This is a genomic window from Bacillus sp. RAR_M1_44, assembly GCF_020165935.1.
Classification (GTDB): Bacteria; Bacillota; Bacilli; order Bacillales; family Bacillaceae; genus Bacillus; species Bacillus altitudinis.
Genome location: NZ_JAIUKX010000004.1, coordinates 1 through 57,671, shown reverse-complemented (window position 1 = coordinate 57,671; position 57,671 = coordinate 1). Strand labels below are relative to the sequence as shown.

General features: G+C 41.9%; 58 protein-coding genes, 2 riboswitches and 1 other annotated feature (1 of these 61 running past the window's edge). Of the genes, 17 read left to right on the top strand and 41 right to left on the bottom strand.

Going from position 1 to position 57,671, the window contains the following annotated elements; all coding sequences use genetic code 11:
- The 3 genes in view from gatB to gatC are tightly spaced (at most 14 nt apart) and all read right to left on the bottom strand, a layout consistent with a single transcriptional unit that may run on beyond the window.
- Positions 1 to 591, bottom strand: the 5' end (the start) of a protein-coding gene (gatB, locus tag LCD34_RS18825; protein ID WP_007496855.1) for an Asp-tRNA(Asn)/Glu-tRNA(Gln) amidotransferase subunit GatB. 840 nt of this gene lie to the left of the window's left edge; 591 of the gene's 1,431 nt are visible here — the first part of the coding sequence; the start codon lies at positions 589 to 591; the stop codon falls past the left edge of the window.
- A gap of 13 nt (positions 592 to 604) precedes the next feature.
- Complete coding sequence (gene gatA, locus LCD34_RS18820; protein WP_007496857.1) at positions 605 to 2,062, bottom strand: Asp-tRNA(Asn)/Glu-tRNA(Gln) amidotransferase subunit GatA; 1,458 nt, start codon at positions 2,060 to 2,062, stop codon at positions 605 to 607.
- A 14-nt stretch (positions 2,063 to 2,076) separates the two neighbouring features.
- Positions 2,077 to 2,367 (bottom strand): Asp-tRNA(Asn)/Glu-tRNA(Gln) amidotransferase subunit GatC, encoded by a 291-nt coding sequence (gene gatC / locus LCD34_RS18815; RefSeq protein ID WP_003213898.1) that lies wholly within the window; start codon positions 2,365 to 2,367, stop codon positions 2,077 to 2,079.
- A 388-nt stretch (positions 2,368 to 2,755) separates the two neighbouring features.
- On the opposite strand from gatC, the gene putP reads away from it, so the two are divergent.
- Both putP and LCD34_RS18805 read left to right on the top strand, forming a co-directional pair.
- The gene (gene putP, locus LCD34_RS18810; RefSeq protein ID WP_019743299.1) at positions 2,756 to 4,237 is read left to right on the top strand and encodes a sodium/proline symporter PutP; all 1,482 of its coding nucleotides are present in this window, start codon (positions 2,756 to 2,758) and stop codon (positions 4,235 to 4,237) included.
- Positions 4,238 to 4,405: 168 nt separating this feature from the next.
- A complete protein-coding gene (locus tag LCD34_RS18805) occupies positions 4,406 to 5,098 on the top strand; it encodes an MgtC/SapB family protein (RefSeq protein WP_008344247.1) in 693 nt (230 codons plus the stop codon).
- A gap of 44 nt (positions 5,099 to 5,142) precedes the next feature.
- Here the strand turns inward: LCD34_RS18805 and LCD34_RS18800 are convergent, their stop codons facing one another.
- From LCD34_RS18800 to LCD34_RS18780, 5 genes are all read right to left on the bottom strand, one after another.
- A complete protein-coding gene (locus tag LCD34_RS18800; protein ID WP_224559851.1) occupies positions 5,143 to 6,150 on the bottom strand; it encodes a phosphotransferase enzyme family protein in 1,008 nt (335 codons plus the stop codon).
- 360 nt (positions 6,151 to 6,510) lie between these two features.
- Complete coding sequence (locus tag LCD34_RS18795; RefSeq protein ID WP_008344253.1) at positions 6,511 to 7,698, bottom strand: CamS family sex pheromone protein; 1,188 nt, start codon at positions 7,696 to 7,698, stop codon at positions 6,511 to 6,513.
- Between the two features lie 15 nt (positions 7,699 to 7,713).
- Positions 7,714 to 9,720 carry an NAD-dependent DNA ligase LigA gene (ligA, locus tag LCD34_RS18790; RefSeq protein ID WP_146271553.1) on the bottom strand — a complete coding sequence of 669 codons (2,007 nt, stop codon included), beginning with the start codon at positions 9,718 to 9,720 and terminating at the stop codon, positions 7,714 to 7,716.
- 44 nt (positions 9,721 to 9,764) lie between these two features.
- A complete protein-coding gene (gene pcrA, locus LCD34_RS18785) occupies positions 9,765 to 11,987 on the bottom strand; it encodes a DNA helicase PcrA (RefSeq protein ID WP_224559850.1) in 2,223 nt (740 codons plus the stop codon).
- 57 nt (positions 11,988 to 12,044) lie between these two features.
- Positions 12,045 to 12,737 carry a heptaprenylglyceryl phosphate synthase gene (locus tag LCD34_RS18780; RefSeq protein WP_224559849.1) on the bottom strand — a complete coding sequence of 231 codons (693 nt, stop codon included), beginning with the start codon at positions 12,735 to 12,737 and terminating at the stop codon, positions 12,045 to 12,047.
- A 282-nt stretch (positions 12,738 to 13,019) separates the two neighbouring features.
- Between LCD34_RS18780 and LCD34_RS18775 the strand changes: the two genes are divergently transcribed.
- On the top strand, positions 13,020 to 13,394 hold the full coding sequence (locus tag LCD34_RS18775) for a DUF2283 domain-containing protein (RefSeq protein ID WP_224559848.1): 375 nt from the start codon (positions 13,020 to 13,022) through the stop codon (positions 13,392 to 13,394).
- Positions 13,395 to 13,414: 20 nt separating this feature from the next.
- Here LCD34_RS18775 and LCD34_RS18770 read toward each other — a convergent pair whose 3' ends face one another.
- Positions 13,415 to 13,645, bottom strand: a complete 231-nt coding sequence (locus LCD34_RS18770; RefSeq protein ID WP_019743748.1) for a hypothetical protein — start codon at positions 13,643 to 13,645, stop codon at positions 13,415 to 13,417.
- Positions 13,646 to 13,792: 147 nt separating this feature from the next.
- On the opposite strand from LCD34_RS18770, the gene LCD34_RS18765 reads away from it, so the two are divergent.
- Together LCD34_RS18765 and LCD34_RS18760 are read left to right on the top strand one after the other, a co-directional pair.
- The gene (locus LCD34_RS18765) at positions 13,793 to 15,373 is read left to right on the top strand and encodes an FMN-binding glutamate synthase family protein (protein ID WP_081114584.1); all 1,581 of its coding nucleotides are present in this window, start codon (positions 13,793 to 13,795) and stop codon (positions 15,371 to 15,373) included.
- An 18-nt stretch (positions 15,374 to 15,391) separates the two neighbouring features.
- A complete protein-coding gene (locus tag LCD34_RS18760; RefSeq protein WP_224559847.1) occupies positions 15,392 to 15,790 on the top strand; it encodes a DUF3916 domain-containing protein in 399 nt (132 codons plus the stop codon).
- 172 nt (positions 15,791 to 15,962) lie between these two features.
- Here LCD34_RS18760 and LCD34_RS18755 read toward each other — a convergent pair whose 3' ends face one another.
- Positions 15,963 to 16,277 carry a YerC/YecD family TrpR-related protein gene (locus tag LCD34_RS18755; RefSeq protein ID WP_007496879.1) on the bottom strand — a complete coding sequence of 105 codons (315 nt, stop codon included), beginning with the start codon at positions 16,275 to 16,277 and terminating at the stop codon, positions 15,963 to 15,965.
- Between the two features lie 531 nt (positions 16,278 to 16,808).
- Complete coding sequence (locus LCD34_RS18750; protein ID WP_041093185.1) at positions 16,809 to 18,551, bottom strand: adenine deaminase C-terminal domain-containing protein; 1,743 nt, start codon at positions 18,549 to 18,551, stop codon at positions 16,809 to 16,811.
- A 125-nt stretch (positions 18,552 to 18,676) separates the two neighbouring features.
- On the opposite strand from LCD34_RS18750, the gene LCD34_RS18745 reads away from it, so the two are divergent.
- A complete protein-coding gene (locus LCD34_RS18745) occupies positions 18,677 to 18,898 on the top strand; it encodes a DUF2892 domain-containing protein (RefSeq protein ID WP_008344274.1) in 222 nt (73 codons plus the stop codon).
- Between the two features lie 195 nt (positions 18,899 to 19,093).
- On the opposite strand, the gene LCD34_RS18740 is transcribed toward LCD34_RS18745, so the two are convergent.
- Genes LCD34_RS18740 through LCD34_RS18725 form a run of 4 tightly spaced genes read right to left on the bottom strand, consistent with a single transcriptional unit; the run spans position 19,094 to position 23,078 of the window.
- Positions 19,094 to 20,359 carry a peptidase gene (locus LCD34_RS18740; RefSeq protein ID WP_224559846.1) on the bottom strand — a complete coding sequence of 422 codons (1,266 nt, stop codon included), beginning with the start codon at positions 20,357 to 20,359 and terminating at the stop codon, positions 19,094 to 19,096.
- A 14-nt stretch (positions 20,360 to 20,373) separates the two neighbouring features.
- Positions 20,374 to 21,039, bottom strand: coding sequence for a 3-oxoacid CoA-transferase subunit B (locus tag LCD34_RS18735; protein WP_035391442.1), 666 nt, complete (start codon positions 21,037 to 21,039; stop codon positions 20,374 to 20,376).
- Positions 21,015 to 21,701, bottom strand: coding sequence for a CoA transferase subunit A (locus tag LCD34_RS18730; RefSeq protein WP_008344277.1), 687 nt, complete (start codon positions 21,699 to 21,701; stop codon positions 21,015 to 21,017). The genes LCD34_RS18735 and LCD34_RS18730 overlap by 25 nt, the downstream gene beginning before the upstream one ends.
- Positions 21,702 to 21,713: 12 nt before the next feature.
- Positions 21,714 to 23,078: an aspartate aminotransferase family protein gene (locus LCD34_RS18725; RefSeq protein WP_048002162.1), complete on the bottom strand. Its 1,365-nt coding sequence runs from the start codon at positions 23,076 to 23,078 to the stop codon at positions 21,714 to 21,716.
- A 191-nt stretch (positions 23,079 to 23,269) separates the two neighbouring features.
- Between LCD34_RS18725 and LCD34_RS18720 the strand changes: the two genes are divergently transcribed.
- On the top strand, positions 23,270 to 24,928 hold the full coding sequence (locus LCD34_RS18720) for a PucR family transcriptional regulator (RefSeq protein ID WP_224559845.1): 1,659 nt from the start codon (positions 23,270 to 23,272) through the stop codon (positions 24,926 to 24,928).
- On the opposite strand, the gene ablB is transcribed toward LCD34_RS18720, so the two are convergent.
- The 21 genes from ablB to LCD34_RS18615 all read right to left on the bottom strand — a co-directional run bounded on the left by ablB (position 24,923) and on the right by LCD34_RS18615 (position 44,541).
- Positions 24,923 to 25,768: a putative beta-lysine N-acetyltransferase gene (gene ablB, locus LCD34_RS18715; RefSeq protein WP_224559844.1), complete on the bottom strand. Its 846-nt coding sequence runs from the start codon at positions 25,766 to 25,768 to the stop codon at positions 24,923 to 24,925. The two genes, LCD34_RS18720 and ablB, sit on opposite strands and share 6 nt — an antisense overlap.
- 15 nt (positions 25,769 to 25,783) lie before the next feature.
- Positions 25,784 to 25,978 (bottom strand): hypothetical protein, encoded by a 195-nt coding sequence (locus LCD34_RS18710; protein ID WP_008344285.1) that lies wholly within the window; start codon positions 25,976 to 25,978, stop codon positions 25,784 to 25,786.
- A 120-nt stretch (positions 25,979 to 26,098) separates the two neighbouring features.
- Positions 26,099 to 27,373, bottom strand: a complete 1,275-nt coding sequence (gene purD, locus LCD34_RS18705; protein ID WP_224559843.1) for a phosphoribosylamine--glycine ligase — start codon at positions 27,371 to 27,373, stop codon at positions 26,099 to 26,101.
- A 12-nt stretch (positions 27,374 to 27,385) separates the two neighbouring features.
- Positions 27,386 to 28,924: a bifunctional phosphoribosylaminoimidazolecarboxamide formyltransferase/IMP cyclohydrolase gene (gene purH / locus LCD34_RS18700; protein WP_224559842.1), complete on the bottom strand. Its 1,539-nt coding sequence runs from the start codon at positions 28,922 to 28,924 to the stop codon at positions 27,386 to 27,388.
- Positions 28,925 to 28,939: 15 nt separating this feature from the next.
- A complete protein-coding gene (gene purN, locus LCD34_RS18695; RefSeq protein ID WP_008344288.1) occupies positions 28,940 to 29,509 on the bottom strand; it encodes a phosphoribosylglycinamide formyltransferase in 570 nt (189 codons plus the stop codon).
- Positions 29,506 to 30,546 carry a phosphoribosylformylglycinamidine cyclo-ligase gene (purM, locus tag LCD34_RS18690; RefSeq protein WP_035703535.1) on the bottom strand — a complete coding sequence of 347 codons (1,041 nt, stop codon included), beginning with the start codon at positions 30,544 to 30,546 and terminating at the stop codon, positions 29,506 to 29,508. The genes purN and purM overlap by 4 nt, the downstream gene beginning before the upstream one ends.
- 96 nt (positions 30,547 to 30,642) lie before the next feature.
- The gene (gene purF / locus LCD34_RS18685; RefSeq protein WP_017359819.1) at positions 30,643 to 32,073 is read right to left on the bottom strand and encodes an amidophosphoribosyltransferase; all 1,431 of its coding nucleotides are present in this window, start codon (positions 32,071 to 32,073) and stop codon (positions 30,643 to 30,645) included.
- Complete coding sequence (gene purL / locus LCD34_RS18680) at positions 32,049 to 34,280, bottom strand: phosphoribosylformylglycinamidine synthase subunit PurL (RefSeq protein WP_008344291.1); 2,232 nt, start codon at positions 34,278 to 34,280, stop codon at positions 32,049 to 32,051. Before purL ends, purF begins: the two co-directional genes overlap by 25 nt.
- On the bottom strand, positions 34,264 to 34,947 hold the full coding sequence (gene purQ, locus LCD34_RS18675) for a phosphoribosylformylglycinamidine synthase subunit PurQ (RefSeq protein ID WP_008344292.1): 684 nt from the start codon (positions 34,945 to 34,947) through the stop codon (positions 34,264 to 34,266). The genes purL and purQ overlap by 17 nt, the downstream gene beginning before the upstream one ends.
- Positions 34,944 to 35,198 carry a phosphoribosylformylglycinamidine synthase subunit PurS gene (gene purS, locus LCD34_RS18670; RefSeq protein ID WP_003214349.1) on the bottom strand — a complete coding sequence of 85 codons (255 nt, stop codon included), beginning with the start codon at positions 35,196 to 35,198 and terminating at the stop codon, positions 34,944 to 34,946. Before purS ends, purQ begins: the two co-directional genes overlap by 4 nt.
- On the bottom strand, positions 35,191 to 35,913 hold the full coding sequence (gene purC, locus LCD34_RS18665) for a phosphoribosylaminoimidazolesuccinocarboxamide synthase (protein WP_007496901.1): 723 nt from the start codon (positions 35,911 to 35,913) through the stop codon (positions 35,191 to 35,193). The genes purS and purC overlap by 8 nt, the downstream gene beginning before the upstream one ends.
- 72 nt (positions 35,914 to 35,985) lie before the next feature.
- Positions 35,986 to 37,281 (bottom strand): adenylosuccinate lyase, encoded by a 1,296-nt coding sequence (gene purB / locus LCD34_RS18660; RefSeq protein WP_148780533.1) that lies wholly within the window; start codon positions 37,279 to 37,281, stop codon positions 35,986 to 35,988.
- A complete protein-coding gene (gene purK / locus LCD34_RS18655) occupies positions 37,278 to 38,420 on the bottom strand; it encodes a 5-(carboxyamino)imidazole ribonucleotide synthase (protein WP_224559841.1) in 1,143 nt (380 codons plus the stop codon). The genes purB and purK overlap by 4 nt, the downstream gene beginning before the upstream one ends.
- Entirely contained in the window at positions 38,413 to 38,901 is a 489-nt protein-coding gene (gene purE, locus LCD34_RS18650; protein WP_008344298.1) for a 5-(carboxyamino)imidazole ribonucleotide mutase, read from the bottom strand. The genes purK and purE overlap by 8 nt, the downstream gene beginning before the upstream one ends.
- Before the next feature lie 169 nt (positions 38,902 to 39,070).
- Positions 39,071 to 39,172: riboswitch (purine riboswitch) on the bottom strand.
- 79 nt (positions 39,173 to 39,251) lie between these two features.
- Entirely contained in the window at positions 39,252 to 39,452 is a 201-nt protein-coding gene (locus LCD34_RS18645; RefSeq protein WP_008344299.1) for an NETI motif-containing protein, read from the bottom strand.
- Positions 39,449 to 40,003, bottom strand: a complete 555-nt coding sequence (locus LCD34_RS18640) for a DUF2179 domain-containing protein (protein WP_008344300.1) — start codon at positions 40,001 to 40,003, stop codon at positions 39,449 to 39,451. The genes LCD34_RS18645 and LCD34_RS18640 overlap by 4 nt, the downstream gene beginning before the upstream one ends.
- 376 nt (positions 40,004 to 40,379) lie before the next feature.
- Complete coding sequence (locus tag LCD34_RS18635; protein ID WP_065459938.1) at positions 40,380 to 41,177, bottom strand: hypothetical protein; 798 nt, start codon at positions 41,175 to 41,177, stop codon at positions 40,380 to 40,382.
- Positions 41,178 to 41,394: 217 nt separating this feature from the next.
- Positions 41,395 to 41,577, bottom strand: a complete 183-nt coding sequence (locus tag LCD34_RS18630; protein ID WP_008344304.1) for a YezD family protein — start codon at positions 41,575 to 41,577, stop codon at positions 41,395 to 41,397.
- An 18-nt stretch (positions 41,578 to 41,595) separates the two neighbouring features.
- Entirely contained in the window at positions 41,596 to 41,757 is a 162-nt protein-coding gene (locus LCD34_RS18625; RefSeq protein WP_008344307.1) for a hypothetical protein, read from the bottom strand.
- 206 nt (positions 41,758 to 41,963) lie between these two features.
- On the bottom strand, positions 41,964 to 43,289 hold the full coding sequence (locus tag LCD34_RS18620; protein WP_024719393.1) for an NCS2 family permease: 1,326 nt from the start codon (positions 43,287 to 43,289) through the stop codon (positions 41,964 to 41,966).
- Between the two features lie 145 nt (positions 43,290 to 43,434).
- Positions 43,435 to 43,536: riboswitch (purine riboswitch) on the bottom strand.
- 126 nt (positions 43,537 to 43,662) lie between these two features.
- Entirely contained in the window at positions 43,663 to 44,541 is an 879-nt protein-coding gene (locus LCD34_RS18615; protein WP_017366744.1) for a LysR family transcriptional regulator, read from the bottom strand.
- Positions 44,542 to 44,641: 100 nt separating this feature from the next.
- On the opposite strand from LCD34_RS18615, the gene LCD34_RS18610 reads away from it, so the two are divergent.
- Positions 44,642 to 45,823, top strand: a complete 1,182-nt coding sequence (locus tag LCD34_RS18610; RefSeq protein ID WP_224559840.1) for an MFS transporter — start codon at positions 44,642 to 44,644, stop codon at positions 45,821 to 45,823.
- A gap of 18 nt (positions 45,824 to 45,841) precedes the next feature.
- On the opposite strand, the gene LCD34_RS18605 is transcribed toward LCD34_RS18610, so the two are convergent.
- Together LCD34_RS18605 and LCD34_RS18600 are read right to left on the bottom strand one after the other, a co-directional pair.
- Entirely contained in the window at positions 45,842 to 47,290 is a 1,449-nt protein-coding gene (locus LCD34_RS18605; RefSeq protein WP_017366742.1) for a DUF4179 domain-containing protein, read from the bottom strand.
- Entirely contained in the window at positions 47,259 to 47,804 is a 546-nt protein-coding gene (locus tag LCD34_RS18600) for a sigma-70 family RNA polymerase sigma factor (RefSeq protein WP_008344317.1), read from the bottom strand. The genes LCD34_RS18605 and LCD34_RS18600 overlap by 32 nt, the downstream gene beginning before the upstream one ends.
- A gap of 179 nt (positions 47,805 to 47,983) precedes the next feature.
- On the opposite strand from LCD34_RS18600, the gene LCD34_RS18595 reads away from it, so the two are divergent.
- Complete coding sequence (locus LCD34_RS18595) at positions 47,984 to 48,157, top strand: hypothetical protein (RefSeq protein ID WP_017366741.1); 174 nt, start codon at positions 47,984 to 47,986, stop codon at positions 48,155 to 48,157.
- Positions 48,158 to 48,201: 44 nt separating this feature from the next.
- Here LCD34_RS18595 and LCD34_RS18590 read toward each other — a convergent pair whose 3' ends face one another.
- The gene (locus LCD34_RS18590) at positions 48,202 to 48,771 is read right to left on the bottom strand and encodes a hypothetical protein (RefSeq protein WP_017366740.1); all 570 of its coding nucleotides are present in this window, start codon (positions 48,769 to 48,771) and stop codon (positions 48,202 to 48,204) included.
- Positions 48,772 to 48,904: 133 nt separating this feature from the next.
- Here LCD34_RS18590 and LCD34_RS18585 point away from each other — a divergent pair, with 133 nt between their 5' ends.
- From LCD34_RS18585 to LCD34_RS18565, 5 genes are all read left to right on the top strand, one after another.
- Entirely contained in the window at positions 48,905 to 49,477 is a 573-nt protein-coding gene (locus tag LCD34_RS18585; protein WP_017366739.1) for a GNAT family N-acetyltransferase, read from the top strand.
- A 19-nt stretch (positions 49,478 to 49,496) separates the two neighbouring features.
- Entirely contained in the window at positions 49,497 to 49,949 is a 453-nt protein-coding gene (locus LCD34_RS18580; RefSeq protein WP_017366738.1) for a LytTR family DNA-binding domain-containing protein, read from the top strand.
- Between the two features lie 5 nt (positions 49,950 to 49,954).
- A complete protein-coding gene (locus tag LCD34_RS18575) occupies positions 49,955 to 50,365 on the top strand; it encodes a hypothetical protein (RefSeq protein WP_017366737.1) in 411 nt (136 codons plus the stop codon).
- Positions 50,366 to 50,460: 95 nt separating this feature from the next.
- Positions 50,461 to 51,189, top strand: a complete 729-nt coding sequence (locus LCD34_RS18570) for a CPBP family intramembrane glutamic endopeptidase (protein WP_017366736.1) — start codon at positions 50,461 to 50,463, stop codon at positions 51,187 to 51,189.
- 297 nt (positions 51,190 to 51,486) lie between these two features.
- The gene (locus LCD34_RS18565; protein WP_224559839.1) at positions 51,487 to 52,095 is read left to right on the top strand and encodes a hypothetical protein; all 609 of its coding nucleotides are present in this window, start codon (positions 51,487 to 51,489) and stop codon (positions 52,093 to 52,095) included.
- 118 nt (positions 52,096 to 52,213) lie between these two features.
- Here the strand turns inward: LCD34_RS18565 and LCD34_RS18560 are convergent, their stop codons facing one another.
- Both LCD34_RS18560 and LCD34_RS18555 read right to left on the bottom strand, forming a co-directional pair.
- The gene (locus LCD34_RS18560; RefSeq protein WP_224559838.1) at positions 52,214 to 52,786 is read right to left on the bottom strand and encodes a GNAT family N-acetyltransferase; all 573 of its coding nucleotides are present in this window, start codon (positions 52,784 to 52,786) and stop codon (positions 52,214 to 52,216) included.
- A 13-nt stretch (positions 52,787 to 52,799) separates the two neighbouring features.
- Positions 52,800 to 53,672: an AraC family transcriptional regulator gene (locus LCD34_RS18555; protein WP_007496930.1), complete on the bottom strand. Its 873-nt coding sequence runs from the start codon at positions 53,670 to 53,672 to the stop codon at positions 52,800 to 52,802.
- Positions 53,673 to 54,081: 409 nt separating this feature from the next.
- Positions 54,082 to 54,346, top strand: a binding site (T-box leader).
- A 55-nt stretch (positions 54,347 to 54,401) separates the two neighbouring features.
- On the opposite strand from LCD34_RS18555, the gene LCD34_RS18550 reads away from it, so the two are divergent.
- Genes LCD34_RS18550 through LCD34_RS18540 form a run of 3 tightly spaced genes read left to right on the top strand, consistent with a single transcriptional unit; the run spans position 54,402 to position 57,640 of the window.
- The gene (locus tag LCD34_RS18550) at positions 54,402 to 56,063 is read left to right on the top strand and encodes a 2-isopropylmalate synthase (RefSeq protein ID WP_224559837.1); all 1,662 of its coding nucleotides are present in this window, start codon (positions 54,402 to 54,404) and stop codon (positions 56,061 to 56,063) included.
- Positions 56,064 to 57,173 (top strand): helix-turn-helix domain-containing protein, encoded by a 1,110-nt coding sequence (locus tag LCD34_RS18545; protein ID WP_224559836.1) that lies wholly within the window; start codon positions 56,064 to 56,066, stop codon positions 57,171 to 57,173.
- Positions 57,155 to 57,640 (top strand): YbaK/EbsC family protein, encoded by a 486-nt coding sequence (locus LCD34_RS18540; protein WP_217816602.1) that lies wholly within the window; start codon positions 57,155 to 57,157, stop codon positions 57,638 to 57,640. Before LCD34_RS18545 ends, LCD34_RS18540 begins: the two co-directional genes overlap by 19 nt.
- Positions 57,641 to 57,671: the final 31 nt, after the last annotated feature.

Sequence of the window (57,671 nt, the reverse complement as noted above, 5' to 3'; positions counted from 1 at the left end):
AGAAATGTTGGCATCACAACGAAGTGAGCCTTCTTCCATCTTACAGTCAGAGACGCCTGTATATTGAATAATGGATTTTAATTTTTCTAAGTAAGCATACGCTTCTTCTGGCGTACGAATGTCAGGCTCAGATACGATTTCAACAAGTGGTGTACCTTGACGGTTGAAATCGACGAGTGAATAACCGTCGCCTGTGTGCGTCAGTTTTCCTGCATCCTCTTCCAAATGAAGACGTGTAATACCAATTCGTTTTGTTTTGCCGTCTACTTCAATTTCAATCCAGCCGTTTTCACCGATCGGTTTATCAAATTGAGAAATTTGATACGCCTTTGGGTTATCAGGATAGAAATAGTTTTTACGGTCAAATTTTGTATCAGTTGCAATCTCACAGTTCAGTGCCATTGCTGCTTTCATCGCAAAGTTCACCGCTTCTTTGTTCAGCACAGGCAGTACGCCTGGATAACCAAGATCGATGACACTTGTTTGCGTATTGGCAGCCGCACCAAAAGGCGTCGGTGAGCTTGAGAAAATTTTTGATTGTGTTTTGAGCTCTACGTGGACTTCAAGTCCAATTACCGTTTCAAAGTTCATTCTGATTCACCCCTTACAGTTCAGGTTTTGCTTTATGATGATCTGTTGCTTGTTCGAAAGCGTGAGCCACGCGGTAAACGGTTCCTTCATCAAAGTGTTTACCGATGATTTGCAGTCCTAACGGAAGACCATTTGCAAATCCACAAGGCACACTGATTCCTGGAACGCCTGCAAGGTTAACAGGGATCGTTAAAATATCGTTTGCATACATTGTGAGTGGATCGCTTGTCTTTTCACCAATGTTAAATGCCGGAGTTGGTGTTGTTGGTCCTACAATGACATCATACTTTTCAAAAACATCTTCAAAGTCTTTTTTGATCAGCGTACGGACTTTTTGTGCCTTTTTATAGTATGCATCGTAATATCCTGAGCTTAGAGCGAATGTGCCAAGCATGATGCGGCGTTTGACTTCGTCTCCAAAGCCTTCAGAACGGGTATTTTTATATAAATCAATCAGGTTGTCTGCATTGTCTGTACGGTAGCCATAGCGAATACCGTCAAAACGAGCAAGGTTTGCAGATGCTTCTGAAGATGAAAGCAAGTAGTAAGTCGCAAGCGCATATTTAGAATGCGGAAGAGATACTTCTTCCCATGTGGCACCAAGTCCTTCTAATACTTTCAACGCTTGAAGAACAGACTCTTTTGCTTCTTCGCCAACACCTTCGCCAAGATATTCTTTTGGCACAGCGATTTTCAAGCCTTTGATGTCGCCAGTTAATGAAGAAAGAAAATCTGGGACATCGACATTTGCACTCGTTGCGTCCATTTGATCAACACCAGAAATCGCTTGAAGAACATATGCATTGTCCTCAACATTACGCGTAATCGGCCCAATTTGATCTAATGATGAAGCAAATGCGATTAAACCGTATCTAGATACACGGCCATACGTTGGTTTAAGACCAACAACACCACAGAATGATGCCGGCTGACGAATGGAGCCGCCTGTATCTGATCCAAGAGAGAATGGTACTTCTCCAGCTGCAACAGATGCTGCTGAGCCACCACTTGACCCACCTGGAACTGTGTTTAAATTCCACGGGTTCTTCGTTGCTTTGAAGCCTGAGTTCTCCGTAGAAGATCCCATCGCAAATTCGTCCATGTTTAATTTACCGATTGTGACAGCTTCCGCTTCTCTTAAGCGGTTCACAACGGTTGCATCGTAAATAGGATCGAAGTTTTGCAAGATTTTACTTGATGCCGTTGTACGTAAATCTTTCGTCACGATGTTATCTTTGACACCGATCGGCATACCGAACAATAGACCAAGCTCGTCCTTTTCACCAACGGCCTCGTCCAATTCTTTTGCGTACGCACGTGCTTTCTCTTCGTCCAGCGCTAGGAATGCTTGTACTTTCCCGTCTACTTCATGGATTCGTTTATAAGACTCGTCCACTAAATCAGAAACAGACAGTTCCTTTTTATGTAAAAGCTCTTTTAATTCAGAAATTTTGTGGTCAAACAGTGACATGCCTCAGGCCTCCTTTAGTCCAAAATTGATGGCACACGAATATAGCCGTCTTTATGATCAGGCGCGTTTTTGATGACTGCCTCAATGGAAAGACCTTTATTCGGAACATCTTCTCTCATGACGTTTTTCATTTTTAATACGTGTGTTGTTGGTTCAACGTTTTCCGTATCCACCTCGTTTAACTGCTCTGCAAATGAAATGATGCTATCAAGCTGTTCTGTAAACATCTCAGCTTCTTCTTCTGTAATCGCAAGCCGTGCCAAATGCGCAACATGCTTTACTTCTTCTATTGAAATTCTTGACATGCAGGTTCACCTCCAAAAATGATACGTGTTCGTGGTCATGATCATAAGTCATATACACTTTATCATATCAAATTTTACTGTTCTAAAGCAACTTTACGAGGTCGCCCAGAAAGGCTTTGTCCACTATTGTCTAAAATATTCATCAAGCTGACTTTTTATTTTTCAGAAAATTTTTTCTTTTATTTAATTTAGTAAGCGCTTACATATAGACGCTTATCACGCATACACGTATTTTTTTGTATGATGAGGATGTTTAAGAAGGTTGATCACTCGGGAATACTCTGATAGGTTAAGTAACCATAGCAGTGAGCAGACAATCAATAGGCTGTTCTTTGTATATTTTGATTGAGGTGATGTCAAATTAATACGAAAAAGGTGATATGGAAACATGAGTATTGAGATTGTAATTTCTCTATCTATTTATTTTATTGGAATGCTTGCCATTGGCTGGTATGCATTCAGAAAAACAAATGACTTGAATGATTATATGTTAGGCGGACGCGGGTTAGGTCCTTATGTAACGGCTCTATCTGCTGGTGCAGCTGATATGAGTGGGTGGATGCTGATGGGGCTTCCAGGCGCTATGTATACAACCGGTCTTTCATCTGGATGGCTTGCTGTTGGTTTAATTAGTGGGGCTTACTTAAACTATCTATTCCTAGCGCCACGATTGAGATCGTATACAGAAGTTGCTGATGATGCGATTACCATTCCAGACTTTTTTGACAAACGGTTTAAAGACTCATCTACTTTATTGAAAGCTGTCTCAGCTGTCATCATTATGATTTTCTTTACACTTTACACCTCATCAGGTATGGTATCAGGCGGACGCTTATTTGAATCAGCGTTTGGTGCTGATTATATGTTTGGTTTAATCTTAACTTCTAGTATCGTGATTTTGTACACACTATTCGGCGGCTTTTTGGCAGTTAGTTTAACTGATTTTGTTCAAGGAGCTATTATGTTTTTAGCATTAGTGCTCGTGCCGATCGTTGCCTTTACTCAATTAGGTGGACCTGTTGCCACATTCAATGATATTCAACAGATTGACCCTAAATTGCTTGATATTTTTAGAGGAACGAGCGTCATTGGCATTATTTCCTTCCTCGCTTGGGGACTCGGTTACTTTGGACAGCCGCACATTATTGTTCGCTTTATGGCGATTACGACTGTAAAAGATTTAAAGCCAGCACGTCGTATCGGTATGAGCTGGATGATTGTGTCTGTCATTGGTTCACTATCTGTCGGTTTAGTCGGCGTGGCGTATGTTCATGAAACAAGCACCACTTTGGCAGACCCAGAAACCATCTTTATTGTGTTTTCTAAAGTGTTATTCCATCCATATATTACTGGATTTTTACTTTCTGCCATTTTAGCTGCGATTATGAGTTCAATTTCTTCTCAGCTGCTTGTCACTGCAAGTGCGATGACAGAGGATTTATACCGTACATTCTTTAGAAGAAAAGCCTCTGACAAAGAACTTGTGATGATTGGACGTATCTCTGTACTAGTCGTAGCGATTGTTGCCATTGGTCTCTCTCTAAACCCAAGTGATACCATTCTTGACCTTGTCGGTTATGCTTGGGCTGGATTTGGATCTTCATTCGGTCCCGTCATCTTGTTATGTCTATACTGGAAACGAATGAATCATCATGGCGCTTTAGCCGGAATGATTGTTGGGGCTGTTGTCGTTCTCGTTTGGATTTCAACAGGCTTAAACAACACGACTGGATTGTATGAAATGGTTCCTGGATTTATTTTAAGTGGTTTGACTGCTATTATTGTCAGCCTCTTAACAAATAAACCGTCTAAAGCTTCTAAAAAGCTATTTAGCAAAATGGAAGACCATCTCGAAGAAGAAACAAAATAACCAGACATGAGGAGTCATCTGCATTATGCGGATGACTCTCTTTATTTTTAAATAAAATGCTTTTCTTTCTCCCGTTTCTGAATAAAATAGAAGTTGTGCAGCCATATGGGCTGTGAGAAGATCATATACATGATGTGAAACGTACATGAAGTGAAAGGAGCGATACGCATGTTTTGGACAATTGAATGGGATACGGTCTTAAAATTAGCCGTTGCCACCTTAATCGGTTTGATCATCGGTCTTGAACGCGAACTTAAGAAAAAGCCGCTTGGGCTGAAAACGTGTATTGTCATTGCTGTCAGCTCCTGCGTATTAACCATCATCAGCATTGATGCAGCCTACAATTTCCCTCGAGTCTCTAAGCTTCAAATGGACCCACTCAGGTTACCGGCGCAAATTATATCTGGTGTTGGTTTTATTGGAGCAGGTGTGATTCTTCGCAAAAGCAATGACGTCATCTCAGGTCTTACGACATCTGCGATGATTTGGGGAGCAGCAGGACTTGGGGTTGCAACAGGTGCAGGTTTTTATAAAGAAGCCTTCCTCAGTCTTTTCTTTATTCTTGTCAGTGTGGAATTTTTACCTTGGCTCTTCCAGCGGATTGGACCCATTCGCTTACAGGAAAAAGAAATCCGCATCAGAATGTCACTTTCTGACCGAAACCGCATGACAGAGATTTTAAAAGAAATGAAAGCACTCAATATTCGTATTCATTCTGTACGTATTGATGATTTAAAGGAAAAAGACTATCCGATCATGGAAGTACGTGTTCGCGTACATAAAGACCGCTATACAACCGATGTGTACTTTGATATTAAAGATTTAGAAGGCGTTGTTGGTGTGAAGTGTGATACGGTTTAGGGTAAAAAGCCCCTTGCTATGTGAAACAGCAAGGGGCTTTTGATTTATGTTGTTAGCTGATGAAAGTCAAAAGGCGTAATTGGGGTTTTGTCCTCAATCTCCTTTCGAAAACGCGCCAGCATGGCACTTTCGTCAGCGCTTAGTGTTTGGAGATCAAATGCTTGATGTAAAAGCCCATAAATAAGCATATGACGCAGCATAAGGAAATCTGGTATTGTCGCCAGCCATGCGTCATCAAGCTCATTCTCCTGTCGATAGCCTTTGAGAAAATGACTCATAAATTCACCCGTAAATTCAGCTTTATCCTCATACGGAATCACCGGATACCAAAGAACGTTGTATAGCAAAATGCTCATATCGTTGATAAACCAGTGATACCCACAATCATCAAAATCAAATGCAATGATTTCTCCCTGATGATAATGGAAGTTCCCGTGATGTAAATCCGCATGCACCAGTCCATAGACATCCTTGGATATTCGGAGCTGGTGAAGCTTTTGCATCAGTTCATCTTTTCGCTGCAACACAACCGTTTGATCAGAAGGAATATACGTTTCAAGCTTTAATTGCTCCTCCTCATACCACTCTTGACGCTTATAGCGAGGATCTTTCACTTGATATTGTTTAGTCGTTTGATGCATACGCCCAGTATAGGCTCCTAACGCTTGAAACAACTGTCCATTCCAATCTGCTTCGGTCACTTTTCTGCCGGGCGCCTTTTCGTACACTCTCAGCAAAAAAGCGCCTCCTGCTTGATCGGGAATCGCTTCAACATCTTTTCCTCTTGTGGATAAAACCGGTTTAGCTACTGAGATTCCATGTTGAGATAAATACCGAATCCAGTCCATTTCTCCTAAAATATATGTGCGAGAGCGACGAATGGTATGGGTAATTTTCAATATATAACTCGACCCTTTTTCATCCGTATATTCATACACATAATTTTCTGCATCGGCTAGAAATGTGACCTGTTCTGGCTGAAAATGATAGAGTAGAGCCGCTTTCTTTAAGACCATTTGTTCATCGTATCGTGCTTTTACTTCTTTATGCATGCTGATTCTCCTTTTATCGTCTTTTTACTTATACATGACGGTAATCAGCATTTATACGAGCATCAACATACCTGCCTTTCCTTTTGGTTTCTTCACATACTTTGACAAAAGTTGAAAGATTCCTCTAATTAGAAATAAAAAAACCGCCAAAAGGCGGTTTTCAGATTGTTGACAAAGGGCGAAAATGAACTTGATTTTAGCCCTTTGTCTTCTTTTCAGCGTGATGAAAACCTTTGCAGCCCTAGGAAGGACGAGTACTGGCGCGGAGCGAATTTCACATTCGTGAGCACCAGCACGCAGGACTGACAAAGAATGCGAGGTTTGTCTACACGCTAAAAACCGCCAAAAGGCGGTTTTTATTTAGTCATATATATGGACCGTTGGTTCTTTATCTTCAGCATTTTTTGTGATGAGGGCTTCTTGCTGATCAGAAGAGGTGATGTTGATTTCTATATTGGTGCTCTTATAGTAATCCATGACTTCACCTGTTAAGTATTGCGTGAATGCCACGACTTCTGTTTTGCCGTAGAATTGCATTGGAATTTCTACTTTCATTTTTTGCAAGTTCCCGTTTTTATAGAAACCTTTGCCTACCACACCCGTGTAATTCGGGAAGTAGTCTTCTACCTTTGTCTTGAAGCGGTCAAATCGCTCTGAATCATCTTTGTAGCTGCTCTTGGCATTATCTGAAGGGAAGAAGACATTCTCTTCTTTAATCGTATCCCAACTGCCAATATCAGCTGATCCTGCTTTTACATCGGTTTTAGCGATGAAGTTTCCTGGAACAATAGATGATTTTGGTGCTTGTTTATAAAGAGCAATCATGACTGGGACTTTTTGCAGTCCGTCCATTTGACGAAGTCGTTTAATGACTTGTTCCGCAATTTTTTCGCCCTCTGCTAAAAGTTTCTTTGAATTCTTCGATGAATCGATGGTCACCTCTTGCTGAGGATCTCCGATATTTTCGCGATAATAATAGACAGAGTTAAGCGCAAGACCGATAACAACCCCGCCAAGCTGTAAGCTATTTTTATCTTTTCTGATTAAGTAATTATGCTCTAGCATGGAAGCTAAGTAGATTGGACTATTTTCATTTTTTGACTTTGTTGAACCTGAGTTTGGAAGAGCAGGGTTTAAGCCTAAGTTCTTAAAGTCTTTGTCTTCTTTTTCAGCTTTTTTCAGATCACTGCCTGTTTTTTTGCGGGCAAGCCAGCTGAGAACAGTATCTTCATCTAAATGCTGTCCTTCTTGGAACAGATAATCGTTTGTATTGAATGATTCTGTTGCCAGGCGCATGAGTCCTGTTTCAAATTCATCAATGTCTAAGCGTGTATTGAGACGCTCTGCAGTTAGTCCTCTTGCCGCTCCTTGTTTAAACGGCAGCACCATTTTGTAATAGGAATCAGAGATGTTGTACATTGGGATGATCGCTGTTTCTTTCGTTTCATCCGTTTTTTGTGTGACCTCTTCCTCATCCTTTCCCCCAAAAGGTGCACACGCTGACAATACCAGTGTGAGCATTGTCAGCAGCAATAGCAACTTTTTCAATAGAAAACACTCCTCTTATTTCTTTAGCTCCTCGAGCATTTTGGCTTCGTCCCAAATTTCAATATTGAGTTCTTCTGCCTTTGTCAGCTTACTTCCAGCTGCTTCGCCGGCAATGACTAAGTCTGTTTTTTTACTTACACTACCTGCTAACTTGCCGCCTAATGCTTCGATCGCTGCCTTTGCATCATTACGAGACATTTCTTCTAATTTCCCCGTCAGCACAATCGTTTTTCCTGCAAAGTAGGAATCACTTTCTTCTACTTTCACCGGTTTTGGCCCTGTGTAGGTCATATTGACACCAAGTTCTTTTAGTTCATTTAGCAGATCTAGTATTTCTTCTTTCTCAAAGTACGTGACAACTGCATCGGCCATTTTTTCACCAATTTCATCTACTTCAAGTAATTGCTCTTTCGTCGCTTGTTTTAACTGATCGATATCCTCAAAGTGCATAGCCAACGTCTTCGCTGCTTTAGAACCAATAAATCGAATACCAAGTCCAAATAATAACCGTTCAAGAGAGTTTTCTTTCGATTGCTCGATCGAACGCAGTAAATTATCGACTGACTTTTCGCCCATTCGTTCTAGCTGAATCAACTCTTCTTTTGTTAAACGGTAAAGGTCTGATACACGAGAGACAAGCTGTTCTTTGAAAAGTTGTGTAATGACTCGCTCGCCTAGCCCATCAATATTCATCGCATTACGAGACACAAAGTGAATGAGTCCTTCACGTATTTGAGCGGGGCATTGTGGATTGATGCACCGAAGCGCCACTTCTCCTTCAATTCTGACCAGCTCACTATGACACTCTGGACATTCAGTCGGCATGTGAAACGGCTTTTCTTCTCCTGTTCGCTGATCAACAAGGACCCCTGCAACCTCTGGGATAATATCGCCCGCTTTTTTGACAATCACTTGATCAAAAAGGCGGATATCCTTCTCTTTGATCAAATCTTCATTATGAAGAGAAGCACGCTGCACTGTCGTTCCTGCCACTTTTACAGGCTCAAGAATCGCTGTTGGGGTGATGACGCCAGTACGCCCCACACTTAGTTCAATATCAATCAGCTTCGTCACGACTTCTTCGGCCGGAAATTTGTACGCAACAGCCCAGCGTGGACTTTTTGCTGTGAAGCCTAGTTCTTCTTGCTGTGCCAATGAATTGACTTTAATGACAATGCCATCGATTTCGTATGAGAAATCAGCACGCTTTGTTTTCAGTGTTTCAATGAGGTCGATCACTTCTTCAATGGTTTGGCACATCCGTCTTTCTTTGTTCGTTTTAAAGCCAAGCTCATCGAGAAGATCAAGTCCTGCGCTTTGCGTATTAACACCAATTTCATCAAGCTCCGCTATACTGTAGACGAAGATATCAAGGTTTCGTTTCGCTGCAATTTTCGTATCGAGCTGACGAAGTGAGCCAGCAGCCGCATTACGCGGGTTCGCAAACGGCTCTTCTTCGTTTTGTAATCTTTTTTCGTTAAGGGCTTCAAAAGAAGGTTTTGGCATAAATGCCTCGCCTCTCACTTCAATCGACAGAGGCCGATTGATTTTGAGCGGGATGGAACGAATGGTTTTGAGGTTCTCGGTAATATCCTCACCTGTTGTCCCATCACCCCGCGTGGCACCCCGTACAAACACGCCATTTTCATAACGGAGAGAAACAGCGAGTCCGTCAATTTTCAGCTCGACATTGTAAGCGACGTCGTCACCGACTGCTTGACGAACCCGGCGGTCAAAATCAAGAAGGTCCTGTTCATGAAACGCATTGCCGAGACTGAGCATCGGTGTGCCGTGACGTACTTTTTGGAAGGCGTCTAAAACAGCACCTCCTACTCTTTGCGAGGGTGAATCCGCAGCTTTTAAATCAGGGTATTCTTCCTCCAGAGAGATCAGCTCACGCATCCGCGCATCATATTCAGCGTCAGGAACACTTGGACGATCCAGTGTGTGATATTCGTAGTTGTATTGATTCAAAATCTGGTGTAGTTCCTCGATCCGGCGTTTCGCTGCTTCTTTATCCATCTGCTTCTTCCTTTCACTTCATCCGTTTTGTCAGTCCTATCAGTTTATTGCTTTTCGATTGGCGCAAAGGCGGCAAGGAGACGCTTAATGCCTGTAGGGCTTGGGAAGGCAATATCAAGCTCTGTACTATCTCCACTACCTTTTACACTCACAACCGTGCCAACGCCCCATTTTTTATGAGCGGCTTTATCACCGACAGCCCAGCCAATGCTGCCGCCGCCTGTGTTTTGAATGGTTTGCGTTTGTGGACGTGAGACAGGCCCTCGTCTTTGCGGTCTTTCTCTCGTTTGGCCAAACGGTGTTTTCGTTTCTTTTTTCTCATTTAGGTTGTCCAATAAATCAGCTGGTATTTCTCTGATAAATCGTGATTCCAGATTCATGTTCGTCCGGCCGAATAACGTTCTCATTTTTGCACTTGATAAATAAAGCTCTTCTTCGGCCCGTGTGATCCCTACATAAGCAAGACGGCGCTCTTCTTCCATCTCTGCATCTTCCATTAATGAACGGCTGTGCGGGAAGACGCCTTCCTCCATTCCCATTAAGAACACAACAGGGAATTCAAGTCCTTTTGCTGCGTGAAGCGTCATTAAAATGACCGCATCCTGATCTTCTTCCTCAGCCTCATCCAGCTTATCAATGTCTGCGACAAGGGCGAGGTCTGTCAGGAAGGTGACAAGTGATTTATCTTCATTTTGTTCTTCAAAGTTTTTAGTGACCGATAGAAACTCGTCAATATTTTCTAAACGGCTTTGTGCTTCAATCGTTTTTTCGATCTTCAGCGCTTCACGGTAACCTGTTTTCTCTAGGATCTCTTCCGTTAATTCTGTGACAGATAAATAATCCTGCATATTTGTCATTTGATCAATGAGCTGCTTGAACTCATCAAGTGCATTGGCTGCTCTTGCACTGAGTCCAATGAAATCCACCTGACCAAGTGCTTCAAACATAGAGAGATCATTCATTTCTGCGTATGCGGCAATTTTATCAACAGAAGTCGCCCCAATTCCACGCTTTGGTACGTTGACAATGCGTGCAAAACTAATATCGTCATCTGGATTTGCCACAAGGCGTAAGTATGCCAAAATGTCCTTGATCTCTTTTCTGTCATAGAACTTCGTGCCGCCGACAATGTTATATTGAATGTTCGCCTTCATTAACGTTTCCTCTATGACACGTGACTGAGCGTTCGTTCGATAGAGGATCGCAAAATCAGATAACTTACGCTTGCCGCTCTGATAAAGCTGACGAATCTTTCCAGCGACAAATTGACCTTCACCGAATTCATTATCTGCTCGGTAATAGGCAATCTTCGCTCCTTCGTCATTTTCTGTCCAAAGGTTTTTCGGCTTACGGTTTGAATTGTTTTGAATGACCGTGTTTGCAGCATTCAGAATACGTTTAGTCGATCTGTAATTTTGCTCAAGCAAAATCACTTCACTGGACGGATAATCTTTTTCAAAGGAAAGAATGTTTGTAATATCCGCTCCACGCCAGCGATAGATAGACTGATCCGAGTCACCGACCACACATATATTTTGAAAACGCTGAGCGAGCAATTTCACAAGCATGTACTGCGCTCTGTTTGTATCCTGATACTCATCGACATGAATGTATTGGAATTTTCGCTGATAGTGTTCTAATACTTCAGGGATCCGCTCAAACAGACGAATCGTCATCATAATAAGATCATCAAAATCGAGTGATTGGTTTTTGAGTAATCGTTTTTGATAATCTGTGTAGACGTCGCTGACCACTTGATCATAGAAATCACCAGCAGTTTTAGCGTATTCCTCTGCGTCAATGAGTTCGTTTTTTGCACTACTGATTGACCCTAAAATGCTACGTGGATCAAACTTTTTAGGATCGATATTTCGTTCTTTTAAAATGTTTTTAATGACTGAAAGCTGGTCAGATGTGTCTAATATAGAAAAGTTGCGATTCACACCAATACGGTCAATATCGCGTCGTAAAATGCGCACACACATGCTGTGGAACGTAGAGATCCAAATGTCATCCGCACCAGGCCCTAAAATGGCTTGTACACGCTCACGCATTTCTCTTGCTGCTTTATTTGTAAAGGTAATCGCTAAAATATTCCACGGTGCCACATGCTTTTCTGCCATTAAATACGCAATTCGATGCGTGAGCACTCGTGTTTTTCCACTACCTGCTCCTGCCATCAGTAGCAGCGGCCCGTCTGTTGCTTTGACCGCTTCTTTCTGCGCGTCATTCAGCCCTTCTAATAGATGATTCGATATTTCATTCATTTCATTCACCGCCAATTCGAACTTATGTTCTATTTTAACCCGTTTCGTCTTGTTTGACTATGATGACTTTTTCACTGCGTCGACTGTCTTTAACGCTTCTTTAAAATTGTCATAAATGACGTTTCCCACGACGACAACGTCTGCATGCTGTGCAAAGTCTTTCGCCTGCTGTTCGCTTTCAATACCGCCGCCATAAAATAGAACCGTTTCATGTAGCACTGCTTTGGTTTCTTTCACAAGCTCTATGTCTCCAAGCGTTCCGCTGTATTCTAAGTAAAAGATGGGCAGTTTCATCAAGTGCTCTGCCACTCTCGCATAAGCCCTTACGTCATCTATATCCAGTGCCGTATTTGCCTCTGTCAGCTTAGCCGCTTTACACTCTTCGTTTAAGATGACATATCCTTCCGGCACAATCTCTTCCATTGACATCAAATCACCGTATTCCTTCATCGCATCCTTATGCAGACCAACAATCCAATCAGGATGAGCGCTGTTTAACACAGTGGGGATAAAATACAGGTCAAAGCCAGGCACAATCATCTCATGTGTCGAGATTTCAAGGACACATGGCACAAGAAAGCGGCGCACCTTTGACATCAGTTGCAGCACGTTGTCTTCTGTCACGTTGTCACTGCCGCCAATTAAAATGGCATCCGTACCGGATTCACAAATTGCTTCAAGTTGTTCATCGGAAATCTCTTTATTTGGATCGAGTTTAAAGACATGCTTCCACTCGGTAACATCATACATGAAAAACGTTCCTCCATTCGTTTCATTCCATTTAAATATTATAACAAAATCAGACACCGCAAAAAATGGGTAACCTCCTTCAGCTAAAAGTTTCATTCTTTTGAAAATAGTCGATTTTCACTTTAGGCGAAGTGAATGGAGATTATATGAAAAACGCCACTTCAAGAGGAACTGAGGGAGATCAATAGATGGATACTGTACTGAAATGAGAGCTACTTCATCTCATCACATGATATTATACATGAAAGGAACATTTGACTATCGACCAAGCAGGTGAATGATTTGAAAAGAACCATCACATATGATCAAACGATCAACATCGGATACATCTATCTCATCCCGCCTCGAATCGGGACAATCAAAGAAACCATTGAATTAGACGTGAATGAATGTGTGAACGTAGACATCGACAAAGAGGGCCGAGTGGCTGGGCTGGAGTTATTTGCAGAAGAAGCCAAGGTGTTGAAGCACACACCCGTTTATGAGGACGAGCTTTCGTTACGTTTTACGGATCAGGAAGTTCTCTCAACCTATCATTTATCGGGCATTGAATTTCAATTCTCAACGCCTGATCACAATGGACTGATTGGTTTTACCATTGTCGATCCTCTTAAATATCATGTCAAAAGAAAAACAAGAAAAAACCGTTTTGATTGATTCAAAACGGTTTTTTAAAGCTATTGTCTCACTTCATTAAAATAATGAACAGATGTCATGGCCCCTTCATCGACCATCTTGTTGTCTTGAATATCTAACGGATCAGGGTGACCAGCTTTTTCAGGAACCTTTTCATCTGATCGGAACATGCTGATCCATTTCTTCAGATGCTGTTTATTTTTAACCGCTAATAACACAGCACCTCCAACTCCTAATCCAGCAAGTACATACGTATTTGGACGCTTATTCATGTTTGTTCCCTCCCCTTTTGATCTTATTTTTAAGTTACCCTGCCTTTTCATTTCTAAACGTCACAGTATGTTGTTCTTGCCATGTGGTTTCTCTTTGACCGAAAAGTGGAATAACAACAACAATGAAAGAGAAAAGAGGGGATATGGATGACAACGACTTTCATTGTCATAGGCGCACTTATTGTGATTTGTTTGATCGTACCTGTCGTGCTATTACTATGGATTTGGATGAGAGATGAAAAACAAGAAGAACACTCTGTCCTGCGGAATTATCCGGTCATTGGAAAATTGCGGTTCATTTTTGAAAAAATAGGACCTGAGCTTCGCCAATATCTCTTTCTCAATGATCGAGAGGAACTTCCTTTTTCAAGAAGAGAATACGAGCAGGCCGTCATGTCTGGAAAATACAACAGCCGGACAATGGGATTTGGTTCAAAACGTGATTTTGACAAGCCAGGTTATTACATTCGAAACGTCCTCTTTCCAAAGCAGCGAGATGAATTGCGCATCGACCAATCAGAAAACATTCAAACAAAAGTGTATCAAATTGATCAAGATAATTTACTTAGAAGAAGTGAACATACGAAAGAAGTTGAAGCAAAACCTTATTATCTCCATGAAGAAGATGTACAAATCATTGGTGAACATACATGCCAAAAACCCTTCCGCGTCAAGGGATTGATTGGTCAATCAGCCATGAGCTACGGCTCCTTAGGCGACCGGGCGATTACGGCTCTATCCTCCGGCTTAAAAATGGCTGGCGGCACATGGATGAACACAGGTGAAGGCGGGCTTTCGCCTTACCATCTCAAAGGGGGCGCCGATATCATTTGCCAGATTGGGCCTGGTTTATTTGGGGTTCGAACAGAGGATGGCGCATTTTCATTTGAAGAGTTTAAGAAAAAAAGTGAGCATGATGAAGTAAAAGCCTTTGAACTTAAGCTAGCACAAGGAGCGAAAACACGCGGGGGACACATTGACGGTGAAAAAGTCACAGAAGAAATTGCCCAAATCCGCAAACTGCCGCCGCACCAATCCATTGACAGTCCGAACCGGTTCGAGATGTTTCACTCCATTCCTGACATGCTTGATTTTATTGAACAACTGCGAAACATCGGCGGAAAACCAGTTGGAATCAAGCTAGTTGTTGGACATAAAGAAGATATCGAGGAGCTTGCTCTCTATATGAAAAAAAGCGGAAAACATCCTGATTTCATTACAGTGGATGGCGGAGAAGGTGGCACAGGTGCTTCCTTTCATGAACTGGCTGATTCCGCCGGCCTGCCCATTTTCACCGCACTGCCGATGGTCCATCAAATTTTGAAGAAATACGGGGTTCGAGATCAACTCAAGCTGTTTGCGTCTGGTAAACTTCTCTCCCCTGATAAAATCGCCATTGCCCTTTCCATGGGAGCAGATTTTGTGAATATCGCACGAGGATTGATGTTCTCGGTTGGCTGTATTCGGGCGCAAGTATGCCACACGAATAAATGCCCTGTTGGGGTTGCCACCACAGATCCAAAGCTGCAAAAAGGTTTATCCATTGAAGAAAAGAAATACCGCGTCTGCAATTATATCCTGTCCCTTAGAGAAGGTTTGTTTAATTTATGCGCAGCAGCTGGAATCGAATCACCTATTCATTTTAACGAAAAACATATTATTTTTAGACAAGAAAACGGCCAGACAAGTGAAGTCCCTATGTTCTCCGGCACAGAGCAGTCTGTCTAGCTTGAAAAGGTCCGCGGTATGAAACGAAAGACTCAACAGATCATAAAAGAAATGAACGCAAATACGCAGTCGTTTCCGGCGAATGTTACTGACTACTGGCACCTGCCTTTACCAGCTGCTTATGATTTTATGACTTCCAACAGAACACCGAAAAAGATCAAACGTCTATGCATTCAAACTCTATTGAATAGAGCTGAGCATCTCATTGATTTGAAACCAAACGACGGGGACATATATCGTGTCGTGGTCGCAGTCGATCTACCTGAATTATGGCATTCACAAATCATTGTGTTTAAAGGGAATTCTTATGTGAAAGATTTCTTCAACAGACAAGATGAGTATCAGACATGGCTTCCCCTTTCCGATCAGAGAAATATTCAAAAAGAATGGGATTTATCTGTTGCGCAAAATATGTAAACCATCGGTTTTAAGGAAGTGATCACTGATGACGATGAAGTGTCCTATCAAGGTGAACGATGGTTTATGGGAGAACTTGATGACATCAAATAGAGCCATTTCAAATGAAATGGCTCTTTTTGTTCAACTTCAAAACGACAAATCATAAAGAATGTTTGCAGTGAAAGCTGCTTTATTTTGTTTCGTCCGTTGCTTGTTGCTCTGCTACGCGGTCAAGTGCCATCGTATAGGCATCATTTCCGTAGTTCAAGCAGCGTTTGACACGTGAGATAGTGGCTGTACTTGCACCTGTTTCCGTTTCAATTTTGTGATACGTATTTCCCTCGCGAAGCATACGCGCTACTTCAAGACGCTGTGATAAAGATTGGATTTCATTGATGGTGCACAAATCATCAAAAAATCGATAACATTCTTCCAGGTCTTTAAGGGATAAGATGGAGTTGAATAGCTGATCTAAGCTTTTGCCCCTTAATTTATCAATTTGCATCTTTATACATCTTCTCCTTTACTATTGGCACACCGCTTCGCACTGACTTTTCCGAGAAAGCGGTATCTTTCCTGACTCATTTTTTTCAACCTCAGCAATGAGCTTTGAACGAATCATGACAGGTTTGGTTCTACGCTGAAAATGCTATCAGGTTCTTTCGTAAGCCGAAGCTTCTTTATCGTAAACAAATTCGACAAGTTTTGTCATATTCCTTGTGCGACAATCTGACAAACTTGTTTGCCTCCGATATCTAGAACACTTCTGCTCTGTTAGGTCTTTCCCTAAAAAACAGTATGTGTAGAAAGCTTGGCGAGACGACAAACCTGCGCCCCGCCTTGCTTAATTATTCAAAATATGTTGGTCGGCCAGCGTAACCGACAGATTCATTTTACAATTGGGCACTTCATTCGTCATGTCAAAGCCCTATGCTTTGTCACCATATCTAGCAGCGAAGAGATCTCTTGCTCACTTCTGCCCTATAACAGCGGTCAGAAATCTAGCAAATATGATACAGCTCCACTCTGTTATATTTTAACGCATTATAGACGGAAAGAGTACAGTTTTTTTCATGACATCAAATATTCCTCTTGGTGTCACTCGAATATACGGCAAGTGTGTGCTTTGGAAAAAGACAAGTGTATCAATCGGGCAGTCAAATGGATACCCTCGCTCAATGAGTAGCTCGCGTAACGTTTGCTCCTGCTGAAGAACCGTTTCAAACGGTTCAGCTGATGCACAGCCTGATAATTGCAGCGGGATTTCATGCAAAATCTTTCCGTTTTCTGTGAGCACAATTCCCCCGCCAATTTCTTTCATTCGCTTATGAGCAAGCATCATATCATCTTTATTTTTCCCAATCACTAAAATGTCACCAGTGGTTGAAAATGAGCTGACAAATCCTTGCACCTTGTTTGCAAATCCTTTTAACATTGTGTTCACGCGCCACTCGCCTTTTCGATCAATCAGACTGAAGAAGCTTTGATCATGGTCACAGGACAGCTGGTTGACAGAGTTATCAATCTCCACTGTATAAGGCTCCATAATGACAGCATTTCGCATTTTGACACCGAGCGGCATTGAGAATTGCAAGTCACTCATCGTCAGGTCATAGCTTAAATCTAATGGTTCGAGCCCGCCATTTTCCCATTTTGTCTCTTGGAATTGATGCTGGTTCTCCCCCTCTAATTTAAGGATCACCCCTTTAGAAATCACCGTTTCTGGATTTGGATTCATCGGATCATCTAAAATATTCAAAGAAGCCAATCGGCCAGGACCGACCACGCCTAATAAGTCATCAATTTGATAGTATTTCGCAATGTTAAAGGTTGCCATATTGTACGCATCAATAGTAGGCACGCCTTCTTCAAGGGCAATGGAAATGAGACGATTAATCATGCCTTCTTCATAAAAATGAGGTGCTGATCCATCTGTTGTATAGAAAAAGTGATCGTAGTGCCTAAAGTCACGCTCATGCAACTCTCTTAAAATGTTCACTAAATCTGGGCGGATGGAAGAATGACGCAAGGACACATGATAGCCAAGAGACAAGCGTTTGAGCACATCGTCTGCATTCATTGCTTCATGATCACTGTCCGCTCCAAACAGCTTCATTTTTGTTAGCGTTTTCTCAGAAGCCCCAGGGAAATGTCCTTCAATTCGTTTTCTCTGCTTCTTCGTTTCTTGCATGCAATATAAAATGAGATCATCACCGTCCATTAATCTTGGCCAGCTCGTTAATTCGCCGCCTTGAAGGACGTCGGGATGATCAATCCATTCTTTCCGATAGTTAATAGGAAGCATCTCATCTTCATACCTGACCTCGGTTTGAAGATCGTATCTAGACCACCAGAAGTACTGAAATGGCTGCTTTTTTAATTCGCATAGAGTGGAAAGCGCTTTCTTTTCGTTGCTTTGCAAAAGAAGAAATAAGTTATCGCTGACCATTGTTGTTGTGCCAAATTGAGACACATATTCTGCAAGTGATTGGGGATTATAAATATGGAACGGATGCGCGTGAGGTTCAATATACCCCGGCACAATGTATTTACCTTCACAATCAATCACACGTTTAGCTGATTTATTTTGAGGAAGCTCTGCTCCGACATAAACAATTCGATCATCATGTATCCAAATATTTGCCTTCACCCATTGCTTCAAAAACGGGTTTAGCACGAGTCCATTCGTTAAAAGGAGTGTTGGAACTATTTTTGAGTCGACTACATCGATTTGTGTGCGGATGTCATTGTTTCTCCAATTAAAAGTACGTTCGGACATTCACATACTCTCCTTCATTTGTATTAGCCCTATCGTAACATAACGAACCACGTTACGCATTAATGAAACGTTACAATTTCTTGAAATCACACTTAAAATAATTTAAAAAAGGAGAATCACTTGCAATGAAACCTAATCTTGGCTTAATGGAAGCGCTCATGAGAATTGCCTGCGGAATGACGATTTGTACTGTAGCTGGTTCCTTATATGCTCGAAAACCATGGAGTAAAATGCTGCTTTTTGGCATCATGCTCGGCGGATTAAAATTGGGATCTGGTATTCTTCGTTTTTGTCCAGTGACCTATATGTGTGAGCAGCAGAATACACATAAAGAGAAGGCTGAGTAGACAGCCTTCTTCAGATTGTTGACAAAGAGCTAAAATGAATTTTATTTTAGCTCTTTGTCTTCCTTTCAGCGTGACATGAAAACCTTTGAAGTCTAGGAAGGGCGAGCACCGGCGCACAGACCAGCGGGCGAATGCCAGGGTTTATCTAAACGCTGGAGAAGGCTGAGTAGACAGCCTTCTTTTTTTGTGTGTGAATCATTCCGCTGCTTCGCACCATTTGACCAATGTACCAGCAATGATTTCTGCTGCTTCAATGACATGTTTGATCTCAATAGATTCATTTGGGAAGTGGGCAAGCTCTGTCGTTCCCGGTCCAAACACAATGATTGGGATATCCGCTGCTTGTGACAGTAATCCGCCGTCTGTCCCCCAAGGGGCTGCTTCCACCTTTGGCGGGTGCTGCATGACCTCTTCATATTGTTCCTTCAATAGACCTAAAAGCGGGTGATCAGAGTCGATTGACCCCGGAAGCCATCTAGCACCAAACCACTCCACCTCCACAGGATGTTCTTGAAACCAATCATCCTTTTCAGCGAGTCCAGTCATCCAATTTTCTAATTCCTTCTCTGCCTGCTCAACTGTCTCACCTGGCATCACACCAAGCCTGCCTTCCATTGTGACAAGATCGGCGACAGAGGACGGCCAATCACCGCCTTGAATTTTTCCAATGTTGATCGGAATTGGAATCGGGATGTGCTGAAACAGCGGCTCCGTCACTCGCTGATTTCTTTCTTTTTCTAGTGCCGCTATATGAGAAAGAACCACCGTGCTCTTTTCAATAGCAGAAACACCGTGATACCTTGTTCCGCCATGAGCTGCCCTTCCTTTAATATGCAACCTGAACCACTTTGACCCTTGCTGAATCGGAAAAATGTTCATATGACTTGGCTCCGGAATGATGGCAGCATCCGCTGTGTACCCTTTCAATATCGCTGCAAGTGTGCCTGCTCCGCCGCTTTCCTCTTCGACGACACTATGAAACACCACATCTCCTTTCAGGGGAATCTGAAGCGCATGCAGTGCCTCAAGCGCAAAGAGTAAAGAAACGTTTCCGCCTTTCATATCTGTTGCCCCGCGTCCATAAAGTCTCCCGTTTATGATATGCCCGCTGTAAGGCGGATATGTCCATTGATTCGTATCTCCTGCCGGAACCACATCTACATGCCCGTTTAATAAAATCGATTTGCCGCCACCTTTTCCTTTCAATCGCCCAGCAACGTTGGGACTCCCTTGAAAAGATCGGCGCGGGGAATAAAAATAAGGATGCTCTAGTAATTCATCGCCGCCAATTTCCCAAACGTCTACATCAAAGCCAACGGCGGACAGTTTATTGGCCACGATCTGCTGAACCTCTTCTTCATTTCCTTGGGTGCTGTCACATTGCACCATTTGCTGAAGAAGCGTAATGGCCTCATCCTGATGCTCTTTCATCCAGTTTCTGATACGTGTCATTGGCTGCAAGTCGTTCATCCTTTCTACACAACAGATTTGACATCAGGCGCTAAAATTAATGGCGCTTCAGTCGCCCTTATGACATCTTCCGGCTGAAATGGCGGCATGACTTCACGTAAAATGAGCAGCTGAGACTTGACCTCAATGACCGCCATATCCGTAATAATCAAATCGACACACGCTTTAGCGGTTAAGGGCAATGTACAAGTCGATTTCACTTTAGATCGACCGTGTTTATCCAGATGGCTCATCACCACTACCACTTTTTTCGCTTTTTGCGCCAGCTCAATCGCTCCGCCCATACCCGGTACTCTTTTCCCCGGTACAATCCAATTGGCAAGATCCCCTTGGCTGCTTACTTCAAGTGCACCCAAAATCGTCATATCCAGCATTCCTTTTCGGATGATGCCAAAAGCAGTCGTACTGTCCATGTACGAGCCGCCCTTTGTTAACGTAATGGGAAAACCGCCCGCATTGCATAAATTCGGATCTTCTTCCCCTTGCAAAGGCGAGGCTCCTGCACCCATAATGCCGTTTTCTGCATGCAGCCACACCTCGTAATGTGATGGAATGTAATCTGCTGCTAGGGTCGGAATGCCGATCCCAAGATTCACAATCATGCCATCTTCAATTTCTTGTGCTGCTCTTTTGGCAATGCGGTGTCTTAAATCGATGTCTCCCATGCCCATGTCCAGTTCACTCCTTTTGATTGCACGATTTGATTCACAAATACGCCTGGCGTCACGATTTCTTCTGGATCGAGCTGCCCCGCTGCCACAATTTCTTCTGCCTCCGCAATGGTCCAGTCTCCTGCCATCGCCACAATCGGGTTTGTATTCCGTGCGCTTTTATCAAAAATCAGGTTTCCCACTTCATCTGCTTTGTAGGCATTGACGATGGCAATATCCGCTGTGAGCGCAGGCTCTAACATATAATTCTTCCCATTCAGCTCAACCAATTGTTTCTCATCGAGATTCAGGCTATCCATCCCAACATCTGTCACAATGCCCGCCAGCCCCATTCCGCCTGCTCTGATTTTTTCTGCAAGAATGCCCTGCGGATAAAAATGAACGTCTAATGTACCAGCCTGCATTTTCTGTCCGGCAATGGGATTTGAGCCGATATGAGAGGCGATGATTTTTTTCACTCTTCCTTCTGTGATGAGCCTGCCCACACCAATTTGCGGGAAACCTGCATCATTTCCGATCAATGTCAGATCTTGAATATTTGCTTCCAAAATGGCATCAATCAACGATGGTGGTGAACCCACGCCGCCAAATCCGCCAAACATGATGGTCATGCCATCTTTTAATCGCGTCATCACTTCATCCAAACCCACAGTTTTGTTCATGTTCGTTCCTCCTTACATAGCAGATGGGAAAAATCCTCGATTGATCACTTCTTGTTCGACTTGTGTGATGGTCTGCCCGAATAAATCAATCAGTTCATCCATTTCCTGCTGTGTGATGGAAAGCGGCGGTGCGATCATAACCGCTGCGCCTCCGACTCCATCCTCTCCAGCGCTTGCTGGATACACCAGCAGTCCATTTTGTTTTGCCGTTTCAACGACAAGATTGGTTATCTGAGCATGTGCAGGAAATGGCGTTTTGGATAAACGATCTGCGACAAACTCAATGCCAATCAGCAATCCCTTCCCTCTCACATCTCCTATGATGGAATGATTTACTTGCAAATCTTTTAAAGCATTCATCAGATATCGCCCAGAAAGATCAGCCCGGTCGGGAAGCTGATGCTTTTTCATATATCGAATGACCGCTAATGAAACGGCTGCTGAAAGTGGATTGGCACTATATGTGTGCCCTGCCATGACAGAGCCGGAGCCGCTGATAATCGGTGCCATCACACGATCCGTTGAGACAACTGCTGCGATTGGAGAATAACCAGCGCTCATGCCCTTTCCAAGAACCATGATATCTGGTACGGTGCCCCAATGTTCCATCGCAAACATTTTCCCAGTTCGTCCAAAGCCCGTCATGACTTCATCTGCGATCATTAAAATGTCGTTTTCTTCACAGACACGCTTCATCGCTTCGAAATATCCGTCTGGCGGCAGGAGCGCCGCTCCCGCTGCGCCAACAATCGGTTCAGCAATCAATGCGGCAATCCTCTCTTTTCCTATACGCTGGATGACGGTTTTAAATTCCTGGACATACCACTCGACCTGCTTGCTGTCTTCCTTTGGCAGCCATGACCTGTAGCTATAGGGCGGAGACAGCACTGGGTGCTTTTCAAGCAGTGGTTCAAAACGCTCTCTCCTTGCAATATGACCTGACATCGACAGCGCCCCTAATGTAATGCCGTGGTAACTCATCCATCTTGAGATGATATGATTTTTTTCCGTCTTCCCCTGCTCCTGCCAATGCTGTATCGCCATTTTCATAGCAGTCTCCGTTGCTTCTGAACCACTCCCTACAAAAAAAGACCAGTTCAGATCACCTGGGCAAAGTGTACTCAATTCATACGCTAGTTCTTCCGCTGGTTCATTCGTAAATTGTGATCTGTACGTAAAGCTCACCTTGTTCGCTTGCTCCGTCATCGCATCAATAATCTCTTGTATGCCATGTCCAATACTTGCCGTGACTGCCCCTGATGAACCATCTATATATTTTTTTCCGTCCCGATCATATAAATAAATCCCCTCTCCTCTCACAGCCACAGGATATTGCTGATTTAACATCGGTTTGATTAAGTAATCCCGGGTCTCCACTTTGTCATTCCTCCCTCTCTTGTCAGCAGCTGCACTTTTCTTTTTACATGAATCGCAAGAAAATTTTGTATACTTGGTATAAGATTAGCTTAATCAAGAGGGCAGTCATCCTCCATTCGCCATATGCCCGAATTTCACACGTGTTTTTTATACATGGTGTATAAGAGTGTTCAAAAGGAGGTCATGAGTCTATGGCGATTCTCGTCAAAGATGCACTCTCGCTCGATATGATGAAAGAAACCAAACTGCTTGCTGGAGAAAATGGACTGGATCGTCTTATCCAGTGGGTGACCATTGTGGAAATTATTGAAGACACGTCTAGACTTTCTGAAGGAGAACTACTTGTTACAACTGGATTTGGACTGACAGAAAATAAAGAAAGACGCATCCGGCTTGAAAAATTGATTCAATCTCATCGTCTTTCAGCCATTGCCATCTATAAAGGCGTGTACTTAACGGAAATTCCCGCATCACTCATTGAAGCCGCCGAAAATAGCGGTATTCCGCTCATCGAGATTCCGCCCCATGTCAATTTTTCAGACATCACAAAAGCCGTTCTAGAACAAATCGTCAGCAGTCAGCTCCATCAGCTCAAATATTCTTCTGCGATTCATCAAAGACTGACCCATTTAAATGTGAGCAATAAAAATGTCACGCAAATTACGGATGAACTGGCACATCTCACAGCGGCAAATATCGTCGTACTGGATGTGTTTTTGCACCAAACAGCAGCTCATCTCGAAACAGATGAAGTGACCTATTCTCCTACTTTTGGCTTTCTAACAGATGACGAACCGATTGAAACCTCTTCTCTGCTCAAGCAGGCAGAGGAAAAAGGCCGGCTCGTCTATGTCACATATGATGCGTTTGTTCTAGCAGCATGCCCTGTGATTGCAATGGGTGATATTTTCGGGTTCATTGTGGCGTTAAAGAAAAAAGAGACGTGGCACCATCTCGATGCCATCGCCATTGAGCATGCCGGTGCGGTGTATGCGATTGAATGGTTGAAACAAAAAGCCATTCAAGATACAGAAAACCAAATGCAGGGGCATTTATTGGATGATATGCTGCAGCAGCAATACACAGAAGAAAGCTATGTCATCGAACAAGCAAGAAAGCTGCAATATGATATGAGCGAGGAACAAGTCGTCATCTACTTTCAATTTCAGCATCAGCACACACAGCTCGATCATCAAATGGTGCAGCGCCTATCCCAATTGCTCACATCCATTTTTGAACGCAGACAAATTCCTTTTTTATTAAAGGCAAGGCTTGATTCCATTTTCGTCTTGACGCCTGCAGGGAAAAGCACGTATCAAGAAACAAATTGGTATCGCGCATCAGAAGAATGCCGCAGTACTTGGTCTTATTTTTTCCCCGTCCATCCCATTGTGATTGGCATTGGAAGAGCCTACGACCAGATCAGTCTCTTTGCCAAAAGTGCAAAAGAAGCCCAATATGCAGCAAGGCTTCTTCCTCTTTTGAAAACAGATGACAGCATCATTCATTATCAGAAGCTCGGTCTATATGGTATGCTGCTTGAAATGAACGAAGCCGGAATGAATTTGCATGACTTTTACGTGGAGCTGTTAAGCCCGCTGCTTTATACAAAAAAACAAGGAGCTGACCTGATTCATACACTCGAAGTGTATTTGGCACACAATGAAAATATTCAAAAGTCAGCGGGGGAATTGTTTATTCACCGGCATACGTTAAGCTACCGGTTGAAACAAATTGAAACGAGAACAGGCTGCAGCCTCAAATCCACTGATGATCGGATGAAGCTGCAGCTCAGTATCATGGCGTACCGCCTATCTGGTCTGCTTGATCAGATGAGAACCATTTCATGATTCATTTGGCGTTTTGACCCATAGATTCATATCTTCAATTTTGTCAAAAATATAGCAGTTGTTTTGAAAGCGTCCGGTGTATGTATACCCGAGCTGATAAAATACTTGATTCATTCCATAGGACAGTGCACGGGCAAGAGAATAAAAGACATAAATGTGCATGGATTGAAGCTCTTGTTCGAGGGCTAGAATCAAATGATGCATGAATCCTAGTTTTCTGTATGTGGGAAGGGTTGCACAATCTGTTAGTTCTGCATGACCATACGGTACATTGATTTCAGCAGAAGCGGCACTTACAAGTTGACCGTCATGTTCAACGGCATAAAAAACCGTCCCTTCCTCCATTACCTTTCGGATGTAATCTGGCTCATTCATTGGCGTGGGATACGTTTCAAAGACCGTATCATAGAGCGCTGCCAGCTTGTGCACATCCTCTGGACTGGCTTTCCTCATCACATACTCATCCTGCCACACGCCTTGGTCTTTTTTAATTGGCTTTTCTTGAATAGACGCAACGATTTCATCTTCCTTCAGCCAAAATGGGCTGTTCATTCGATCTTCGGTCAGAAAGAGCGACATGCCGCATGCATCACTTCCGAGAAAATAATGAGAAAACACCCCTTCAAGCCGAAAGCCTTTTTCTAAAAAAAGAGGCATATGCTCACGCCTTACTTTTACAATGACCTTAGACGCCTTGCAGTCCGCCGCTTCCTGAAGCACGGACTGAATCACATCACGCACACTGCCGCTATAATCATCCAAACGAATTCGCTCGTTAAATGGATCCATACAGATCAAAGCAGAAAAACGCTCGTTTGCAAGTTTCTTCAATTGCACCATACACTCATTCCCCTCTTAGCTAATGAAAAACTTCCAAATTAAAAATGAAGAAATAGCAATGCCAGAAAAAATGGATAGGATCATATAACTAATGGCAAAGCCTTTTTTCAATTTATTCTGCTTAATGGCAGTCACCATGATGTTATTTATAGTTATGAGATATAAAACAAGCATGACGTTTGCAAAGATGATAAATGCTTTGATTTCCATGTTTCCTCCCTAAATCTATTCGTAATCCCATACTACTTCTTCATCATCTGCCCGCATCCCTCCTATGAACAGAAGAAGAAAAAACACCTTTCCATCTCGTCAGATAGAAAGGTGTTTTGATTAAACGTTTTTCCCCGCTGCCTTCAGCGCACGGGCGCCAATGTCACGGCGATAAAATAAACCTGGCTGAATGATTTCTTCAACCGCTTCATACACTCTTGATCTTGCCGCTTCAAATGTGTCGTCAAATGCGGTCACATTTGCTACTCGGCCGCCATTTGTGACGAATTGATCGTTTTCCTTTTTCGTTCCTGCATGGAAGGTCACGACATCAGAGACCGTTGTTTGCAAAGCACCGATTGGCGTGCCTTTTGCATAGTCTTCCGGGTATCCTTCTGATGCAAGAACGACACTGACAGCGGCTGTGTCTTTCCACTGCAAGTCCACATCTTTTCCATCTAGAATGTCTAGGAATACTTGGACTAGATCTGATTCAAGACGAGGGAGTACTACTTGCGTTTCAGGGTCGCCAAAGCGTGCATTGAACTCAATGACCTTAGAGCCTTCTTGTGTTAGCATTAAGCCTGCATATAAAATGCCTGTAAACGAACGCTCTTCCTGCACCATCGCGCGAGCTGCTGGTTTAACGACGTCTTCCACCGCTTTTTGTACGACTTCATCTGAAATTTGTGGAACCGGTGAATAAGCGCCCATCCCGCCGGTGTTTGGTCCTTTGTCATCTTCAAATGCCCGTTTATGATCCTGTGCGATCACCATCGGATACACCTTTTCTCCATTGACAAAGGCCATCAGAGAAAACTCTTCACCTGTTAAAAATTCTTCAATGACAACCGATGCACTCGCATCGCCAAACTTTTCATCCTCTAAAAAGTCATGCAGGCAGTTGATCGCCTCTTCAAGCGTCATTGCCACTGTCACGCCTTTTCCTGCGGCAAGCCCATCTGCTTTAATGACAATTGGGGCACCCTTTTCTTCCACATATGCCTTCGCTTCTTCAAACGATGTAAAGGTGGCATAAGCGGCTGTCGGGATCTCATAATTTTTCATTAAGTCCTTTGCAAATTCTTTTGAGCCTTCAATGACTGCGGCTTTTGCATTCGGTCCAAATACCTTTAGACCTGCTTCTTCAAATGCATCGACGACACCTGCAATTAAAGGAACCTCTGGACCGACAATTGTTAAGCCGATGTTATTGTCTTTTGCAAAACGAATTAACGCCTCATGATCTCCCTCGTCGATTGGGACAAGCTTCGCAACATCTGTCATTCCATCATTGCCGGGTGCGACAAATACTTGGCTGACAAGTTCGCTTTGATTCACTTTCCATGCGATGGTATGCTCTCTTCCACCTCTGCCGATAATTAATACGTTCACACTGTCATCCCCTTAATGTTTGAAATGTCTAACGCCAGTGAAGACCATGGCGATGCCGTATTCATCTGCTTTTTGGATCGATTCTTCATCACGAATGGAACCACCTGGCTGGATGATCGCTGTGACGCCTGCCTTTGCAGCAGCTTCCACTGTATCGCCCATTGGGAAAAATGCATCAGAACCTAGTGCACTGCCTTTTGCCTTTTCACCTGCTTGCTCAATCGCAATGTTAGCCGAGCCAACACGGTTCATTTGACCAGCACCAATACCTGCTGTCATTTGATCCTTCGCTAGAACGATGGCATTTGATTTCACATGTTTGACGACTTTCCAAGCGAGCTTTAAGTCTTTCCATTCGTCTTCAGTTGGCTCTCTCTTCGTTGGAATAGAGATCGTTGCTTCCTCTAAGCCGTATGTGTCGATATCCTGAACGAGCAATCCACCATGAACACTTGTGAGCTGCTTTTCTTTTTTCCCAAGATCTGCTTCTACATCTAATGTTAGTAGACGAAGGTTCTTTTTCGCTGTTAGCACATCAAGTGCTTCTTGGCTAAACGATGGTGCGATGACGATTTCTAAGAAAATCGTATGGAGTACCTCAGCCGTTTGCTTGTCTACTTCACGATTAAGCGCCACAATGCCGCCGAAAATAGACGTTTCATCTGCTTTAAATGCACGATCAAATGCTTCTGCAATCGTTTCTCCTGTCCCAACACCACATGGATTCATATGCTTTACAGCCACAGCCGTTGGCTCCGTAAATTCACGTACAATTTGAAGAGCTGCATCTGCATCTTTGATGTTGTTGTAGGAAAGTTCTTTTCCATGTAATTGCGTTGCAGTAGCTAAAGAGCCTTTGCTTGGAAGTGCATTTTCATAGAACGTCGCCGCTTGGTGCGGGTTTTCTCCATAACGAAGAGATTGTTTTTTCTCAAATGTGACTGTGAACTGTTCTGGCTCTGTTTCGCCAACAAAGTTCGTTAAATAATCCGCAATCAGGGCATCGTAAGCAGCCGTATGACGGAATACTTTTGCTGCAAGCTCACGTTTTTTCTCTAGTGAGACGCCGCCTTCTTTGATTTGTTGAACGACAGAATCATAATCACGCGGGTCTACAATCACAGTGACGTCCTGATGATTTTTAGAAGCAGCACGAAGCATGCCCGGTCCGCCAATATCAATGTTTTCAATCGCTTCTTCATACGTGACATCGTCTTTTGAAATGGTCTCTTTGAATGGATAGAGATTCACAACGACAAGATCAATCGGCTGAATGCCGTGCTTTTCGATCTGTGCCATATGCTCATCGTTTTCTCTCACTGCTAACAGTCCACCGTGAATGTTCGGATGAAGCGTTTTGAGTCGTCCGTCCATGATTTCTGGGAAGCCAGTCACTTCAGAAATACCAATGACATCAATGCCGTTCTCTTGAAGAAGTTTGTGTGTACCACCAGTTGAAATCACTTCAACGCCAAGTTCTGTTAGTTCTTTCACAAAAGGTACAAGATTTGTTTTATCGGAAACACTGATTAATGCGCGTTTGATCGTCATGCCTTTGTCACCTCATTAAGATAATTCTAAAAGTGATTTGATCACTTTTGGATATAGTGTGTGTTCTAATTCATGCATTCTTTTTTCAATGGATTCAAGGTCTTCCCCTTGTTCAATATGAATGGCTGCTTGGTCAATAATCGGGCCGGTATCCATGCCTTCATCGACATAATGAACCGTGATACCAGCCACTTTGACTCCTGCTTGATAGGCTTGTCCAATCGCATCGAGTCCAGGAAATGCTGGCAGTAAAGAAGGGTGGATATTCACGATTTTCCCTCTAAATGCATCAAGCAATGTCGGACCGATCAGTCGCATATACCCAGCGAGGAAAATCCATTCCACTTCATGCAGCTTCAGCTGTTCAATGATGGTTTGCTCAAAAGCGGCTTTACTCGGGAAAGCCTTCGGCGTAAAAGAAAAGGACGGAATGCCCTCTTTCTCTGCCCGCTCCAGCACCTTCGCACCCGGTTTATCACAGATCACAATGGCGGCTTTTGCCGGCCACTGTTCTTCTTTTAACGTATCAATAATGGCTTGAAAATTTGTCCCGCTTCCAGAGGCGAAGATCGCAAACTTTTTCATGAGAGGCTTCCACCACCGAAAGTGACGCCTTCTCCTTTTTGAACTCGTCCGATAAGAAAGGCTTTCTCTCCGTCTTGTTCAAGTCCACTGATCACATCCACAAGATCATCCTCTTTGACGGCTAGGACAAAGCCGATGCCCATATTAAATACATTGAACATGTCTTCTGCTTTTAATTGCCCTTTTTCTTGGATAAAGGAGAAAATAGGCGGAACTGGCCATGAGCCGTTATCAATCTCAACACCAAGTCCTTCAGGCAACATACGTGGTAAATTTTCAATAAAGCCACCGCCTGTCACATGTGCCATACCGTCAACTTTGCCAGCTTTCACTTGTTTAAGAACAGGCTTGACATAAATCTTCGTCGGTTCAAGCAGCTCTTCTCCAAGCGGTCTTGTAAAAGGTTCATACGTTTGGTGAAGATCTAGACCCGCATCTTCAAGCAATACTTTTCGTACAAGAGAATAGCCATTGCTATGAATTCCGCTAGAGCTGAGTCCAATCAGCAAATGCCCTTCCTGGATGTTCTCACCTGTGACGATTTCATCCTTTTCAACGACACCTACAGAAAATCCAGCAATATCATATTCTTCTTCTGTGTAAAGTCCCGGCATTTCTGCTGTCTCTCCGCCGACAAGCGCTGAACCAGACTGCTCGCATCCGTCAGCTACACCTTTGACGATGGATTCAATTTTCAAAGGATCTGCTTTTCCAACTGCTAAGTAATCTAAGAAAAAGAGCGGCTCTGCCCCTTGTGCAAGTACATCGTTCACACACATAGCAACAGCATCTACACCGATCGTATCGTGCTGATCCATTAAAAATGCAAGCTTTAATTTCGTACCAACACCATCTGTTCCTGAGACAAGTACGGGCTTTTTATATGGCAGTTCAGATAAATCAAACATCCCACCAAATCCGCCTAGAGCACCCATGACACCTGCTCTTTTTGTACGTTCTACGTGTGTTTTCATTCGTTTAACGGCTTCGTATCCTGCTTCGATGTCGACACCGGCGTTTTTATATGCTTCTGACATCCCATTCACTCCTTTTATCTGCTTGTCTTTCATGTATTTTCGGCAGAATGAAAGAGCAGCATATCAAATCACGTTGACTGCTGCTCCATTATTCGATTATTTCGTCAGGACTGTTTCCTTCACATGAGGAAGGACAGTATCTTCATAAATTTCGGTCGGGTATTTTCCAGTAAAGCATGCTAAACACTGACCGCGCTGAGGATCATCATACTTTCTGCCAATCCCGTCCATTAAACCGTCTACAGATAAAAATGCAATGGTGTCTGCACCGATTTCCTGTCTAATTTCTTCCACTGAATGAGATGACGCAATCAGCTCTTCGTGTGTAGACGTATCAATTCCATAAAAACACGGATGAGCGATTGGCGGTGAACTGATGCGTACATGCACTTCCGTCGCACCTGCTTCTCTTAGCATCGTCACAATTCGGCGGCTTGTGGTTCCTCGTACGATGGAATCATCCACCATGACGACACGTTTGCCTTCGACCACCCCGCGCACAGCAGACAGCTTCATGCGCACGCCCTGCTCACGCAATGCTTGAGACGGCTGAATAAATGTCCGGCCGACATAACGGTTTTTAATTAAACCTAGCTCATATGGAATACCTGTTGCTTCGGCATAACCAATCGCTGCAGAAATACTGGAGTCTGGCACACCTGTCACGACATCTGCTTCGACATGTGCTTCTTCTGCAAGCTTCTTGCCAAGATTCTTTCTCGCACTATGCACGTTGATGCCATTGATATTGCTGTCCGGTCTTGAGAAATAAATGTATTCCATGCTGCACATGCTGCGGTTAATGTTCATCGAAAAGCGCTCAGATTTTAAGCCTTCATCATTAATGATCAGCATTTCGCCAGGCTCTACATCTCGTAAATAGGTAGCACCGACGACATCAAATGCACATGTTTCAGAAGCGACAACATAAGCATCCCCAAGCATACCAAGTGAAAGTGGGCGTAATCCGTTCGGATCAAGCGCTACGATCATTTCTGTTTCCGTCATGATTAAGAAAGCATAAGCTCCTTTTAACATAGACAGAGCATTTTTGATTTGATCCTTCAAATCCATATATCCGCTGCGCTTAATTAAGTGAGCAAGCACTTCGGTATCAGAAGACGTTTGAAAAATACTTCCTTGGTTCTCTAGCTGTTGCTTTAATTGCGTTGCATTGACCAAGTTTCCATTATGAGCAAGGGCAAGACTGCCATTGTTTTGCGAGCGGAAGAAGAGAGGCTGCACATTCTCAAAGCCGCCTCCACCTGCTGTCGCATACCGAACGTGTCCGATCGCACCTTTTCCCTTTAAATCCTTAAGCTCACCGTTTTGGAACACTTCCGTAATCAGTCCAAGGCCTTTGTGTGACGTCAGGTTTTCACCGTCTGTTGCAATAATTCCCGCACCTTCTTGTCCTCGGTGCTGAAGGCTATGCAATCCGTAATATGTGATTTGCGGGGCTTCTTCGTGTCCCCAAACCCCAAAGACGCCACATTCTTCGTTTAAGCCTCTGATTTCAGCAAGCATGGGATCGCTCCTTTCCATGCGCGTTCAAGCTCGTTGACTGCCGCATGAATCCATTGTTGTCCTTCTTGATTTTTGACAGTGAATACACCATCATTTGTGACCGTTCCGACTTCTTTTGCATCTTGCACAGCCGCAGCAAACGCTTCGCGATTTTCTGGTTTCACTGTGACGACAAAACGTGACTGTGATTCACTGAATAGTGATGCTGCGCTGTTTAGATCGATCTGGATATCAGCGCCAAGACCATCTGTTCCAAATGTACTTTCAGCTAGTGCTACACCAAGACCGCCTTCAGACACATCATGTGCTGACTGAACAAGTCCGTTTTGAATCGCTGCTAATAGGGCTTCTTGACGCGCCAGCTCTACATCCAAATCAATTTCTGGTGCTTTTCCGTAGATACGACCTTCTGTCATTTTTTGAAGCTCACTGCCTGCAAATTCTTCCTTCGTTTCACCAATGACGAAAATCACATCGCCTGCCTGCTGGAACGATTGAGTCGTAATATGAGCTGTATCTTCAATCAAACCAACCATGCCAATGACTGGCGTTGGGTAAATGGCTGTTCCATTTGATTCGTTATATAAAGAGACGTTACCGCCGATGACCGGTGTACTTAATGTACGGCAAGCTTCGCTAATGCCGTCAGCAGACTTTTCAATCTGCCAGAAGATTTCTGGTTTCTCCGGGTTACCGAAGTTCAAGTTATCTGTTACTGCAAGCGGACGAGCGCCTGAGCAGACAATGTTACGTGCGGCTTCTGCAACGGCGATCTTCCCGCCAACCTCTGGATCAAGGTAGAGATAACGTGCGTTACAATCTGTTGTCATCGCAAGAGCTTTTTTCGTCCCACGGATTCTGAGCACACCCGCATCAGAGCCAGGTGCAACGACAGTGTTTGTACGAACCATATAGTCGTATTGATCGTAAACCCATTCTTTACTCGCAATCGTTGGCTGCTTTAACAGCTGTTTCAATGTATCTGCTGCATCTGTGATCGCTGGAGCTTCCACTTTTGTTTCTAAAAACTCACGATAGTATGCAGGCTCACTTGACGGCTTGTGATAAACCGGTGCTTCTTCTGCAAGTGCATCAACTGGAAGCTCACACACTACTTCTCCTTGATGGAGTAAACGAAGCATTTTATCATCTGTCACATGACCGACTGAGACTGCTTCAAGGTCGTATTTTTCAAAAATATCAATGATTTCTTGCTCACGGCCTTTTTCAATGACCAACAGCATTCTCTCTTGGGATTCAGACAGCATCATTTCATACGCTGACATGCCTGTTTCACGCTGAGGGATCAGGTCTAGGTTCATTTCGATACCTGAACCAGCTTTACTTGCCATCTCTGCACTTGAGCTAGTTAAGCCAGCCGCTCCCATATCTTGAATGCCCACAAGCGCATCATTTTTGATGACTTCAAGGCATGCTTCAAGCAAAAGCTTTTCCATGAACGGATCGCCGACTTGAACCGCTGAACGTTTTTCTTCTGATTCATCAGAAAATTCTTCAGACGCAAATGTTGCACCGTGAATCCCGTCACGTCCCGTTTTAGCACCAACGTACATGACCGTATTGCCAACACCTTTTGCCTGCCCTTTCTTGATGTCTTCATGGTTGATTAACCCCACACACATCGCGTTAACGAGCGGATTGCCTTCATAACTTTGATCAAAATGAACTTCTCCGCCGACTGTTGGAATACCGATACAGTTTCCATAGCCTGCAATCCCTGCCACTACTTCTTCAAACAAGTACTTCACGCGCGGTGAAGTCAGTTCACCAAAACGAAGAGAGTTTAATACCGCAATTGGACGAGCCCCCATGGAGAATACATCACGGATGATTCCGCCGACACCTGTTGCCGCTCCTTGATACGGTTCAATTGCAGATGGATGGTTATGTGATTCGATTTTAAATACAACCGCTTGGTTGTCTCCAATATCAACGATTCCAGCGCCTTCCCCAGGACCTTGAAGAACATGCTCTCCTTTTGTCGGGAATTTACTTAAAACAGGCTTTGAGTTTTTATAACTGCAATGCTCTGACCACATGACAGAAAAGATACCCGTTTCCGTGTAGTTTGGCAGCCTGCCAATAATGGATTCGATTAAAGCGAATTCTTCATCACTCAATCCCATTTGCTGATACAATTTCTCTTCTTTAATTTGCTTGTGACTTGGTTCAAGCAGTAGTGACATGAGTGTCCCTCCAATTTTTCACGATAGATTGAAACAATTTAAGTCCGTCTGCGCTGCCTAGTAATGAGTCAACCGCGCGCTCAGGGTGCGGCATCATGCCGAGTACATTGCCCTGTTCATTCGTTACACCTGCAATTCGATTGACACTGCCGTTAATATCGTCACCGTAAGTGAAAGCGATTTGGCCTCGTTCAATCAGCTTCGCTAACGTGTCTTCGTCACAGTAGAAGTTACCTTCACCGTGTGCTACAGGAATCGTAATCGATTCACCTTTTTGATAACCGCTTGTAAATTGCGTTTCGTTGTTCTCTACAATGAGTTCAACTGGACGACAGATAAATTTTAGATCTTTATTCCGTCTCATTGCACCTGGCAAAATGCCAAGCTCCTGAAGAATTTGGAACCCGTTACAAACACCAAGAACAGGTTTTCCTTCCGCAGCTGCTTTTTTCACAGCCGGCATGATGTTAGAAAAACGAGCAATCGCACCGCATCTTAAGTAATCCCCATAAGAGAAACCGCCTGGTACGAGTACACCGTCAAAACCATCAAGACTCGTTTCGTCGTGCCATACATATTCAACTTGTTCACCTAACTCATCTTGAATCGCATGATACATATCGATATCACAGTTAGAGCCAGGCAAGACGATCACTGCAAACTTCACTGTGCGACAACCTCCTCCACCTCATAGCGGTAATCTTCAATCACCGTGTTGGCAAGCAATTTTTCACACATTTCTTTGACCACTGTATCTAAGTCACGATCTGATTTCTCAATGACTAGCTCCATATATTTCCCGATACGGACATCCTTTACTTCCTGATAAGACATGCTGTGCAAAGCGTGCTGCACGGCACTTCCTTGTGGATCAAGAACGCTCTCTTTTAAGCTGACAAAAATTTTCACTTTATACATGTTTATGGCCTCCAAGTCTTTTGAAAATTTCTTCGTATGCATTTGTTAAGCCGCCCAGGTTTCGTCTGAACACGTCTTTATCAAGCTTTTCGTTTGTGTCTTTATCCCAAAGCCTGCACGTATCAGGTGAAATCTCATCAGCTAGCAAAATACGATTCTCGTGATCTATTCCGAATTCAAGCTTGAAATCAATTAAATTCACATGGCAATCTGAGAAGATTTGCTTCAATTCTTCATTCACTTGTCTTGTGATTTGTTTCATTTCCTCCACCTGTTCAGGTGTCGCTGCATGTAAAATGCGAATATGATCTTCTGTAATGAGCGGATCGCCAAGTGCATCATCTTTGTAGTAAAACTCGATCAAAGGTGTGTCCAGTTTCGTTCCCTCTGGAATCCCAAGACGTTTTGACATACTGCCTGCCACCACGTTTCGCACAACGACTTCAAGCGGTACGATGTCTACCTTTTGAATGAGCTGTTCTGTTTCAGATAGGCGTTTCACAAAGTGATTGTTGATCCCTTTCTCATGTAGCATTTGAAAAATCAAGCTAGATATTTCGTTATTCAGTCTGCCTTTGCCTTCAATTTCCGCTTTCTTTTCACCGTTAAATGCTGTAGCTGAGTCTTTATATTCGACATATAAAATATGCTCGTCATCGGTCTGATAGATTCTTTTCGCTTTGCCTTCGTAGAGAAGTTCTTGTTTCACAGTCATTCAGATTGGCCTCCTAATTTGAATGTTGGCAATTTTCAGGATTAGACGCCTGACTAGCAGGCGGCCCATTTCTTACGCAAGACCTAGACGTTCGAAAATCATATCGACATTTTTCAAGTGATAGTTGTAATCGAAGCAGTCAGCGATTTGTTCAGGTGTTAAGCGTGAAGTGATTTTCTCTTCTGCTTCTACTAATGTACGGAATGGTACTTGTTTTTCCCAAGCTTCCATCGCTTTTGGCTGAACCGTGTCATATGCTTCTTCACGTGCCATACCTGTATCAATAAGTGCAAGAAGAACACGCTGAGAGTAGATCAAGCCAAGTGTGCGGTCCATGTTGCGTTTCATATTCTCAGGGAACACCGTCAAGTTCTTCACAATATTAGAGAAACGGTTCAGCATATAGTTCAGTGCAATCGTTGCATCTGGTAAAATGATGCGTTCAGCAGATGAATGAGAAATATCACGCTCATGCCAAAGCGGTACATTTTCATAAGCAGTCAGCATATAACCACGGATGACACGGGCAATTCCCGTCATATTTTCAGAACCGATTGGGTTTCGTTTATGCGGCATCGCTGATGATCCCTTTTGTCCTTTTGCAAAGAATTCTTCTACTTCACGTGTTTCACTCTTTTGAAGACCACGAATTTCAACAGCAAATTTCTCAATGCTTGTTGCAACTAAAGCAAGGGTTGCCATGTAATCTGCATGACGGTCACGCTGCAAGGTTTGGGTTGAAATTGGTGCAGCTTTGATGCCAAGTTTCTCACATACATATTGCTCAACAAACGGGTCGATGTTCGCATATGTGCCAACAGCACCAGAGATTTTGCCGTATTCGATGCCGGCTTTTGCTTGTTTAAAACGTTCTAAGTTACGCTTCATTTCCTCGTACCAAAGACCAAGCTTTAGGCCAAATGTTGTCGGTTCAGCGTGTACACCGTGTGTACGGCCCATCATGACGGTATATTTGTGCTCTTTTGCTTTTTCTTTTAGTATGTCAACAAATCTCTCAATGTCCTTGAGCAAAATATCGTTCGCCTGTTTTAATAGATATGAAAGCGCCGTATCCACTACGTCTGTAGATGTTAACCCGTAATGAACCCACTTTCTTTCTTCTCCTAGAGATTCAGATACAGCACGCGTAAAGGCAACCACGTCGTGGCGCGTGTCTTGTTCAATCTCTAAAATACGATCAATATCAAAGCTTGCATTCTTACGCATAGTCACAACGTCTTCTTTCGGAATGACGCCAAGTTCTGCCCAAGCTTCACAAGCGAGAATTTCTACTTCAAGCCATGCATTAAATTTGTTTTCCTCTGTCCAGATTGCTGACATTTCTGGTCGTGCGTAACGTTCGATCATTTCCCGTTTCCTCCATCTCTTTCAGTCCATGTCTTTGTGATGTTTGCCATCCATTCATCATCAAGCTGTTTCATAAATGTCATATGCCCCATTTTGCGGCCGGCTTTTACTTCATGTTTGCCATATAGATAAAGCTTCGCTTCCTTTAAAAGCTCAGGATGTTCTTTTGGGATGTCCACTTCATCGCCCAGCAAATTCACCATCATACCCTCTGATAAAAGAGCTGTTCCGCCAAGCGGCAAACCGCATATGGCGCGAATGTGCTGTTCAAACTGACTCGTCTCACATAAATCCAATGTGTAATGTCCAGAGTTATGCGGGCGCGGTGCCAGTTCATTGACGAGCAGCTTCCCTTCATTTGTCAGGAACAGTTCAACAGCAAGCGTACCGACCAGCCCTAGCTTTTCAGCAAGCGTTGTTGCCAGCTCTTTTGCTTTCTCCTGAATGCTGCCATCTACCCGTGCAGGCACGATGCTTTGGAATAAAATATTGTGCTTATGAATGTTCTCAGCGACTGGGAATGTCGCAATTTCCCCATGAACAGACCGCGTCACAATCACAGACAGTTCCATTTGGAAAGGAACCCAGCTTTCTAAAATACATGTCCCATGCGTGAGAAGTGCAGCCGCTTCATGAAGCTGATCCTTCTCTTTGATCACGTACTGTCCTTTACCGTCATAACCACCTCTGCATGTTTTCAGCACAGCTGGCAAACCAAGCGCACTTACTGCATCTTTCAGCTCCTTCTCATCATGAACGATGCGATAAGGGGCGACTTCACAGCCTGCATCTACAATCCCTTTTTTCTCGGTTTCACGGTTTTGGGTTAAAAGAAGAAGTTCGCTTCCTTGCGGTAAATACGCCTCTTCCTTCAGCTGATTGAGTGCATCATAGTCAATGTTTTCAAATTCATATGTGACCACATCACTGATGTCCGCCAGCTGCCTTATTGCTTTAAGGTCACTGTATGCGGCTGTAATTTCTATATCAGCAACCTGTCCACAAGGTGAATGTGTGACGGGGTCAAGAACTGCTGCACGGTAACCCATTTGCTTTGCACTGACGGCCATGTATCTGCCAAGCTGTCCGCCGCCGATGATACCAATGGTTGCGTTTGGAAAAATGGTCTGCTTAGCCAAGCTGATCACTGCTTTCTAATACAGTTTGTTTTGTTTGCTCTCTTCTTTCTTCGAGGCGTGCTGCAACGGCTTCATCGAATGCTGAAATCATTTGTGCAGCTAAAAGGCCTGCATTTGTTGCACCGGCTTTGCCGATTGCCACTGTGGCAACAGGTACACCGCCTGGCATTTGAACAATGGATAATAAGGAATCCAGCCCGTTTAATGCTTTTGATTGTACGGGCACACCAATGACCGGCAGTGTCGTTTTTGCTGCGACCATCCCCGGTAAATGTGCTGCGCCTCCAGCACCGGCAATAATGACCCTGAGTCCTTTACCTCTTGCTTCAGTCGCATATTCAAACATCAAATCAGGTGTCCGATGTGCGGATACAACCTGTTTTTCATACGGAATGTTTAATTCCTCTAAGATATCGCACGCATGTTTCATTGTTTCCCAATCAGATGTACTTCCCATGATGACACCTACAAGCGGCTTCATTTTGTCCCCACCTTTAAGCTATTATTCGATTTTGTATCGTTTGACACGCTTCCCAAACCTAAGTAGCTTGTCAAACGCCGAACAAAAAGACCCGGTTTGTATTGCATTGTTAGGAAGCAACACAAACCGGGCCATGGTAAGCGCTGTTCGCTTTTAAAACGCCATGTCAGTTTTGTTCACTATCCTGCATAGTCCAGTCATTTACGGTAACTGGGTAGAAACTTATGGGCCATATTCCCAAGATTATATGAGGCTCGTGTTTTGATTTCATGTTTATCTTAACAACGGATGTTCATGATGTCAACGGATTTATCGAACAATCTATGAAGTCGTCGTTTTAATGTTCGGATTTAGAGTATTTTTCCCTCAAATACGATTTTTTTCCCAATCGGAATGATCTGAATCGACCCATTTTCCTTCTTTTCCTGAAAGATCGGTTCCTCCATTCGTCGGACAGGTGAGTAGCCTTCCTCCGCCATCTGGGACAACACTTGATCAATCGTCATGTTGTCTTCCACATAGAATTTCTTTTTCTTTGGTTTTGCGGTCATTCTTTAATTCTCCTTTTCTTCACAGCCTTCACCCAGAAGCCGCCATGAATCGTTTTGGGCTCATACGAAATGATAAACGCCTTTGAATCAAGCGTTTTAATCGTTTCATATAATTGCAGTTCATATTTTCTCGGTGTTAAAATTTGCATCGCTGACCGGTCTCCTTCAAGACCTCCTACTACCCAGTTGGTGACGCCATATCCTTTTTCTCTCAATTGTTTTGGGAGATCTAGATCGATTTCTTTTGTAATCACGTTCACAGTAATGTAGCCAAGTGCCAGCTTCTCTTCAATTTTCATCCCGACAATGATTCCAATCCCATAACCTAGCGCATACGCAATGACATTTTGTACTTGATCTAAGTTATCTAATACGATACTCAAACCAATGACATAAATCAGCATCTCGACAGTACCAGCAAAAGCGGCTGCATACCTTCTGCCTTTCATTGTTAAAATTAAACGCATAGTGGAAAAAGAGACATAAACAATGTTAATCACTAAAATAATCAAAACCATGGTGAACGCATTGGATAAAAGTTGTTGAAGCACGATTCGAACCCCCTGCACTAAAAATCAAATAAAGCACCCCATATTCTACTAGAGAACAAACCTTGATACAATCAAATTTGCGCGAGAAAAACACATATATCTTTCGACAACAAGGGGTGGTCTTTGTTACCAAGAGTTTACCCGTTTTTTCCTCTTCTCAACATGAAAAACCTCCTTTTTCAAAAGGAGGCTTTAGATGGTTGATAAAGGGCTAAAATGAACATTATTTTAACCCTTTGTCTTCTTTCAGCATGATAGAAACCTTTGAATTCTAAGAAGGACGAATACCAGCGTGAAGCGAATTTCACATTCGTGAGCACCGTCACGCAGGACTGTAGCCGATTGCAAAGATTTGTCTACACGCTGAAACGTGTTTTTATCCAAACCGAACTGGAACAAGTGATGGGATCAAATACTCTCCGACAATGCCCCATAAAAGGGCAATGATGACGAGCTCAATCAACAAAAAGACCCAGCCGGCATACATCAAGTCTCCCCGCACAGCTTCTTGATCTGATTGAATGGAGCGGAAGAGCACAATGGCAATCAGCTGAAGACCGAAAAACATCATGACGGATAAAATCACCGTTACATATGGAATATTCAGCATGGCAAATACAAGCCAAAGGATAGATAAAACCAAAACCGGCACAAGCACGGCACCGAACTTCATGATCACTTCTTTCAGCGATATGTTCCCTTTCAGCATGTACTTACCGAGCACCCAAACCGTCAGCATCATCAGTGTCAACAGAATGAGTGAAAAGACCGCTACCTTTAAAAAGGCGTCACCAAAAGAATAATGAATACCAAAACCTAATAAACGGGTCTTTGACGCCTTTAATTGAACGTAGTTGCCTAAAGCAAAAAACACACTGAACAACACAATTGAAATCCAGGCGTACTTCATGCGTAAAGTGTCCGCTTGATGGATCGCACGACTCGGTGATTTTAACATCGCAAACCCATATGAGCCATAGCGCTTAAACGCACCTCCTACACCTCTTGCAATGCGCTGAATGGCTGAACGCTCTTCATCAGCTGGCTTAGCCGTTCTTCCTCGTTTTGCAGCACTGCGGCTGAGGCGGGACTGCCTCGTTTCTTGATCTATTGATGGCTCTTCGTTTTCGTTTTTCGTTTCAGATGTGACCTGCTCTTGATCTTTCTCTAACATCCCATATCAACTCCTATCTCAGACAATCCGCACAGGCTCAAGTGACCTGTCCGAATGACTCCTATTAAAGTAGCGGAGTCTCTCTATTCAGTCAAGATTCCTTGACGTTCATACGAATAGACGGATAAAAGAATGAAGAGGTTTTAAATGGAGAGAAAATAAGACAAAACAAAAAAGCTGATGAGTGGATCAGCTTTTCATCATCTTTCATCACTTTTCATGAACGATAGCGCCCCTGCTTTGCTTTCTGAATCCGAAGATTCTCCTGGTGTGCGGGGAAACGAGTCTTTTCTGTCGTATCGACTTGTGTAATTTGTCCATTATGAATGGTGATCACCACCGACCCGTATTCAATCCCTTTTAAGGCAGATAAAATAAAATTCAGCTTTTGTTCATCCATCGCTCATCCCCCATCCCACTAATTTTGCTTGCGCTCTTTTAAATAGAGAACCTCATTTTCCAGCTCATGAATCGTATAATGCATGAGCGCTTCATGTTTTTCTTCATGCCCCCATAAAAGGAGCTGCTCAATCAATACCTGCTTTTTCCGCTCAATCACCTGCCTAAGCCAGCGTGACAAGTCATCCCCTCCCGTTATAATGAATGCAAGAAAAAAGGCACTCTGAACCCTTCTATAGAAAAAAGGAAATCAAAGCGCCTTTGGTGATCCAATCAGCGTATTATGTCTTTTCATCATAAACACATAATTCCTATAAGTCAACTATGTTTTTAAAATTTCCCTACAAAAAACAGCAGCCTCCATGAGCTGCTGTTTCAGACAAACCATTAATGATTTAAGAAAGCAAAATATAGAATAAAGATGACAAACAGTCCGTACATAATTGGATGCACTTCTTTTGCTTTTCCTTTAAAGATCATGGTGATCGGGTAGAAAATGAAACCAATCGCAATCCCTGTCGCAATACTATATGTCAGTGGCATCATAATCATGGTTAAGAAGGCCGGTACCGCAATTTCAAAACGATCCCATGCGATCTTTGCAAGAGGTGCTACCATCAGTGCACCGACAATGATTAAAGCAGGTGCCGTTACATTTGATGTCACGACAGATAATAGTGGCGAGAAGAACATCGCAAGTAAGAAGAAAATACCTGTCACGACGGCTGCAAACCCAGAGCGGGCACCCGCAGCAACACCTGAACTAGATTCAACATAAGACGTCGTCGTTGATGTACCAAGAACAGAACCGACGACGATAGAAGAAGAATCCGCCAGAAGCGCTCTTCCTGCACGAGGCAGCTCATTATTTTTCATTAAACCAGCCTGCGTTGCCACAGCCACAAGTGTACCAGCTGTATCAAAGAACCCAACGAATAGGAACGTTAAAATGACCACAAGCATTTGAATGGAGAAGATGTCTGGCAAGTGAATCAAGGCTTGACCAAAAGTTGGAGACAAGCTTGGAATGCTTCCTATAATTTGAGATGGAACTGGCACAAGACCAAAGATCATCCCAGCAATAGCTGTCACAAGCATCCCAATGAAGACACCTGCATTCACACGAAGAACCATTAAAATGACAGTCACAACGATCCCAAATACCGTCAACAATACAGGACCACTATGAATATTTCCAATCGAAACGAGCGTATTATCGTTATTGGCAATAATGCCAGATCCTTGAAGACCTACAAATGTAATGAACAAACCAATCCCTGCACCAACAGCCAGCTTCAGCTCACTCGGAATAGCATTGATGATTTTTTCACGAAAACCTGTTAAAGAAAGAGCAACGAAAATCAATCCTGAAACAAACACACCGGAAAGTGCTGCCTGCCATGAGATTCCCATACCAAGAACAACTGAGAAAGCGAAGAACGCATTCAGTCCCATACCTGGTGCAATTGCAATCGGGTACCTGGCGATCAATCCCATCAGGAAACAACCTGCCGCAGAAGCTAACGCCGTTGCAGTAAAGACAGCCCCCTGATCAATTCGTAATTTATCTGGAAAATCCGGTACTGCTACTAAAGCAAGTGTGATCGGATTGACAAACAAGATGTAAGCCATCGACAAAAATGTCGTTAAACCGCCGATGATCTCTCTGCGATAATTCGTACCTAACTCATCAAACTGAAAAAACTGTTTCAAAGCCAACTGACTCCCTTCATGTCCTTTTGCTTTAGTCTGCCCCATTCACAAGTCAAATAAAAAACGCCCCAACAGTTTTTGGGACGCTTGACTACAATGTGAATTCAGACCGTGACATCAAACAAGAACAATGCATGATTTATATCAAACGAGTGTGAATTGACGTAGTCAAGCCATTTACGGTAGCTTGGTAGAAACTTGCGGGCCATATCCCCGCGATTATACGACTTCTATCTATTTGATTTCTGTGTCTATTGTACCAACTTCATTTTTAAAACACAATACAAAAAGCGAACATTTTTCAAAGAAATGTCCGCTTCATTCGTCTTATTACACGAATTTGGAAAATCACATCTAGTTCTTTATACACCCATCACTGAATTCTGGCAAAAACCGTTTCTGCTACATCGAAAAATGCCTTCACAGCAGGAGAAGCTTGCGTGAGCGATGGACAGGCAAGCGCCACCTCACGATGATGCGATACATTCAGGTGACTGATCTGCACAAGTTGCTGCGTTTTCAGGAATAACTCAGGACCTATCGTCACACCAAGTCCTTCCCCAACCATGCGGGCAATGGTCGTACAATCATGCACTTCAAATAAAATAGACGGCTTGATTTGCGCCTCTGAAAAAATATCCTCTACATGGGATTGATACATGCCAGTTGGCATAATAAATGGTTCATCTGCTAATTCTTCCATGTCTACAATTGGCTGCTGCTCAAAACGATGATTTTCGTGATAGGCGACCACCATTTTATCTTTCATAAGTGGCAATAGATCAAACGATTCATCCGCTTTACCTTTTACAACAAACCCAACATCAATAATGCCAGAATCGAGCCACTCCAATATTTCTTCATATGTCCCCTCATAGAATTTAAATTCAATCTTTGGATGCTTTTTCTGATAGCTCACAAGCAGTTTTGGCAATAAACAAGCGGATGCACTGGCAAATGTTCCAATCCGAATCAAGCCAGATTCAATATTTTTGGTGAGCGCAATTTCCTGCTGAATTTTCTCTACTCGATTTAGCACTTCTCTTATATGCGGAAGAAGGGTTTCACCGGTGTCTGTCAGCGTAATGCCCTTTTTTCGGTCACGCACGAATAAAGACACACCCCACTCCGTCTCTAAACTTGCCACCGCATGACTCACGGCAGACTGTGTCATATTTAATGCTTCAGCTGCAGCTGTAAAACTGCCTAGCTCGACCACCTTAGCCATCGTCTCGAATCGAACAAAGCTCATGAGTATTCACTCATCCCTTTCATGAAAAACATCAATTTTACTTATGTTAGCACGGAATTTAAAATGAATACAACGTTTCAACATAAAGGAAGGGTTCAAAATGAAAAGTACATCTTATCCATTGCTTATATTTCTTTTAGCCGTCGGTTCTTTCGTCACAGGTACTTCAGAATTCGTCGTATCAGGCATACTGGACATCATTTCTGACGATCTGCACATCTCCATCCCTGTTGCTGGTCAGCTCATCACCATCTATTCTCTTTTTTATGCCGTGGGTGCCCTCTTTTTAGTCATGGCCACATCGAAATTGAATCGAAAAAAGGTTCTTTTATCGGCGATTTCCATGTTTATAGCAGGTAATGTGCTTGCCTTTTTTAGCCATCACTTTATGCTGCTCATGCTCTCGCGAGTCATCATGGCCATGAGTGGCGGCTTATATATTGTGCTCGCAACAAATTATGCAGCGCAGCTCGCCCCGCCAGAAAAAAAGGGGAGTGCGATGGCAACGGTGATCACTGGATTTACTGTTTCACTAGTACTCGGTGTACCGATTGGAACATTTTTAGCAGGATATGTAGATTGGCATGCCATTTTTCTCATCATTGCAATAGGGACCGCATGTCTCTTGTTTCTTCTGTATCGATTATTACCGCCTATGGAGGGACATTCCCATGTGCCATTCAAACAGCAAATGCAAATTCTTCAAGACCGTAGGGTGTTAAGCGGCTTAGCCACGACAGCCTTTTGGATCTTAGGTTACACGATGGTATTTGCTTACATTTCGCCATTATTGCGTCAAACATCCGGATTTACGCTTGAACTGACAAGCATTGCCTTGCTTGTCTTAGGCATCTCTGCTTTTATTGGCTCACGCTTTGGTGGATACGCTGTCGATCAATGGGGACCAAACCGAACCATTTCAATCAGCATCACGGTTCAGATGCTCATGCTCTTTGCATTATCCTTTACACAATTTTCGGTAGTTGGCGTCTTCATCACGCTCGCCATTTGGGGCACCGCCACATGGACAACAACACCAGCGAAGCAATTTTATCTCATCTCCCTAAAACCCGAAACATCTGAAACCGTGCTGAGCTTTAATACAGCGATTATGAATATCGGCATGATGCTCGGATCATCAATGGGTGGTCTGATTATTCAATATACAAATGTAACGAATTTAAGTTGGATCGGCGGGCTAGCCAGTTTTGTTGCGTTGATGTTGATTCGGTACTCGTTCAATCAGCTGGTTCAAAAGCAGACAAAAAGCGAACATGTGTAATCATGTTCGCTTTCTTATTTATTGACTAGCTTTTGATGTTTCTTTTTTGACTGGAATGGTTACCGTTATCGCCTTCTGTGGTGCCAACATATTCAGTTCTGACAAATCAAGGTAAAGCCCATATTCTTTAAAAGAAAAATGTTTTAATGATAAAGTTTCTAAATTCTTATCATCAAATTCAAAGGTGGATTGCATGGAAGCTGTCTTTAAATTCGTCATCTTCGCATGGTTCCCCTTCAAGTAATATCCGCTTTCATAGTCTGCTTGTGGATTGGGCCATGATTTCATCTTTTCAACATCGCCTAATCCAATGAATTCACCGATATTCTTCATCACATCCTCATCTAATTCTTTCTGGTCTACTCCAGTAAATTGATAATCAACAATCACAGAACGTCCTTTTTGCTCTATTTTATTGATTTTGATCCCAATTCCATGATGCTTTGTTTCGAACTGCACAGGCAGCTTTGTCTTGAGAGGAATGATGTGGCTGTATTCTCGTTCGATATCCACAGATGTGTCAAATGTCAATTCAGTCGCCTTTGGATTGATCGGCTGATTCAAAATGGTTAAATGATCGACTCTATTTTTTTTAGGAGAAAGTGGTTTTCTTCCTAACCTTGTTCCTAATTCTAACTCGTACTCATTCCCTAAATTATCCTTCATTCCATCTATACTGACTCTATCATCTTTGGCAAAACCATTGTAATCAATGGCATATTGAATAACAGAGCCATTCACTCCATTTTCTACCTTTACATTTCTTATTTGATAACGTCCATTTAAAATAGACACGTCTTTTTGTCCTGCTAATAGTGTGGTTTTTTGCTTCACTACAGGTAATTCAAAACGCCAATTCCCTACAATATCTCCAATTTTTGAAATGACGATTGGGGCTTTTTGACCTTGCTTAATTGTCTGTCCATTTGTATAGACTTCCATTTGCCCAACATATCGGCCATCCTTTAATTTTTTCAATCCCTGATTGTCGTAACTCGGTTGGAAAGTTTCATTTATATGATCTAAGTTGCTAACGATGAATGGTACAGAATCTTCCTTTGTATTCAAATTCTCCACAGTAAACGTATAAACAAGCCGCCCGGCATCATAGTACACACTGTTCACTTTCACAGTAACCCCTCTTGATTCAGCCCCCTCATTCACATGCTTCACCAACTCACTCTGAAAAAGAGACATTCCTACTTTATCATGAAACATCATATATAACTGTCCAACCAATGGTACTCGAGCCATCGCTGTATTAAGAGAAGGAAAAAGGAAGCCTGATGAAAAATAAAGAACGATTAGTACGATGGCAGAATATATTGGCGTTCTCCAATTCCATGTGAACCAACGTCTTTTCTTTTCCGCTTTCACATCTCCCATTGCTTGACGAATTGCAGAGGTCAATTCAACTTTTGGTACATCAATCTCTTCATAAAGCTTTTTCATTTCTTTTCGTTCCATCGACACTCTCCTCCTTCTCCAACGTTTGCTTTAATAACTTTCTTGCTCGATACAAATGAGTTTTGACCGTTCCTTCGGGCACACCCATCTGTTCAGAAATCATTGAAATCGAATAATCTTGAAAATAAAATAGCTGAATCACGAGCTGATATTGCTCATCTAACACATCTAGTGCATTTTTTAAATCGAGCTTGTCTTCCAAAAAATCATGTTGCTCAACGCTTTCATGATGCTGTTCAAACGGAACAACATCTTGCTGCTTTTTCTTCATCGCAAAAATCGTATGAATCAAGATCCTAGTCAGCCATGTAGAAAAATAGGCTGGTTCTTTTAATCCAGATAAATGTTTAAATGCTTTCATGACCGTCTCCTGAACAGCATCTAACGAATCCTCTTTATTTCTTGTGTAGAGAAAAGCCGTTTTATATAAACGCTCTTGATACATCAGCATTAATGTCTCAAATGCCGGGACATTCCCTTTTTTTGCTTTTTTAATTAGACGCACTTGCTTCATCTCATCCACACCTCCTACACCTGTTAGAGCACACTTTCTCACAAACGGTTTCAACAAACGGAAATTTCTTTTACTTAGCATATGTCGGACAAAAACAGAGAAAGTGAAGAATAGGCCGCAAAGATCGTATTGAACTTTTGATATAATGGAAGAAATATCTACAAAAAGGAGGATATTGATTGTTTCTATTTGAAGAACCTGCTTGTGCTAGCTGCCAAAAGAAAATAGAAGGTAACGAAGAAGTGTACGTTAAGCTGGTCTATCCAAAGAGAAAAGGAATGACAGAGGTGAAGGCTTGGCTGAGGAATGAAGGGGTTTTTTATTGTAAGGCATGTTATGAAAAAACAACATAAAGACGAGCACTTCAATAGAATGCTCGTTTTTACTTTCTACTATTTCACTCCCGCTTACTGCGAAGTTCAATGAGTGCTAGTGTCTCGTCATTGAAAAAGAACTCCAAAATGATGCCATTTGATTGATCTTGGTATTGTATACCTTTGCTATACCCTTCGACAAACCAAAGCTGCTTGAATTGATTTCCATACATTTGTATCACAGATGAATAATCTGCCCCAATTGTAACACCCTTAGATGTTTGAAAACTTTTTTGAGCTGACTGATTGTAAATAGATGTAACTCGATGATGTTGATCAACTGATACGACAAAATCTTGATTTTCTTTTTCCATATAGACCGTCTGTTTTTGATGAGAGAATTGAGAATTCTCAACAAACTGATGATCTCCCTTAAATGTTTGACCGATCTTAAAATGACCTATCGATTCATCTGTTAAAGTGATAGAGTGAAAATTAAAAAACATTGCTATCCAGACAACTAGTATGGCTCCACCTAAAACAGAACCTATTATCACTAACACCTTAGAACGAACGGCACCTTTTTTAAATAAATAAATCATTAAAGATACGGTGATCATCATGATACAAATCATGATCAGAAAAATGCCCATTTCTTTTATCCTCTTTTTTGTAAATTCGAATGTACATGATTACCCCAATAATAAATTCATATTATATCAGAGCATTCCACAAATTGTACCAATAAAGGTATAATTTAAATAAAATAAACTATAGGAGATACATATGACTAGACATAAACTGATATTACCACAATCATTTCCAACGATACCGACCGAAAGACTAATCTTAAAACAAGCGACGATCGCAGATGCCGAGGATATGCACGTCTACTTATCCAATGAAACCGTGTGTCGCTACATGGGCATTGATGCACATGAAACCATCGAAGACACAAAAGGAGAAATCAAATGGTATGACAATATCTTCAAAGAACAAACAGGCATCCGCTGGGGCATTTCTCTAAAAGAAAATCCAGCCATCATCGGCAGCTGCGGCTTTCTCAATCTAGAAAAACAGCACCTCCGTACGGAAATTGGCTATGAATTACACCACGATCATTGGAGAAAAGGCATCATGAAGGAAGCGATTACTGCGGTATTGCGATATGGATTTCAGGAGATGAATCTGAATCGGATTGAAGCGATTATTGATCCAGCAAATACGTCTTCTGTTCAATTATTAGAGAAGGTTGATTTTGTGAGAGAGGGTTTATTAAGAGAGTATGAATTGGGTCAAAAGGGATTCGATGATGTGTATATGTATTCAATTTTGAAGAGAGATTACGAAAAATCTTAAATAGACAGAGGAGAAACAAATGAAAACGGATATTCATTTCATCCAAAAGCCGCAACCAGAGTATGTTTCTTTTCATATTTATGAACTCAATCCGGCGGTTGAAAAACTTGTCCAGCAAGTGGAGCAGTCAGCCCCCTATTTCTTAGCACAAGAACCCACGAAAGAAAGAGTGAAAAAGGTCTATTATCACGACATTTTATATATAGAAAGCGTTGATAAAAGATCGTTCTTGTATACGTCAGATGGAGTGTTTCTCTTAAAGGAAAAGTTATTTGAACTTGAAAAACAGCTTGAAGCGCACGATTATGTCAGGATTTCAAAATCGATGATTCTAAATATAGATTCTATTGCCGCTATTTCTCCTAAAACAAGCGGTCGTTTTGAAGCAAAGCTTACAAATGAGGAAAAGGTGATGATTTCACGTTTTTATATCCAATCATTAAAAGAGAAACTTGGGTTACGAAGGAAGTGAACAGGATGAAACGTTATATCACAAATCTTTTGATCACATTTTGTATAATCTTTACTGCACTCGTATTGATTTACTGTTTCACGTTTGGAACGATGCCCATCTATATGTTACAAGCCATCATGTTCAATTCCTTTTTTTCAAGCGCCCTGACCTTCTTGCTATACCCAAAACAAACGTACAGCCATCAACGGATTCTTTTTCAACAAATTCTATATATCGTCCTTGTGATGTGTATGATTATAACAACCATCATTATTGTGAGCGGTGAAATCAGCCCCCTTTCGTTTATCGTGAATTTCCTTGTGGTCATGGCTTTATTCTTTGTGATCAAGTACCTATTGTATAAAAAAGATCAAGCAACCGCTGAGGAAATCAACGATCTTTTACAGCAGCGAAAGAAACGAACAACATTTTAAAGCGCATCTTAGGGCTAAAAATTGACATGTTAGGAAGATTTCATTGTGACTTCTGCATGATTCCTCTACTCTGACGTTAGAGGAGGAATCAACACATGAAACCAATCACAATCATTCGAAAATCAGTACTTCTACTGCTCTTTTCTTTAATCATCCCAACAAGTGCAGGTGTCTATTTATCCATCAAAGAAGTAACCGATCCGATGACCATCTATCTCATCAATGGCTGCGCCATGCTAGCTGGGTGTCTTTTACTTCTATTCATTATTCAAAAAAGTCGTTTTCACTTGAAAGAAATAGGCTTTCGAAAAGGCTCTCTCGGTATGTGGATATTTCCAATCCTTATCATCGAGACCGTTCCATTTATTGCTGGATTAAATAAGGATCTAACCCTTTCTTCCTTTCTAGCACTTTGTTTCTTCATGGTGTGTGTCGGTCTTTTTGAAGAAGGAATCTTTCGAGGCATTCTGTTTCAATATTTAAAACAAATTAACTTGAGCACTGCCATATGGGGCTCCGCCGTACTATTCGGCCTTGGTCATGCTGCGAATCTACTAAGCGGAAAAAGCCTCAGCTTAACCGTCGCACAAATCCTATTCTCCTTTTTATTTGGACTCGTCGCAGCCGAAATCGTTGCACTCACGAACAGCTTGCAATGGGTGATCTTATGGCATGCCGTTCATAATATTGTGGATCAAACCACAAATGGGCAAACGTCTGTGGGAATGCAAATGCTTTTGCTTTCGATTCAATGTGTCATTTTGCTTGTTATTGCGGTGGTGTTGTGGAGAAGATTAAGAATGAAAAAAGTGTTCAATAGATAATGAAAAGAGGAGGAAAGAATTGAAGGGGAACACATGGATAGAAGGCTGATTTGAAAAGTGTGAAGAACTTGAAATCAAGCCTTGGGAATGGGATTTTAAACAAAGTTATATCAAAGAGCCGATATCAGAAAACACGTCCCCTATCAGACTTATGTTAGAGTATAAGATTGGCAAACTAAAAGAAGTTGGAATCTCTAACAATACAGGGAAAACCGGTAGTAAAGCTGATTGCGATAAGAACCTTTTCGCATTTATAATGCTCTATGGGGTACAGGTAAAGTGATCCGTGGAGAAACAATGAATTCATTTATCACAACTTTTAACCATAGTATTTTGAAATCATCGTATTCCGTTGAGGAATTTGAAAAGATCGGAATATTAATAGATAAATCCCTTACAAAGCAATATGCAAAATTAACTTCTAATGATTTCAATAAAATCGATTGGATTGCTGACAGAATGGAGGAGTTCAAAAAATTCGCTACTTCCACTCACAGCATTGGGAATTTCACTGTATTACCACATTGGATGAATTCAGGCCGCTATTTATTTTCTCAAGATTATTGGGATGTTACGATGTATTCACTATTTGAATTCTTTCAACCATTAGGCTGTTGGAAACAGTTCGTCGAACGATATTTCCTTCAACCTTATGTGAACGATGATGAGGAATGGACAGTGAGTGAATTTTGGGAAGGTCATTTTGCAGGGATCGGAAATTACAATCAATTAAAACCTCAAAATGAACAAGAATTAAGTGAGTACCTACATAAAGTCAATATTAGGATTGAAGAACGAGGCAAATGGATGATCAAAAAAGTCTGTGAAGAATTGAAGTTGCAACACTTCACATTCTATGATGAACTAAAAGATAGACAAATTCGATTTTCCAACGAATTGAATTAACCATAATGAGCGAGCTCAGTGTTCGCTTTTTTATTTTCTAAAAGGGTTCCGATAAAAGAAAAATGAGATCATAAAAAGCTGATATCTTAAACGCTATATCAGCATCATGTTATCAAGCTTATTCACTCATGTAATCCTCTTTCAGCATGCTGTATATTTCTACATCAACAACTCCTTTGCCAGACCATAAAACAGCTTGTCTAAGCAGCCCTTCTTTGATAAAACCATTTTTCAATAGGACTTTTTTTGATACCTCATTTGCTGGCATGACTTCCGCTTGAATTCTATTGATATCAATCTCTTCAAACAGAAATTTCACTAGTGTAGAGACAGCTTCTGTTGCGATGCCTTTTCCCCAATGTTCCTCTGCAAAGAAATAACCAATCGTCACCGCATTCACTTTTTGATTGATCTCCATTGTTTCGATGATACCAACTAGCGTATGAGGATTATCCTTTTGAAAGATTCCCCATTTCACTCTGCTTTTCTTCGTATAATCTCGTTCAAAATGTCCAATCATTTTTTTTACCGTTTGGAGATTATGTTTGGGAATGATCCCACAATACTGAAAGACTGTGTCATTGTCGTAAATTGAAAATAACTCTGGCAAATGACGCTCTTCCACCCTTTTTAACAATAGATTCTTTGACGCAACTACAGGAAAAGTACCAAAAAGACTTTCTATTTTCATCTCTTAATCCCCCTTATTCCTCGATAGGAATATAGATTTTCATTTTGATATCGTTCGGGCCATTCGAATGTAAGACATCTGTTATTTCAAAATCTGGTCCACTCGTTCTTTCATAATTAGAATTTGGGAGCCAGCTACCATAGATATATCTTCTAGTGTTTTGCACCATTTCATGAGAGCCACTCACTTTAAATTCTGCATATCTCCCCTCAGGAATCACTATTTTTACAAACCCTTCATTTAAATCTATATCGGATTCCTCCACTTCTTCCCCTACCACAAACGAAAAACGGCCATCATCATGAAAGGAAGTAGATACACCATAAGCCATATGAGGTGCTTTTCTCTTTGGAATCTGTTGATAATACTCCTTTTTTCCAAAATCCATATAAAACAAAGGAATGTCCGTGAAATATTCCTCACTTTGAAGATTCGTTTGATACTCGTAACCAATAATATAAAATTTGTTTAATTGAGTCATGACAGGTTTATTCATATTGAATTCACTGTCTAACTTAGATTGATACGCTAAAAAATCCATTTTGTTTTGTTTCTTTAACACCATTTCCTCTTTTCGAAACCTGCCTGGTGTCACCCCAAAGAATTGTAAAAAAGCACGGGCAAACGCTTCTTGAGAACCATACTGGAACGCAATCGCTATGTGTAAAATATTCTGATTTGTTTCTTTCAGTAACCTAGCAGCTTCAGAGAGCCTTCTATTTCTGATATACTCTTGCACAGAAAAACCTGTAATGGCTTGAAACAGTCGCTGAAAATGAAACGCTGAAAAGCAGGATTTCGAGGAAATATCCTTTATACTTATATTGTTTTGAAGATTCTCCTCAATAAACTCAATCGAAAGCTGTATTCTCTCATAGTAATCCATTGTTTCTCCCTCCTCTACTTTTATTTTATTACTTCCCTCCTCTTACTTTTTGATCATTTGTGCTATTTTTAAATAACCTTCCACAAAATAATCATTCAATTTCCATAGCACAAAAAGTCAAGTTTCTTAAAAATGATTTCCGTTATATTAAACTCGTAAGGTAAAGATGTGCTCGATTGTCCTATCAAGAATATGAGAAAACGATTCAAGGACCATTAACATCTGAAAGATAAATTACCGCTTCAAACTCTAGCAAAAAACGCTAGTTATTCTACCATTAAAACAGAAGTAAAATAAAATTAAAAATGAAGACAAGACACCCATAGGACAAAAAAAATCAATTAAAAAAGATATCCCTACCACTATCTCTTTTTTGTCATCTTGGTATAATAGAAAAAATCAGAAAAATGAGAATGCGATGATAAGGAATAGTACTTGCCGAAATGTTGTCAGAAAGTTGCTGGTTGATGAGAAGCAATAACATAAAGGTAGGGAACTCACCTTAGAGTAGCCTTAGTGAAATGAAAAGGATTGATGTAGTTAAGGTCGGCACCCCACCGTTATACGGGAAGGATATAAGATATAACAATCTGTATCCGAATAAGGGCATGATAATGTAAAGTTATCATGAAACAGGGGTGGTACCGCGTAAGAAGAAGTCTTTCGTCTCCAAGTTCAATCTTGGAGATGATAGGCTTTTTTTATTTCCATTTACAGGAGGAATCGATGATGTTTAACCACAAAAAATACGAAAAGAAATACTTTTTGCCACCGAACCTTACTTATGATTGGGTGAAGAAAGAAACATTAGAACGTGCTCCGATATGGTGCAGTGTGGACTTACGGGATGGAAATCAAGCATTACCTATTCCTATGAACTTAGAAGAGAAATTGGACATGTTTCAGCTACTAGTAGAGATCGGTTTTAAAGAAATTGAAATCGCATTTCCAGCTGCTAATGATACGGAGTTTAAGCTATTACGGACACTGATTGATCGTCATATGATTCCAGACGATGTCACGATTATGGTGATCACGCAAGCGAGAGAGCATATTATCCGCCGAACCTTCGAAGCCATTAAGGGGGTACCGAAAGCGATTGTTCATTTATATAATTCGACGTCAGAAGCGCAGCGCAGACAAGTATTTAAGAAAACAAAAGATGAAATTAAACAAATTGCCATTGATGGCGCTATTTTAGTAAAAGAACTGGCCGAAAAAACAGAAAGTGATATTTATTTTCAATATAGTCCTGAAAGCTTTCCAGGAACAGAAGTGGATTACGTGTTAGATATTTGTAATAGTGTTTTAGATATTTGGAAACCGACACCACATCACAAAGCGATCATCAATATTCCGACAACAGTTGAATATTCAATGCCTCATATCTTTGCAAGTCAGATTGAGTATATACACAAAAATCTGTCTTACCGAGACAGTGTGACATTATCTGTTCACCCTCATAATGACCGCGGGTCTGGGGTGAGTGATGCAGAATTTGGTGTGCTAGCTGGCGCAGAAAGAGTCGAAGGGACATTATTTGGTATCGGTGAACGTACAGGGAACGTAGACTTGATTACCTTGGCGATGAATATGTATTCACAAGGCTATGATCCACAATTGAATTTCAATAACCTAGAAGCGATTCGTAAAAAATATGAAAAACTAACAAAAATCACTGTTCATGAGAGACAGCCATATTCTGGTGAGATGGTTTTCACCGCATTCTCTGGGTCACATCAAGATGCGATATCTAAAGGTATGAAATATAGAAAGGAACATCATGTTGATAAATGGGACGTTCCGTATATCCCAGTTGATCCAGTTGACTTGGGGAGGAATTATCAAACGGATGTAATTCGAATCAATAGCCAGTCTGGAAAAGGCGGCATAGGCTATATCCTAGAAACAAATTATGGCATTCAACTTCCTTATCAAATGAATGAAGCCATGGGATATGCAGCGAAGAAAGTATCTGATCAGACAAATAGGGAATTGTCTGTCGAAGAAATATATCATGTTTTTAAAGAGCAGTATGTTGATTTTCACCCTCATTTCCAGCTGCTTGATTATCAATTTCATAAAGGAGAGAAGCAAGAAGTCACCTTAACTTTGCTGAGAGATCATCAACAAATAGACATACAAGGAACTGGCACTGGAAGTTTAGATGCAATCAGTAATGCGTTAAAAGCACATTTTCATCTCGAGTATGATTTGGAAGTCTATGAACAGAATTCTTTGGGCAAGGATTCTCAAGCAAAAGCCTGTGCACAGATTGGTATTTCATATCAAGGAAAAATGCATTGGGGTGCCGGAATTGATAAAGATATTATAGAAGCAACAGTGAAGGCCCTGGTGGTTGCAGTAAATAAACTAGAGGTTTGGATGTAGATGGAAACAGATACACTTGAAAAACATGAAGCGATGCAATATTTAAGAGAGTACAACGAACAAGAAATCTTTTATCAACAATACCAACAGAAAAAGCATGACAATCAATCATTGCAATTACTTTTGAAGGATTATGATCATAACAATTTCATCCAAAAGCAAATATATATAGAAGAATTTTTGCTAAGAGGGCAGAACGAATTTGAAAAAGAGGATACCATGTGGTTAGGTCAGGAAAAAGATATAGAAGTGAGAAAGTATAGCCGTTTTATGCCTCAATTGTCGGCTATCCATGATTTCTTTGAGATGATCTATGTTCTGGAAAATGAGATGTATGTAGAAGTGGAAGATAAAAAAATCGCTTTAAAATCAGGAGATATTGCCTTTATTCCACCTGACACAATACACAAGCCACTTGTAATGGAGAATACAATCGCAATCCAAATCATGATCCGCAAAAGTACTTTTCAAAAAGTGTTTTTTAAAATGTTAAAAGGAAATCATGTCATTTCTGAGTTCTTTTTGAATGCATTGTATATAAAAGAAAATAAACATATTCTTATTTTCCATAGTCACATGGATAAAAATTTGCTAGACTGCTCTCTTCAACTATTTATAGAAAATCACAATCGATTTCCTAGTTACCAGTTGATTATGAATAATTTGTTTGAGATATTATTATGTCTCTTATTAAGATTCAAACCAAATCATATGAACGTCATTCAGGTCAAACCATATAGTGATATACGTATGATTCAAATGCTTCAATATATTCAGCAATGTTGTGAGCATATAACACTCCAAAAGATGGCAGAGAAATTCAACCTTTCACAATCTTATCTGTCTAGATATATAGCTCGTACACTCGGCAAATCATTTCGTGAAATTCGACAAGAAATAAGATTGGAAAAAGCCTGCGAAATGCTAACCGGTAGTAATTTACAAGTGGATCATATTTCGGGAGCCGTTGGTTATCAAAATGTAGAGCATTTCATTCGTTTATTTAAGAAAAAGTATCGCCTAACACCACATCAATATCGTTTAAATAATAGATCATGTCAAATCAATACGAATAAAAAGGAGAAATCATCATGTCAATCAAGCAAGTAAAAGATTATTTTAAACAATATGAAATGGATACTCGAATTAAGGAATTTTCAGTATCTAGTGCAACCGTAGACTTGGCTGCTTCTGCATTGGGCTGCGAACCTGAAAGAATCGCAAAAACACTCTCCTTTCTAGTAAATGGACAAGCTATTTTAGTTGTGACCTCTGGCGATGCAAAGGTTGATAACAAAAAATTCAAGGAATATTTTAAAACAAAAGCGAAAATGCTGCCTCCTCATGAGGTCGTTGACTTGATCGGTCATGAAATTGGCGGAGTATGTCCTTTTGCTATAAAGAATGGCGTTTCTGTTTATTTAGATATGTCACTCAAACGTTTTGAGACAGTCTATCCAGCCTGCGGGAGCAGTAACAGTGCTATTGAACTAACAATCAAACAATTAGAAAAACACTCTGGTTATACACAATGGATTGATGTGTGTAAGGGATGGAATGATGAATTCACACATTAAAACGAAAGGAAAGAATTAAAATAAAAAGAGC

What these genes read in the sequence shown, in the direction of transcription:
- putP (WP_019743299.1), top strand. Translation starts at nt 2,756, where the DNA reads ATGAGTATTGAGATTGTAATTTCTCTATCTATTTATTTTATTGGAATG.
- LCD34_RS18645 (WP_008344299.1), bottom strand. Translation starts at nt 39,452, where the DNA reads ATGACCGCAAAACCAAAGAAAAAGAAATTCTATGTGGAAGACAACATG.
- LCD34_RS18610 (WP_224559840.1), top strand. Translation starts at nt 44,642, where the DNA reads ATGAAAAGTACATCTTATCCATTGCTTATATTTCTTTTAGCCGTCGGT.
- LCD34_RS18605 (WP_017366742.1), bottom strand. Translation starts at nt 47,290, where the DNA reads ATGGAACGAAAAGAAATGAAAAAGCTTTATGAAGAGATTGATGTACCA.
- purB (WP_148780533.1), bottom strand. Translation starts at nt 37,281, where the DNA reads ATGATCGAACGTTACGCACGACCAGAAATGTCAGCAATCTGGACAGAG.
- LCD34_RS18635 (WP_065459938.1), bottom strand. Translation starts at nt 41,177, where the DNA reads ATGTTAGAGAAAGATCAAGAGCAGGTCACATCTGAAACGAAAAACGAA.
- gatA (WP_007496857.1), bottom strand. Translation starts at nt 2,062, where the DNA reads ATGTCACTGTTTGACCACAAAATTTCTGAATTAAAAGAGCTTTTACAT.
- LCD34_RS18800 (WP_224559851.1), bottom strand. Translation starts at nt 6,150, where the DNA reads ATGCATAAAGAAGTAAAAGCACGATACGATGAACAAATGGTCTTAAAG.
- LCD34_RS18540 (WP_217816602.1), top strand. Translation starts at nt 57,155, where the DNA reads ATGTCAATCAAGCAAGTAAAAGATTATTTTAAACAATATGAAATGGAT.
- gatC (WP_003213898.1), bottom strand. Translation starts at nt 2,367, where the DNA reads ATGTCAAGAATTTCAATAGAAGAAGTAAAGCATGTTGCGCATTTGGCA.
- LCD34_RS18755 (WP_007496879.1), bottom strand. Translation starts at nt 16,277, where the DNA reads ATGCAAATTGATAAATTAAGGGGCAAAAGCTTAGATCAGCTATTCAAC.
- LCD34_RS18570 (WP_017366736.1), top strand. Translation starts at nt 50,461, where the DNA reads ATGAAACCAATCACAATCATTCGAAAATCAGTACTTCTACTGCTCTTT.
- LCD34_RS18760 (WP_224559847.1), top strand. Translation starts at nt 15,392, where the DNA reads ATGAAACGAAAGACTCAACAGATCATAAAAGAAATGAACGCAAATACG.
- LCD34_RS18565 (WP_224559839.1), top strand. Translation starts at nt 51,487, where the DNA reads ATGAATTCATTTATCACAACTTTTAACCATAGTATTTTGAAATCATCG.
- LCD34_RS18750 (WP_041093185.1), bottom strand. Translation starts at nt 18,551, where the DNA reads ATGTCCGAACGTACTTTTAATTGGAGAAACAATGACATCCGCACACAA.
- purC (WP_007496901.1), bottom strand. Translation starts at nt 35,913, where the DNA reads ATGACTGTGAAACAAGAACTTCTCTACGAAGGCAAAGCGAAAAGAATC.
- LCD34_RS18720 (WP_224559845.1), top strand. Translation starts at nt 23,270, where the DNA reads ATGGCGATTCTCGTCAAAGATGCACTCTCGCTCGATATGATGAAAGAA.
- LCD34_RS18630 (WP_008344304.1), bottom strand. Translation starts at nt 41,577, where the DNA reads ATGGATGAACAAAAGCTGAATTTTATTTTATCTGCCTTAAAAGGGATT.
- LCD34_RS18545 (WP_224559836.1), top strand. Translation starts at nt 56,064, where the DNA reads ATGGAAACAGATACACTTGAAAAACATGAAGCGATGCAATATTTAAGA.
- LCD34_RS18575 (WP_017366737.1), top strand. Translation starts at nt 49,955, where the DNA reads ATGAAACGTTATATCACAAATCTTTTGATCACATTTTGTATAATCTTT.
- LCD34_RS18615 (WP_017366744.1), bottom strand. Translation starts at nt 44,541, where the DNA reads ATGAGCTTTGTTCGATTCGAGACGATGGCTAAGGTGGTCGAGCTAGGC.
- ligA (WP_146271553.1), bottom strand. Translation starts at nt 9,720, where the DNA reads ATGGATAAAGAAGCAGCGAAACGCCGGATCGAGGAACTACACCAGATT.
- LCD34_RS18555 (WP_007496930.1), bottom strand. Translation starts at nt 53,672, where the DNA reads ATGGATTACTATGAGAGAATACAGCTTTCGATTGAGTTTATTGAGGAG.
- purM (WP_035703535.1), bottom strand. Translation starts at nt 30,546, where the DNA reads ATGTCAGAAGCATATAAAAACGCCGGTGTCGACATCGAAGCAGGATAC.
- LCD34_RS18600 (WP_008344317.1), bottom strand. Translation starts at nt 47,804, where the DNA reads ATGAAGCAAGTGCGTCTAATTAAAAAAGCAAAAAAAGGGAATGTCCCG.
- LCD34_RS18710 (WP_008344285.1), bottom strand. Translation starts at nt 25,978, where the DNA reads ATGGAAATCAAAGCATTTATCATCTTTGCAAACGTCATGCTTGTTTTA.
- purS (WP_003214349.1), bottom strand. Translation starts at nt 35,198, where the DNA reads ATGTATAAAGTGAAAATTTTTGTCAGCTTAAAAGAGAGCGTTCTTGAT.
- LCD34_RS18730 (WP_008344277.1), bottom strand. Translation starts at nt 21,701, where the DNA reads ATGAACAAAACTGTGGGTTTGGATGAAGTGATGACGCGATTAAAAGAT.
- purE (WP_008344298.1), bottom strand. Translation starts at nt 38,901, where the DNA reads ATGAAGCCGCTTGTAGGTGTCATCATGGGAAGTACATCTGATTGGGAA.
- pcrA (WP_224559850.1), bottom strand. Translation starts at nt 11,987, where the DNA reads ATGAATGAAATATCGAATCATCTATTAGAAGGGCTGAATGACGCGCAG.
- LCD34_RS18590 (WP_017366740.1), bottom strand. Translation starts at nt 48,771, where the DNA reads ATGGGCATTTTTCTGATCATGATTTGTATCATGATGATCACCGTATCT.
- LCD34_RS18805 (WP_008344247.1), top strand. Translation starts at nt 4,406, where the DNA reads ATGTTTTGGACAATTGAATGGGATACGGTCTTAAAATTAGCCGTTGCC.
- LCD34_RS18765 (WP_081114584.1), top strand. Translation starts at nt 13,793, where the DNA reads ATGACAACGACTTTCATTGTCATAGGCGCACTTATTGTGATTTGTTTG.
- LCD34_RS18585 (WP_017366739.1), top strand. Translation starts at nt 48,905, where the DNA reads ATGACTAGACATAAACTGATATTACCACAATCATTTCCAACGATACCG.
- purL (WP_008344291.1), bottom strand. Translation starts at nt 34,280, where the DNA reads ATGTCACTACTGCTTGAACCAAGTCACAAGCAAATTAAAGAAGAGAAA.
- purN (WP_008344288.1), bottom strand. Translation starts at nt 29,509, where the DNA reads ATGAAAAAGTTTGCGATCTTCGCCTCTGGAAGCGGGACAAATTTTCAA.
- LCD34_RS18580 (WP_017366738.1), top strand. Translation starts at nt 49,497, where the DNA reads ATGAAAACGGATATTCATTTCATCCAAAAGCCGCAACCAGAGTATGTT.
- LCD34_RS18735 (WP_035391442.1), bottom strand. Translation starts at nt 21,039, where the DNA reads ATGGGCATGGGAGACATCGATTTAAGACACCGCATTGCCAAAAGAGCA.
- LCD34_RS18550 (WP_224559837.1), top strand. Translation starts at nt 54,402, where the DNA reads ATGTTTAACCACAAAAAATACGAAAAGAAATACTTTTTGCCACCGAAC.
- purF (WP_017359819.1), bottom strand. Translation starts at nt 32,073, where the DNA reads ATGCTTGCTGAAATCAGAGGCTTAAACGAAGAATGTGGCGTCTTTGGG.
- LCD34_RS18770 (WP_019743748.1), bottom strand. Translation starts at nt 13,645, where the DNA reads ATGAATAAGCGTCCAAATACGTATGTACTTGCTGGATTAGGAGTTGGA.
- LCD34_RS18560 (WP_224559838.1), bottom strand. Translation starts at nt 52,786, where the DNA reads ATGAAAATAGAAAGTCTTTTTGGTACTTTTCCTGTAGTTGCGTCAAAG.
- ablB (WP_224559844.1), bottom strand. Translation starts at nt 25,768, where the DNA reads ATGGTGCAATTGAAGAAACTTGCAAACGAGCGTTTTTCTGCTTTGATC.
- LCD34_RS18780 (WP_224559849.1), bottom strand. Translation starts at nt 12,737, where the DNA reads ATGTATGATGTTACCGAGTGGAAGCATGTCTTTAAACTCGATCCAAAT.
- purH (WP_224559842.1), bottom strand. Translation starts at nt 28,924, where the DNA reads ATGACGATCAAACGCGCATTAATCAGTGTTTCCGATAAAACAAATCTT.
- LCD34_RS18745 (WP_008344274.1), top strand. Translation starts at nt 18,677, where the DNA reads ATGAAACCTAATCTTGGCTTAATGGAAGCGCTCATGAGAATTGCCTGC.